The sequence below is a fragment of the Bradyrhizobium oligotrophicum genome, from assembly GCF_051168495.1.
GTDB classification, from domain to species: Bacteria; Pseudomonadota; Alphaproteobacteria; order Rhizobiales; family Xanthobacteraceae; genus Bradyrhizobium; species Bradyrhizobium oligotrophicum_A.
This window is the reverse complement of the sequence record NZ_JBNPVB010000012.1, coordinates 1-55,899: the sequence shown is the minus strand read 5'-3', so window position 1 is coordinate 55,899 and position 55,899 is coordinate 1. Positions and strand designations below refer to the sequence as shown.

The following is a 55,899-nucleotide window of genomic DNA, read 5'->3' as shown; positions in this document are numbered from 1 at the left end:
GGTAGGTGCGCTTGTCGCCGGTCAGCGTCTTGGCCGAGCCGATCGCGTCGCGGAACGGGCCATAGAATGCAGAGGCATATTTGGCCGCGTAGGCCATGATCTGCACGTCCAGGAAACCGGCCTGGTCGAGCGCCTGGCGGATGGCGCCGACCCGGCCATCCATCATGTCGGACGGCGCGATGATGTCGCAGCCGGCCTGCGCCTGGACGAGCGCCTGGCGGACCAGCACCGCGACGGTCTCGTCGTTGAGGATCTGGCCATCCCGGATCAGGCCGTCATGGCCATGGCTGGTGAACGGGTCGAGCGCGACGTCGCAGAGCACGCCGATCTCCGGAAACTCCTTCTTGATCGCGCGCACGGCCTGGCAGACCAGATTGTCCGGGTTGCACGCCTCGGAGCCGTGCTCGTCGCGCAGCGCGGGTTCGGTAAAGGGGAACAGCGCGATGCAGGGAATGTCGAGCTTGGCCGCGCGCTCGGCATCGCGAACGATCTCGTCGACGCTCAGCCGTTCCACGCCGGGCATCGAGGCGACGGTGGTGCGGGTCCGCTCGCCGTGCACGACGAACAGCGGCCAGATCAGGTCGTCGGTCGTCAGCACGTTCTCGCGCACCAGGCGGCGCGCCCATTCGGCCTTGCGGTTGCGGCGCGGCCGGATGGTCAGATCGAGCGCCGGCGGCGGTGTTCCCGCGGTCGTGGTGCGCGCGACGTCGCGCATGTCGATCGGGCGCCCGAATTTGATCGCCATGGGGGCTGGCTCCTTGAACTGGCCGGCGAGCCGGGGGATTCGATTTGTTGGTATTCCAACATTGTGTAGCACTTTGCCCGCCGCGCGTCACTTGACCTGACGCAAGCCGTCCGGTTGATTTCCGGCCCGGTTGCTTTCACCGTGCCCGCCGGCCAAGAATCGCCATCCTCCTGGTCTTGAGAGGCCCGATGATCCCAATGATGATGTGTCCGACCGCGTCGAGCGGTCATGCCTGAGATCCCCTCGGCGCGTGACAACGCCGCCATGTCGATTGCCGCCATGTCCTCGGAGCGGCGCGAGGGCGACGACAACGTCTGGACGCGCCGGCTCGTGCTGTTCCTGCGGGTCATGGCGATGCTGTCGATCATCAAGGGCCTTTATCATTGGGCCGAGGTGACCGGCTTCATCGGCGGCGAAGACGATGCGTTCGAGAACCAGGCCATGGCCTGGCAGGCCGCCACGGTCTATTTCGCGGTGATCGAGCTCGTGGCTGCCGTCGGCCTGTGGCTGGCGACGCCGTGGGGCGCGGTGGTGTGGCTCACCACGGTCGTGTCGATGGCGGTGATCGAGCTGATGTTCCCCGGCATCTATGGCGGCAACCTGCTGGTGGTGGCGGGCGAGGCGGTCATGCTTGCCGCCTACCTCGTGCTGGCCTGGATGGCGGCGCGCGAACGACCACCATAGGTGGTAGGTCGCATTCGTTTCGCGGCGTAAATCTTTTCAGCGCGATGTGGGTAATGTTTCGAACACCTTAAGAGCGCCCGCCACAGCCGTTACAGAGACCTTAGCGGCGCATCCCCACCTGTTTTGGAATGCGACAGGGGGATGAAACAGAGCGCGAACATCGCTCGCCGTCCGTCAATGGACTCTTGCAAAAGCTGCTGTAATTACACGATTAAAAGAGGATTCACTCTCCGCGATTCATTCTCTCTTTATGCTCTTATTTAAGGCGATCTTCAAAGCAGGCCCCTTAAGTTCGCTCTATCAGACGGGACAAAAGTTTCGTCGAATAAGTCGACAAAAACGACGACAGGGGAAGTGTCATGATGAAAGCCGTTGCGACGGCCGTGGAGACTGCTGCGCCCGGCCAGGGCGGCACTGTGCAGTCGCTGTATTTGGAAGCCCTGACTCTGGTGGAGCGGCTGCATCGCCGCCTGCTCGACGTCATCAAGGACGAGTTCGATCGCCGTGGTCGTTCGGACATCAACTCGGTCCAGGCGCTGCTGCTTTATAACATCGGCGATAAGGAGCTGACCGCGGGCGAACTGCGCACGCGCGGCTACTATCTCGGCTCCAACGTCTCCTACAATCTGAAGAAGCTGGTCGAACTCGGCTTCCTCGATCACCAGCGTTCGCGCGTCGATCGCCGCTCGGTCCGCATTCGCCTGACCCCGCAGGGTCAGGAGATCCGCCGCATCGTCGACTCGCTCTATCAGAAGCACGTCAAGACGGTGGAGCAGGTGGGCGGCATTTCGAGCGAGGAGTTCTCGACTCTCAACAAGTCGCTGCATCGTCTCGAGCGGTTCTGGACCGACCAGATCCTCTACCGCCTCTGATCTCACATCGTTTCGGCTGAGCCGGCTTCCGACACATCGGATCCAAGACCGGACAGCCGATGATCGTCTGACATCGTTCTTGCGCCGGCCCGCTCGGGCCGGCGTTTTTCTTGTTCGCATTGGCAAAAAACACCCCGCCTCAAATGGAACCAATCAAGGGTTCCCGGGCTTATGTCCGCGGACCGGAGGTCGGACCATGTTGCGCGATGCCGGAATGCAAGTCATGAACGTGGCGATGGTTGGAGATGCGTATGCCATCGCGTCCAACTATCTGCGCCTGTCCGGCGCGATGCCGGAAGAGTTCGCGCCGAACGAAAGGCTCGTCGACATCATCGTTCAGCTGATCCACCGCGGAGAATTCAACAAGCTCAGGCTCGCCAACAAGGCGATCTCGATGTTCGAGATGGCCCAGCACGCCTGACCATGAAGAGGGGATGAAATGGAAGCCGCCATCGATCGCATCATGCACACCTATGACCTGCTGGCGAACCGCACCGCTGCGGCGAGTGACGAAGCGCGCCGCAAGGTGAGCGCCTACATCAAGACCCTGTTCGAGGCCGGTGAGCGCGATCCGCACCGCCTGACGGTATGCGGCCTGACCTATCTGCGCCAGCTCGATGGCCGCGTCGATCCGGTGAAGGCGGGCTACACCGGCCTGTAGTTTGCCCGGGCGAGGAACGCCGACGCGGCGCGCTTGCCTCATGATACCGACAACCTGTATGAGACCGTCCGGTTTCATGCAGGTTGTTTGTTTTTGGGGGGGCGATGCATTTGGTGTCCCGAGTCATTGTTGTGGCAGTAATCTTGGCCTTCGCGTGCGGTGAGCTGAGCCTGCCGACAATGAGTATGGCTGAGACGAGTATGGCTGAGACGGTTCGGCCCCAGAAGGGACCGAACAGTCGAGAAGCGCTGGCCAGAATAGGCGCCTGCGCAGAGACGACGATCACGAAAATTGCTGATCGATTTGATGAGCCGCTGTCGCCTACCCCGTTCAAGCGCGGCGAGAAGCGCAACAATGGTGATCTCATCATGGATCCGGGGATGCACGTGCTGTACCAGAACGGTGCCGAGCAGATCGATGCAGAGTGGAACGCTGGCGTCGCCCATTCCAAGCTGGGCGATCCCGTGCGGCTCTGCACCGTCTGGAAGCCGAAGAAGTGCCCGCCCGGCGATGACCGGGGACGGATTTACAAGGCGACCAATCTCCGGACCAAGGAAACCTGGCAGATGTCGGAAAGCTGGCACTCCTGCGGCGGGGCTTGAGGCAGGGCTTGCTCCGGCGGCCGTCCACCATATCTGGCGCAAATATCCGGTTTGACCCGCAACCGCTTGGCCTGTCGCTCGACTGTCCCTTGGCCTGCCGCCGCCCGTATGGTAAGGGCAGGGGTCTTTTCCGACCGCCTTCACTGAACCGACCGCCAGCCGCTTAAGGCTTTGCGGACGTGGAGATATTTCGCCGATGACCGCCTCCAGCGCCAAGCCCGCATCGTCCGTCGATTCCTTCTTCTCCGCCACCCTGGGCGAGGCCGATCCCGAGATCGCCGCCGCCATCAAGGGCGAGCTCGGCCGGCAACGCCACGAGATCGAGCTGATCGCCTCGGAAAACATCGTCAGCCGGGCGGTCCTGGAGGCCCAGGGCTCGGTGATGACGAACAAATATGCCGAGGGCTATCCGGGCGCGCGCTATTACGGCGGCTGCGAATGGGTCGACGTTGCCGAGAACCTCGCGATCGACCGCGCCAAGAAGCTGTTCGGCGCCAATTTCGCCAACGTCCAGCCGAACTCCGGCAGCCAGATGAACCAGGCCGTGTTCCTGGCGCTGTTGCAGCCCGGCGATACCTTCATGGGCCTCGACCTCGCCGCGGGCGGCCATCTGACCCACGGTTCGCCGGTCAACATGTCAGGCAAGTGGTTCAAGGCCTCGCACTACACGGTGCGCCGCGAGGACCAGCTGATCGACATGGATGCCGTCGCCAGGCAGGCCGAGCAGGTCAAGCCGAAGCTGATCATTGCCGGCGGCAGCGCCTATTCGCGCCCCTGGGACTTCAAGCGCTTCCGCGAGATCGCCGACAGCGTCGGCGCCTATTTCCTGGTCGACATGGCCCACTTCGCCGGCCTCGTCGCCGGTGGCGCGCATGCCTCGCCGATGCCCCATGCTCACATCGTGACCACCACGACTCACAAATCGCTGCGCGGCCCGCGCGGCGGCCTGATCCTGTGGAACGACGAGCAGTTCACCAAGAAGCTGAACTCGGCGATCTTCCCGGGCCTGCAGGGCGGCCCGCTGATGCATGTGATCGCGGCCAAGGCGGTCGCCTTTGCCGAGGCGCTGCGGCCGGAGTTCAAGGTCTACGCGAAGAACATCGTCGAGAACGCGAAGGCGCTGGCGGAATCGCTGCGTGCCCACGGCTTCGACATCGTCTCCGGGGGGACTGACAACCATCTGATGCTGGTCGACCTCCGGCCGAAGGGGCTGAAGGGCAACGTCTCGGAGAAGGCGCTGGTCCGTGCCGGCATCACCTCCAACAAGAACGGCATTCCGTTCGACCCCGAGAAGCCGTTCGTCACCTCGGGCCTGCGGCTCGGGACGCCTGCGGCGACGACCCGTGGCTTCGGCGTCGCTGAATTCCAGCAGGTCGGCGGCCTCATTGCCGAGGTGCTGAACGCGATCGCGCAGGCGCCGGACGGCAGCGCGCCGCTGGTCGAGGCTGCGGTCAAGGACAAGGTGAGGGCGCTGACCGACCGGTTCCCGATCTATCAGTAAGGCTTGAAGCCACGATGCGCTGCCCGAGCTGCAACAGCCTCGATACGCAGGTGAAGGACTCCCGCCCCACCGAGGATTCCTCGGTGATCCGGCGGCGGCGGGTCTGCGTCACCTGCAATTTCCGCTTCACGACCTTCGAGCGGGTGCAGCTGCGCGAACTCACCGTCATCAAGCGCAACGGCCGCCGCGTGCCGTTCGACCGCGACAAGCTGATGCGCTCGGTGCAGATCTCGCTGCGCAAGCGTGCGGTCGATCCCGAGCGGGTCGAGAAGATGGTGTCGGCGATCGTGCGCGAACTCGAGAGCGGCGGTGAATCGGAAGTCTCCTCGGAGGCGATCGGCGAGATCGTGATGGAGCATCTGCGCGACCTCGACGACGTCGCCTATGTCCGCTTCGCCTCGGTCTATCGCAATTTCCGCGAGGCCAAGGATTTCGAGGCCGTGCTCGGCGAGCTCTCGGCCGAGGACGAGACGCCGCGGCTTGCCCCGGTCCGCAAATGATCTTCCGGGTTCTGGTCGATCAGGTCGGTGAGAAGCTGAAAGCGCAAAAGGACGCCGACCGCCGCTTCATGCAGCTCGCGCTGACGCTCGGCCGCCGCGGCCTCGGGCGGACCTGGCCGAACCCCGCCGTCGGCGCCGTCGTGGTCAAGGACGGCATCATCGTCGGCCGTGGCTGGACCCAGCCGGGCGGACGTCCGCACGCCGAGCCGGAGGCGCTTCGCCGCGCCGGCGAGGCGGCCAAGGGCGCCACGCTCTATGTGACCTTGGAGCCGTGCTCGCATGTCGGCAAGTCGCCGCCCTGCGTGGATGCGGTCATCGCCGCCGGCATCAGCCGGGTGGTTTCGGCGATCGAGGACCCCAATCCCGAGGTCGCAGGGCAGGGGCACGCCAAGCTGCGCGCCGCCGGCATCCAGGTCGAGGTCGGCCTCTGTTCGGCAGACGCCAAGCGCGACCATGCCGGCCATTTCCGCCGCATTCGCGACGGCCGTCCGCACGTGATTCTGAAGCTCGCCGTGTCGGCCGACGACAAGATCGCAGCGAGCGGCAACAAGCCCGTCGCGATTACCGGCGAGGTGGCGCGGACGCGCGTGCATCTGTTGCGCGCCCAGAGCGATGCGATCCTGATCGGCGTGCGCACCGCGATCGCCGATGATCCGCTGCTGACATGCCGTCTGCCGGGCATGGACGCCCGCTCGCCGGTCCGTGTCGTACTGGATCCGGTGCTGCGGCTTCCGGCCACGAGCCGTCTGATGCAGTCCGCGCGCACGACGCCGCTCTGGCTGCTCGCCTCCGAGGTCGCGGAGCCGGCCACGGCGGCGCGGTTGGGGGCCGCTGGGGCGCAGGTGATCCGCGTGCCGCCGCAGGCTGCCCCGTCCGCGCTCGAGCCGCCGGCGGTGCTCAAGGCGCTGGCGGAGCGCGGCATCACGCGCCTGATGATCGAAGGCGGCAGCCGCGTCGCATCATCTTTCATGCAGAGTGGCCTCGTCGATGAAATCTGGCTCCTGCGCGGTCCCGGCGAGATCGGGGCCGACGGGATTGCTGCGCTGGACGCATTGCCGTTGACCGCAATCACGCAGTCGCCCGCCTATCGCGTTCGTGCTAGCGAAGCGCTCGATCACGATACCCTTATGATTTACGAGCGCGTGTAATGTTCACAGGCATCGTCACCGACATCGGCGAGATCGTCAGCCTGACGCCACGGACCGAAGGCAAGCTGCACCGGTTGCGCATCGCCTGCGCCTATGACCAGGCCGGAATTGCCGATGGCGCGTCAATCGCCAACAACGGCGTCTGCCTCACCGTTGTGCAGTCCGGAGTGGCTGACGGAAAGACCTGGTTCGAGGTCGATGCCGCAGCCGAGACGCTGGCGCTGACGACGGCCAAGCATTGGCGTGTCGGCGCGAAGCTCAACCTCGAGCGGGCGCTGAAGATCGGCGACGAACTCGGCGGTCACATCGTCTCCGGCCATGTCGATGGCATCGCGACCATCGTCAGCCGCGAGGACCTGCCGGACATGGCGCGCTTCGTGCTGAAGACGACGCGGGAGCTGGCGCGCTTCATCGCCACCAAGGGCTCGGTGACGCTCGACGGCGTCTCGCTCACGGTCAACACCGTCGACGAGCTGACCTTCTCGGTCCTGATCATTCCGCATACGCTGTCGGTCACCACGCTGTCATCCTGGCAGGGCGGCAGCGAGGTCAATCTCGAGGTCGACCTGATGGCGCGCTACGCCGCGCGGCTGACGGAAATGAAGTAGCTTGGAATCGCAGACGCCGGCGCCTACAACGCCGGCCAAACTCCTCATGGTGAGGAGGCGCATGCACCGGAGCAGGCCGCGCACTCGCGAGGCCGGAAGCCACCGATGCACTCTGAAGGCGCCTTCTCGAACCATGAGGCCCTAATCGTTCTCGTCCCTTCGAGACGCGGCCAAGAGGCCGCTGCTCAGGGTGAGGCACTTTCAAAACGGATTGAACCGATGGCAGACGCACGGCGCGCGCCGCTCAAAGACCAGACCGACATCACCGGCGCGCGGGCGCTGATCGTCGAAGCTCGCTTCTACGACGACATCCAGGACGCAATGCTCGAAGGCGCCATCGCCGAGCTGAAGGCGGCCGGCGTGAGCTATGAGATCCTCACCGTCACCGGCTCCTTGGAAATCCCGGCGACCATCGCCATCGCGCTCGATGCCGCCACTGCCAGCAGCAAGCCCTATGACCTCGCGATCGCGCTCGGTTGCGTGATCCGCGGCGATACCATCCATTTCGAGATCGTGTCGCAGGAGTCCTCCCGCGCCCTGATGGACCTGTCGGTCGCGCGCGGCTTGCCGCTCGGCAACGGCATCCTCACGGTCAACACTGAGGACCAGGCCTGGGCGCGGGCGCGCGTCTCCGAGATGAACAAGGGCGGCGATGCCGCCCGCGCCGCGCTCGCCGTGCTGCGCATCAAACGCCGTCTCGCGCGAGGCTGAGATGGCCGACAACAGCAACAAGCCCTTTAAAGGCCCGATGCGACCGAACGATCGCAAGGCCAACCGGCGCGGCGCCGCGCGGCTCGCCGCCGTGCAGGCGCTCTACCAGATGGACATCGCCGGCGCGGGCATCAACGATGTGCTTGCCGAATTCGAGAGCCACTGGCTCGGCACCGAGGTCGAGGGCGAGCAGTATCTGCCGGCCGAGGCCGCCTTCTTCCGCGACATCGTCTCCGGCGTGGTGCGCGACCAGACCAGGATCGATCCCGTGCTGGACACCGCGCTGGAGCGCGGCTGGCCGCTGCAGCGGATCGAGGCGATCCTGCGCGCGGTGCTGCGCGCCGGCGCCTATGAGCTGGAGCGGCGCAAGGACATTCCGGCCCGCGTCGTGGTGTCCGAATATGTCGATATCGCCCACGCCTTCGTCGAGCGCGACGAGACCGGGATGGTCAATGCCGTGCTGGAGCAGCTGGCCCGGCAATACCGCGCCGACGAGATGGGGCCGAAGTAGGTGATGGGCCGGATCGCAGCAGGGTCGTTGCGAACCGGCGCGGTGCCAGCTTGCATGTTCAACTGTCATCACCCGCGAAAGCGGGTGATCCAGTATTCCAGAGGCGCCTCGGGGATACGCAGGGCTATCGCTTATGGATATGTGGAGCTGCCACAGCGAGCGAGCCTGCCGATGAGTTACTCCGTCATGCCCGGGCTTGTCCCGGGCATCCACGTCGTTCTCAGCATGCCGGACGACGTGGATGGCCGGGACAGGCCCGGCCATGACGACGTGGTGAGAGACGGGCACAAGACTGTGATCGTCATATGCAATCGACCTTGGGGGATACGGAGGGACCGCGGCGTACTGGATCGCCCGGTCGAGCCGGGCGATGACAGGGGAGTGAGGGGAGGGCGCCCATGACCCAAGCCCCCTCTGGCGAAGATTCTCTCATCGCGCGCTACTTCAAGCCTCTCGCGACCGATCCCGGCGCCTTCGGCCTGATTGATGACGCCGCAACCATCCCGGCCGGCACCGACGACCTCGTCGTCAACACCGACGCCATCGTCGAAGGCGTCCACTACCTGCCGGAGGACCCTGCCGACACGATCGCGCGCAAGGCGCTGCGGGTGAACCTGTCCGATCTCGCCGCCAAGGGCGCGGTCCCCGCCGGCTTCCTGCTGACGCTCGCGCTGCGGCATAAGGACGAGGCCTGGCTCGCCGCCTTCGCCTGCGGCCTCGGCGAGGACGCCGCGGCGTTCGGCTGCCCGCTGCTCGGCGGCGACACGGTGTCGACGCCGGGCCCGGTCATGATCTCGATCACGGCCTGGGGCCGGGTGCCCAAGGGGCGGATGGTGCACCGCTTCGGAGCCCGTCCCGGCGACCGCGTCATGGTCACCGGAACGATCGGTGATGCGGCGCTGGGCCTGCGCATTCTTCAGGGCAAAGCGGAGGCTGCCGCGCTGGCCGACGATCCCGCCGTGCGGGATATGCTGATCGGACGCTATCGCGTGCCGCAGCCGCGCGCGGCGTTGGCGGCCGCGGTGAGGGAGTTCGCAACGGCGGCGATGGACGTCTCGGATGGTCTCGCGGGGGACCTCGCCAAGCTCTGTGCCGCCTCTCGTGTCAGCGCCGACATCGCACTACCGCACATTCCGACCTCGGCAGCAGCTGCGAAGCTTCTCACGATGGGAGTCGTCCAGCCGGAAACGCTGATCTCCGGCGGCGACGACTACGAGATCCTGTGCGCCATTCCCCCGGCGCAATGCCCGTCGTTCCGCACTGCGGCGGGGCTCGCGGGCGTCGCCGTCGCCGACATCGGCGTCATCGTCGACGGCCCGGGCGCCCCGCGCGTCCTGGACGGGCAGGGCCGCCCGGTCATCCTGCAACGTCTGTCCTACAGCCACTTCTGATACCCATTCGCAACCGCACATTGCGACCAAAGAAGCGTCTGAATTTGGAGCGGTTCAGGTGTCGCGGCGTTGCGTCATGATGGCGATTTTGGCAAGGTCCGGGACATTCGAGGCGGCTCCGCCCGGGGCGGTCTGATATAGGGGGCGTGCGTCGCACCATCGCGGCGTGACGTAGTTAGAAAAGCAAAGAGCCGAGGAAACTAAATGTCAGCTTTATGGGTGATCGTGCTCTGCGGAGCGCTGTCGATCGTCTATGCGATCTGGGCCACACAATCGGTGCTCAGCGCGGATGCCGGCAATGCGCGGATGCAGGAAATCGCGGCGGCCGTGCGCGAGGGCGCGCAGGCCTATCTTCGCCGCCAATACACGACGATCGGAATCGTCGGCGTCGTGATCTTCGTGCTCCTTGCGTATTTCCTCGGCATGCTCGTCGCGATCGGCTTTGCGATCGGCGCGATCCTCTCCGGCGCAGCCGGCTTCATCGGCATGAACGTGTCGGTGCGTGCCAACGTCCGCACCGCACAGGCGGCGATCACCTCGCTTGCCGGCGGCCTGGAACTGGCCTTCAAGGCGGGCGCCATCACCGGCCTGCTCGTGGCGGGCCTTGCGCTGCTCGGCGTCACGATCTACTTCGGCATCCTCACCGGCTTCATGGCGCTCGCGCCCGACAGCCGCACGGTGATCGACGCGCTGGTCGCGCTCGGCTTCGGCGCCTCGCTGATCTCGATCTTCGCCCGTCTCGGCGGCGGCATTTTCACCAAGGGCGCCGACGTCGGCGGTGACCTCGTCGGCAAGGTCGAAGCGGGCATTCCCGAGGACGATCCGCGGAACCCCGCGACAATCGCCGACAACGTCGGCGACAATGTCGGTGACTGCGCCGGCATGGCGGCCGATCTGTTCGAGACCTATGCGGTGACCGCGGTCGCCACCATGGTGCTGGCGGCGATCTTCTTCGCCAAGTCGTCGCTGCTGACGAACATGATGACCTTGCCGCTCGCCATCGGCGGCATCTGCATCCTCACCTCGATCGCCGGCACCTTCTTCGTCAAGCTCGGCGCCAGCCAGTCGATCATGGGCGCGCTGTACAAGGGCCTGATCGCAACCGGCGTGCTCTCGCTCGCCGGCCTCGCCATCGCGATCGCCTGGCTGATCGGCTTCGGCAAGCTCGACGGCGTCGACTACACCGGCACGGCGCTGTTCGTCTGCGGCGTCGTCGGCCTCGTCGTGACCGGACTGATCATCTGGATCACTGAGTACTACACCGGCACCGACTTCCGCCCGGTCAAGTCGATCGCGGCGGCCTCGGTCACCGGTCACGGCACCAACGTGATCCAAGGCTTGGCCATCTCAATGGAAGCGACTGCGCTGCCCGCGCTCGTGATCATCGCCGGCATCCTGGTCACCTACAGCCTCGCCGGTCTGTTCGGCATCGCGATCGCGACCACCACGATGCTGGCACTGGCCGGCATGATCGTCGCGCTCGACGCCTTCGGTCCCGTCACCGACAATGCCGGCGGCATCGCCGAGATGGCCGGGCTGCCGAAGGAGGTCCGCAAGTCCACCGACGCGCTCGACGCGGTCGGCAACACCACCAAGGCCGTCACCAAGGGCTACGCGATCGGCTCCGCCGGTCTCGGCGCGCTGGTGCTGTTCGCGGCCTATAACCAGGACCTGCAGTTCTTCATCGCCGACTCCGCCAAGCATCCGTACTTCGCGGGGATCAAGCCGGACTTCTCCCTGAACAATCCCTATGTCGTGGTCGGCCTCTTGTTCGGCGGCCTGCTGCCGTATCTGTTCGGTGCGATGGGCATGACCGCGGTCGGCCGCGCCGCCGGCGCGATCGTGGAAGAAGTGCGTCGTCAGTTCCGCGAGAAGCCGGGCATCATGCAGGGCACCGACAAGCCGGATTACGGCAAGGCGGTCGACCTGCTGACCAAGGCGGCGATCAAGGAGATGATCATCCCCTCGCTGCTCCCGGTGCTGTCACCGATCGTGGTGTACTTCCTGATCTACGCGATCGCCGGCGGTGGCGCAGCCGGCAAGTCGGCGGCGTTCTCCGCGGTCGGCGCCATGCTGCTCGGCGTCATCGTCACCGGCCTGTTCGTCGCCATTTCGATGACCTCGGGCGGCGGTGCCTGGGACAACGCCAAGAAGTACATCGAGGACGGCCATTTCGGCGGCAAGGGCTCGGATGCCCACAAGTCGGCCGTCACCGGTGACACCGTCGGCGATCCCTACAAGGACACGGCGGGCCCGGCGGTGAACCCGATGATCAAGATCACCAACATCGTCGCCCTGCTGCTGCTGGCGATCCTGGCGCACTGAGGCGGACGCAACGCCCTGAACGAACAAAGACCCCGCGGTGCGAGCCGCGGGGTTTTTCGTTGCCAGCAATGGTTCGGTACCGTTGGCTATTCCGCCGCGCGTTGCCGTGTCCGATAGCTCTGCAGCATGCTCTGCGCGGTCCGCGGCTGCATCTGGGTGAAGCTCGCCAGGTGCTGGTCGAGCTGCGGGCGCGCGGTGCCGCTGGCGCTGGCCTGCATGAACAGCAAGGTTGTCGTCGTGACCCAGGACAGATCGAGCGCCTTGGCGAGCACCAGCAGCTGATCCGGCTGCTTGCGCACGAAGGCGCGCTCGACGACGTCGAGCGGCAGCCTGCACATCAGCGACAGCGCCAGCGTGACCTTGTCGAAGCTGCCTTCCTTGGCGAAGCCGTGCAGCAGGGGCTCGTTGAGTTGGCCGAACGCGTGGAGCTGCTCGACATAGGCCTTGGCGTTGGCAAAATCGGCCGAGCGGGTCCGCGCCGCCGCCTGCAAGCGGTCGGAGGCCTGCGCCACGGCGATATCGACGATCTCGGCCCGCGCCGCGTCGGCTGTCGCGAGCTGGTTGCGCACGGCGTCCGAGGCTTCCACGAACAACCGGACCAGCACCTCGCGCGGACTGTCGGGCCGGCTCCAGAGCTTCAGCGCCAGGCCGGGATCATCGGACGCCTTCGTCACCAGGCCGGAGAAGCCGTGATCCGAGAAGCGGGCGCCGTCATTGTCGGCGGTGTTCGCGACCACGGCCTGATCGCCGCGATCGACGAGCACGTCGGTGACGGCTTCGGTCAGGACCTTGCGGCCGGAGATGGCGAGCAGATGCTCCTGGCTCCGGCTCTGCGCGGTTGCGACCAGCGTCTGCTCGTCGAGCCGATCGCTCTGGCGCAGCACGGGACCTGCGACCGCGATCGTGTCGTCGGCGGCGAGATGTCGGATCACGCGCGGCGGCGCGTCCGGCAGCACGGCGAGTCGGCTGCCCAGCTCGGCGCGCGCGGCGACGGCCACGTTGTCGAGCAGCTTGGACAGCACGTGATCGAACAGATCGACATGCTCGTCATTGAACTTGCCGGAACCGACCACGAACAGGTCGGCGACGCGCTCCAGGATTTCCGCGCGTCGCGAGACGTAGCGGCTGGCGAGAATGTCTTCGAGCTGATGCAGGACGCTGTTGGACAAGGCACGGGCTCACGCGATGGGACATCGCCGCGGCCTGCCCTTCGCACGGTGATCGGGCCGCATCCGCAGAGGGAAGGGCCCGACCTCCTTTGACGGTATCTCGTAACCAGATCAAAGACACGCGGTCGCCATTGATCGCACCATCTCGCTTAAGGTGCCGTTACACCTCAGAGGGCCGGGTGCCGAGCCACGAGCGGGCGGTCGAATCGGCCGTGCCGTCACTGCACGTCCATCTGCAACCCTTCCTTCTGGATGATCGAGGCGAACTTGCTGGTCTCGGCCTGGACGAAGTCGCCGAACTGCTGCGGCGTGCCGTAGTCGGCGCGGGCGCCCATGGCCGCGATGTTCTTGGCGATGTCCTCGCGCTCCAGCATCGCCTTGACCTGCAGGTTGAGCGCTCCCACGATCTCCGGCGGACAGGCTTTTGGCAGGAACACGCCGAACCAGGACGACACGTCGAATTTGGCGAGCTCCGGCGCGCTCTCACGCATGGTCGGCAGATCCGGCGCGTTGGCGCTGCGTTCCGGCGTCGTCACGCACAGGCCGGTCAGCTTGCCGTCCTGGACCTGCGGCAGTGACGGAAACAAATTGTCGAACAGGATCTGGATGTCGCCGGAGAGCGCAGCCTGCAGGGCAGGACCGGCGCCGCGGAACGGGATGTGCGTCATCTTCAATCCCGTGAGCTGCAGGAACCAGGCGCCGGTCAGATGCGGGCTCTGGCCGACGCCCGAGGAGCCGTAGTTCAGCTTGTCCGGATTGGCCTTGAGATAGGCGATCAGCTCCGCGATCGACTTGAGCCCGGTCGAGGGATGCGCCGAGACGATGTTGGGGATGCGGATCATGTTGGAGACCGCCTGCAGCTGATCCGGCTTGTAGGCGAGGTTGCGGAAGATCGAATAGGCGATCGCGTTCGGTCCGGGGTTGCCGATCAGGATCGTATGGCCGTCGCCTTTGTTGCCGCGGGCCACTTCGGCGGTGCCGATCGTGCCGCCGCCGCCGGAGCGATTCTCGACGACGGCCGATTGTCCCCAGGCGGTCTGCAGATGGGCTGCCAGCAGCCGTCCCATCACATCGGTGCTGCCGCCGGGGGCGGCGGGTACGATCAGCCTCACGGTCTCGGTCGGGCGCCAGTCGGCCAGAGCCGTGCGCGGCAGAATGGCGGCGGTCGAGAGCGCCGCGGCTCCGGACAACAGCCTGCGGCGCGACAGCGCGGTGTGGTGTGCCAATGATTCCTCCCTGCGTTTGTTTGCCGGGAGGGTAGGGAAGGTTGCGGCGCCAGAGCAAGCGCATGGACCACACCCGCGCTGCGCCAATCAGCACAGCGGACGGCCTTGTACCGTGGCCCGGAAGCATATTCCGGGCGACGGCGATCAGCTGCGGATCAGTTGAAGCTGAGCAGCTTGAACAGCGGCGTCAGGTAGCTGAGCTCCTGGCCCGAGGTCGCCGTGGTGCGGCTGACGAAGTCGAAGATCTTGCCGTCCTTCATGCCATAATTGGCGAGGCGGCGGACCTGGCGGTTCTTGTCGAAATAGACCGCGATGACGCGCTGATCCACGACCTTCTGGTTCATGAAGGCGACCGGGCGCTCGGCGCGCTGGGAGATGTAGTAGAACACCTCGCCATCGAGCGTGGCGACGGTCGACGGCGTGCCCATCACGATCAGCACCTGGTCCTGGCTGGCCCCGATCGGGATCTGCTCCAGGGCGCCGGGCGGCATGATGTAGCCCTTCTGGAACTGCTCGCCGGTGCAGGCCGCGAGCGCGAGGCAGGTCAGCGCGATCGCACCAAGGGTGCGCAGACGGATGTTCAGGCCGCCGGTGAGCGTGCGGGTCGTCGTTCGCATTGTCTGGGTCATCTTCTCAGGATCGGATCCCGTCCCCTTGCGTCGGGCAGGGCGTTGACGTACCGGGCAAACTTGCGGATTGCAACATGCCCCGAACCGGGTCACGGAAACTCAGCCGCGGAACTGTCATGCTCTGGCCCTTCAACCATCTCAGCAAATTGCGGCCGTCGCCGCGCCGGACCATCGAGCCGATCTATGGCGCGATCGTGGCGCAAACCCGAGAACCGTTGTTTTATAGACACTTGAATGTCCCGGATACAGTCGACGGGCGGTTCGATCTGTTGATTCTTCACCTCTGGCTGGTGCTGCGCCGGCTGCGCGGGGGCGGGGCGGAGCTGTCGCAGGCGCTGTTCGACCGGTTCTGCGACGATATGGACGACAATCTGCGCGAGATGGGCGTGGGGGACCTGACCGTGCCCAAGCGCATGCAGAAGTTCGGCGAGGCGTTCTATGGCCGGACCGCCGCCTATGATCTCGCCTGGTCGGAGAGTGAGGCCCGGCTGGCGGAGGCGCTGCAGAAGAATATCTTGAACGGGGAGCATCCGGACAGCGGACGAGATCTTGCCGCCTATGCGGCACGGGTGGCGGCCGACCTCGCTGCCCTCGACGACACCAGGTTGCTTGGCGCGAACTGGAGCTTCCCGCGGCCGGTGCAGCAGGATTAGCGATATGAGCAGAGACAGAGACAATTCACGCGAGGCGCCGCGAGACTCCTTGAGAGACCCTTCGAAAGATCCCTGGCGCGCGCCGCCGGTGATCGTGGCGCAGATCCCGGATGCCGGCCTGCATCGCCGGATCGAGGCCGATGCGGCCACCCGCGCTGCGCTGGCCGCGATCGCCGACCTGCGCGAGGTGGTGTCGGCCCATGCCTCGTTCGACGTGGTTCAGAAGCGGGACGGCAAGGTGCATGTCGCGGGCCGGGTGCGCGCCCGCATCGGCCAGACCTGCGTCGTGACGCTCGATCCGATCGAAACCGAGATCGACGAGCCGATCGACCAGATGTTCGCGCCGCCCGACCAGATTCCGGAGCTTGCGGACCTCGTGGAGGACGACCCGAACAGCGAGGTCGAGACCGCCGATCCGCCGGAGCCCATCATCAACGGCCAGATCGACCTCGGACGGCTCGCTGCCGACGCCCTGTTCCTGGGGATCGATCCCTATCCGCGCAAGCCGGGCGCGGTGTTCGCACCGCCCGCCGCGGCTGCCACCGCCCAGGACCATCCCTTCGCCGCGCTGAAGGCGCTGAAATCGGCCGCGGGCGGGACGCCGGACGCGACCCCGGCGAAGAAAACGGGTGAGGAGTGACCCCCGAATGCGCCGGCCGGTTGCGCTCCGGGGCTGTCACAAAACCTCTCGAAATCCCCGCAAGCTGCTGATTTTTCTGATGAATGCGGAGTCTTTCTCCTCCCGGATCGTGTCCAGGGTTGCAAAATGTGTCGCACCCGGGAGGTTGTTTCGACACGGAGAGACGCTATTGTCGCGCCCGGGTCGGGAGGCGAAGACGATGCTCGGCCGGCTGCGGGACCGTTCCCTGGCTGCGCAGCGCCTCTGAACGACCGCAAGACACGGCCAAGCAAGTCGAGGCCAGACAATTCACGGCCAAGACGAGAGCGAGCTCGAGATCAGGTTTCCGGGACGTCATGCCTCAAAAGGTTCGAATCGCGCTGGACGCCATGGGCGGGGATTTCGGCGCGGCCGTTGTCATCCCCGGAGCCGCGATCGCGCTGAGCCGCCATCCCGATACGGAATTCCTGCTGTTCGGCGACAGCGCCAAGATCGCCCCCGAACTGGACCGGCATCCGCGGTTGAAGGCCGTCGCGCGCGTGATCCATACAGACGTCGCCATCAGCATGGACGACAAGCCCAGTCAGGCGCTGCGGCGCGGCCGCAAGACCTCGTCGATGTGGCTCGCGATCGAGGCGGTGAAGAAGGGCGAAGCTGACGTTGCAGTCTCGGCCGGCAATACCGGCGCGTTGGTTGCGATGGCCCGATTCTGCCTGCGCATGCTCGAGGGGATCGACTGGCCGGCGTTGGCGGCGATCTGGCCGACGCGGCGAGCAAAATGCGTCGTCCTCGATCTTGGCGCCACCATTGGTGGCGATGCGAAGCATCTGGTGGCGCTGGCGGCGATGGGCAGCGCGCTGGCCAGCGTGCTGTTCGAGAAGTCACGCCCAACCGTTGGCCTGCTCAATATCGGCGTCGAGGAGATCAAGGGCCACCAGGAGATCCGCGAGGCCGGCGAGATGCTGCGCAGTATGAACCTGCCGCAGCTCGATTACATCGGCTTCATCGAGGGCGACGGCATCGGCAAAGGGGAGGCCGATGTGGTCGTCAGCGAAGGCTTCAGCGGCAATATTGCGCTGAAGGCCGCCGAAGGCGCGGTTCGCCAGATGATGGATCTGCTGCGCAGCGAGATCAAGGCGAGCTGGCTGGCGCAGATCGGCTATCTGCTCGCGCGCGGCGCGTTTCGCGTCCTGCGGCAGAAGATCGATCCGAACAATTACAACGGCAGCGTGGTGCTTGGGCTCAACGGCATCGTGGTCAAGAGCCACGGCGGAACCGACGCCGAGGGCTTTGCGCGAGCCGTTGATGTTGGCTATGAGATGGCCCGCTTCGATCTCCTGACCAAGATCAATCAGACACTCAATCGCGACGGCGGAGCGCTGGCGTCCGCACCCGTCGCCCAGGAGGCTCTCTCGTGACAATACGTTCGGTCGTGCTCGGCTGTGGCTCCTACCTTCCGCAGCGGGTCGTGACCAATGCCGAGTTGGCAAGCCGCATCGAGACCTCGGACGAATGGATCGTCCAGCGCACCGGCATCAGGGAGCGTCATGTCGCAGCCGACGGCGAGTTCACCTCGCATCTCGCGCTCAATGCCGCGCGTGCAGCACTCGCCGCAGCCGACATCGATCCGCAGTCGATCGACCTGATCGTGCTCGGCACCTCGACGCCGGACAACACCTTTCCGGCGACCGCGGTCGCCGTGCAGAACGGGCTCGGCATCACCCATGGCGCGGCCTTCGACGTGCAGGCGGTGTGCTCCGGCTTCGTCTTTGCGCTCGCGACCGCCGACAATTTCCTGCGCAGCCGCTCGTTCAAGCGGGCGCTGGTGATCGGCGCCGAGACCTTCTCGCGCATCCTCGACTGGAACGACCGCACCACCTGCGTGCTGTTCGGCGACGGCGCCGGCGCGCTGATTCTGGATGCCCAGGAGCAGGGCGGCAGCTCGGCCGATCGCGGCGTGCTGACCACGCATCTGCGCTCCGACGGCCGCCACAAATCCAAGCTCTATGTCGATGGCGGCCCGTCCTCGACCCAGACCGTGGGCCATCTGCGCATGGAGGGCCGCGAGGTGTTCAAACATGCCGTCGGCATGATCACCGACGTGATCGTCGACGCCTTCGAGGCGACCGGGCTGTCCGCCGAGACCATCGACTGGTTCGTGCCGCACCAGGCCAACAGGCGGATCATCGACGCCTCCGCGCACAAGCTGCACATCGCGCCGGAAAAGGTGGTTTTGACGGTCGATCGGCATGGAAATACCTCCGCCGCCTCGATTCCGCTGGCGCTCGACGTGGCCGTCAAGGACGGCCGCATCAAGAAGGGCGACGTCGTCCTGCTGGAGGCGATGGGCGGCGGCTTCACCTGGGGCTCGGCTTTGGTGCGCTGGTGAGTTCCCCGTGCGGCGGGATTATGCCCCGAGATCGGCGCCCGGGGCTGCACTTCTATTCACGCTGCTGTTGACCACCGCCGCTTAACCTCTTAATTTCCGGAGCGAATTATTCGCCGTGAGTTTGGGGCAGGCGATGGCGGGAAGCGGAAAAACAGTCACACGCGTCGATCTGTGCGAGGCAGTCTACCAAAAGGTGGGGCTGTCGCGGACAGAGTCGTCTGCGTTCGTCGAACTGGTCTTGAAAGAGATCACCGACTGCCTCGAGCGCGGCGAGACGGTCAAACTCTCGTCGTTCGGGTCGTTCATGGTGCGCAAGAAGGGGCAGCGCATCGGGCGCAACCCCAAGACCGGCACCGAGGTGCCGATCTCGCCGCGGCGGGTGATGGTGTTCAAGCCATCCGCGATCCTCAAGCAGCGCATCAACGGCCAGCAGACGTCGGGCAAGATGAACGGCGAGGCCAGCGCCGAATTCGGCGCCGAGCCGGAATAGGGCGGTTCGCCCGACATCATCGGCCGTAGAAGCGTATAAACTGTGTTCCCTCTGCTCCCGCGTTCAGTTCGTCCAATGTTTTCAGCGTAGTCTCCCAGTTTCTTGGCAGCACGATCGAAGGGGAACGGGCATTTGGACAAGGCGCCGGATGCGTTTCGGACGATCAGCGAGGTCGCGCAGGAGCTCGACATCCCGCAGCACGTGCTGCGGTTTTGGGAGACGCGGTTCGCCCAGATCAAGCCGATGAAGCGGAGCGGGGGCCGGCGCTATTACCGGCCCGACGACGTCGACCTGCTCAAGGGCATCCGCCGCCTGCTCTACAGCGAAGGCTACACCATCAAGGGGGTGCAGCGGATCCTGAAGGAGCACGGCGTCAAATCGGTCCAGGGGCTGGCGGACACGTCCGCGGCTGTCTCGTTTGGCGCGCTGGAGGAGACGCTCGGCCAGGCGATGATGGAGGAAGAGCCGGTCGGGGAGGCCGAGACCGAATCGGAGGACGAAGAGGAGGAGGCCTCCGACGAGGAGGGCATCGACTTCCGCTTCGTCGACACCGAGGACGACATCCTCGACACCTTCCGCGTCGGCCCACCCACCCGCGCCGGCATGAAGCCGGAAGAGCGCGACAAGCTCCAGGGCGTGCTCAAGGACCTGCTCGACTGCCGCGCCTTGCTCGACCGGGCGATGAAGGACGTGTGAGGGCAGGTCAGCCCGTCGAGCGCGGTTGGCTCGGTTGAAGAGGCTGGCTTTGGTCCGTCGGCCGAGTCGTGTAGGGACCGCGCGCCGCGAGTTGGCTGCGCTCCTCTCCCCCTCGCGGCGAGGGATCGGGGGTGGGGTCGAAAAATTCCGCTCGATCTCGTAACCCCATACCCGACGAAACCCGCTCGCCGTGCCTTGCATCGCGCCGCGATCACGGCTAGAGGATCGGCCATCGGAGCGTGGCGCAGCCCGGTTAGCGCACTAGTCTGGGGGACTAGGGGTCGTGGGTTCGAATCCCGCCGCTCCGACCATTTTTTCAACTGCTGCCGTCTGCATCGCGAGGCACGCAGTCGCAGCCTTCCGAATACCGGTCAAAAGCTGCTCAATTCGCCGCACATCTCGTTCGGCCGCTCATTCGCATTGCTTCCGATGGTGATCAGGCCGCTTGGGTTGGAGCCGGCTGAGCGATCAGGTTGATTTCCATGGCTTGAAGCACCTTGAGGATGGTGCCGAATTCCGGCTTTGCTTCGCCACCGAGCGCCTGATACAGATTTTCACGCGACAGGCCGGCCTTCTCCGCGACTTCGCCCATACCCTTTGCGCGAGCGACGGCACGGAGCGCCATCGCGATAAGAGAGGGATCGCCGGTTTCCAGGGCCTCGGTGATGTAGGCGGCGATCGTCTCGGGGCCATCGAGATATTCGGCCGCGTCGTACGGCTTGATTTTGGTCATAGCTTAGTCTTTCAACGTTCTTCGGCATTTCCGTTCTCCCCAGGCCGCCGCGATCTACGTCAAAGCGGTTCGTGGGAAAAATGACGCGGGAAACTGCATGGGGCGCCTCGTATCGGAATATTCAACCAGACTGCTTGTAGCTCTCGTTGACAAGCTCTGCCAACGTCAACGGCTCCTTCGCTTTGACTAGCGCGGGGCTGGGGAAGCTTTTGAGTTTTATGTCTCCTTTTACAGACCATGCGCACAGAATCCCATCTTTGTGGCTGATAGAGACTGCAGTCATTAGGTGGCCGCCACTCTTCAGCGTCAGGAGGTCGCCGATTTCAAATGAGTGCTCCATCGCACACTTTCGCGTTTGTCAAATCCGTGTTTCGTGCCTCGTCGGCGCTGGTCCGGCAGGGGCCGGCGGCTGAACGTCACGTGAAGCGCGTGCTTCAACTACCACCAGCAGCAACTGCCGTCTAAACACCTGCTCCATGGCCTCCATTGTCTCAAGACTAAACGAGTTCGTGTGCCCACGGTAAGCATCAAAAACTCTCTGCCTTGGGCGGACGCATGACGCAAATGCTGCTTGCGCGATTACTTCGGCGGGCTCGCTGGAGCTGACAGATAGAACTCGTGTGCTGCTGTCGAGGCAAAGGAGGTAGTTTTGTGCGGCTTGATCTTCTAGAGCCTTCTCAGCTCGCAATCTTGGCATGTCCAGCGCGTCCCTTTGGCGCTGCATTTCATCGGCTTTGCGCATGCTTTCGAGAGCGAGCTCTCTGCCAATTTTGTCGGTCGTCTCACTTACAAATTTCGCGTCATCGATATCAGAACTGATTGCGCCATTGAAAGGCCGCAGTTTGCAGGTCGCAAAGACTTGGGCATTTTCGTCGTTATGGTATCCGAAGAAGGCGACCTCGCCGAATTTCGTGAACGCTCGGTTCAACGCAGCTTTTGCTTCTCGAACCACGCATGCACGAAATGTGTTTGTGTCGGACGCCGTGGCAGCGCAGGGCTGCAAGGCAACGGTGGCCGCTATCGTGAGCCAAACGGACTTCATGGTTGAGGTGCTCCCCGTTTGTAATCGTAGCAAAGTACCTCAAGAGAGCAAAGCTACAAGTCAGGTATCGGGATCTGAAGCGGTTTATCGCTAGAGTGAACTCAGGTAAGGCCTCAGCAGATTGACGGTTTCTATGAGTCCGTCAGCCTCCATTTCCAAGAGCAATGTTTCCGCGGTTTTCTCGGGCCGCTTGAATCTCTCTCGCATCTGGCGAATTGCTGCGACAGCCCGTCCGGGATCGAGCGCAATCGTATCAGCGATGAATTCATCGGCCGATTTCGCTTCGACGTTAAGAGCCGAGAGGATCTTGGAAGGAAAGTCTTTCAGGTTTTCCGTGACGATCATGGATGCTTGGGTCTTGACCGCTGCGGCCAAAACGTGCGCATCGTTCTGGTCGGGCAATTCGACGGCGAGTGGCAACAAATGCTCGTAGCCATCGACCATCGCGTCTTCGAAGGCGGCCTCCATAAGGGTGCGAGCCCGAGCCGCGCGGTCGGCGGCATCCTGAAGCCCGCGCTTCTCATGGATTTCCTGCAGCGCATTCTGGGTCTCGCCGAGCACTTCTGCCGGCCAGCGGACACGGAAAAACTCCGCCTCTGCCAGGGATAACAGCAGATTCCGCTTGAGCACGCTGACGAGCGTACAAGCGTCTACAAAGGCTGTGAAGCGATTGGCGAACACGGGCCTACAATTGCTCCCCGTCGAGTTCCGCGAGCCCTTCGAGAGCCTCGCGTCGCTTCTGGTCTCTGCTTCTCTTGTACGCGAAGAGATCCTCTGCCTTGATGCGGCGGTGGCGCCCCACGGTGTCGTAGGGGATCTGGCCTTTGTCGAGCAGGGAAATGAGGAACGGGCGCGAGACATTCAGAATGTCGGCAGCTTGCTGAGTGGTCAGCATCTCGTGAACCGGCACGAGCGTGACCGCGTCACCCTTCCCGATATGTCGGAGTAGCTCCATGAGGAGCGCCGACAGGGCAGGACCTAAGGTGATTTCCTTCGTCTGCTTTTGCTCGTCGAGAACGCGCAAAGTCGTATCCCCAGCGGCATGAGCGGCGAGGATCGTACGCAGTTGATTTGCTGACGCCTTTTCGGTCTCGGACGGCAAACGGCCGCCGAGTTCCTCAGCATAGGCTGGGATGGTCATATTGGCTCTCCCCCTGGAAAGGTATAGCTAGATCATATTCGAAGCATTCGCAATATATGAAGCATTCGAAGACATTAATGTTCCGTTGGAGAGCCGCGTTTTGGCGTCCAATGAGAGGGTTTGGGTTTCCAATCGAACCAAAAAACTCAATCAGATCAACGGTCCGGAGACAACTCGGTTTCCTTGAATCTTGATGTAGTTCAATGGCTTACCCACGCTTGGGGGACTAGGGGTCTTGGGTTCGAATCCCGCTGCTCCGACCTTTTCTTGCATCACTGCGATTCTGACGGGACGGGAGCGCTTTGTTCGTGGGCGTTTCGAGTCCATCCGTCCGAGAGACCGGCTTTTCAAGCCGCTGGCCGCCCCCTAATCTCCGTGGCTTCGCTGCCGGATGAGCATCGCGCCGGCGCTCATCGTATTTTGACGTGTTGCCGAGACATTCCATGGACGCCGCCGTCGCCGACACTTCCTTCGGTCATTTCGAGAACGCCGAGCAGATCGCCTTCTGGAACGGCGCGGGCGGGGCGCGCTGGGTGGCGCGGCGGGCGGAGCTCGATGCGATGCTGGCGCCCGTGCAGGAGGCGCTGCTGGAGCGCGCCGCGATCCAGCCCGGCGAGCGGGTGCTCGACATCGGTTGCGGCTGCGGCGCGACCATGATCGCTGCGGCCGAGAAGGTCGGGGCCGGCGGCAGCGTGCTCGGTCTCGATGTCTCCGCCGCCATGCTGACCGCGGCCCATGAGGCTGCGCCGGCAGACGCGCCCGTCAGCTTCGTGCAGGGCGACGCCATGGTGCATCACTTCAAGGCGGCGAGCGCCGATGTCGTGCTGTCGCGCCTCGGCGTCATGTATTTCGCCGATCCCGTGCGCGCCGTGCTCAACATCCGCAATGCGCTGCGCTCGGAAGGCCGCGTCGCCTTCGCCTGCTGGGGCGAGCTGCGCGACAACCCCTGGGCGCTGGAGCCGCTGCAGGCGGCCTATGAGCATGTGCCGAAACTGCCGGGCCTGCGGCCGCATGCGCCGGATGATTTCGCCTTCGGGTCCGCCGAGTGGATCGAGACGGTCATGACCGAGGCCGGTCTGCGGCGCATCCGGTTGGAGCGCTGCGATGTCAGCCTCGATTTGGCCGCCGGCGCCGGTCTCGACGGCGCGGTGCAGACGGCGCTTGCGATCGGCCCGGCGGGCCGTGCCGTAGCCGATCAGCCGGCCGAGGCGGTCGAACGCGCGACAGCCGCGATGAAGAAGGCGCTTGCGCGCTACGCCAAGGGGCAGGATGTCGTCGTGCCCGGCTCGTTCTGGGCGGTGACCGCACTCGATCCCTGAGCGCGCCGCACAGCGCACGGATTCGTCATCTCACAGCCGTATTGCTGTTGGAACCGCGGCAGGGTCGTCATTGTTGATGCCCCTGCATGAGCGAGGCCGTTCGCATGGCGCACGCTTGCATTGAACCTTTCCGCGGGCGCGCTTACGAACACAATGTTCGGCTCGGCGGAGCCGGTTCTCATGAAATTTTAAATGCGCATCGGTGTTAGTCCCGATGAGCTGCTCATTGTCGTTCAAGGAGGCGCGTATGGTCCTCAAGACTTTGAAGGTTTCGCTGTCCGTCTTTGCTGCTGCAACGTCCGTCGTGTCGCTGTTCGCCGTCGGCTGGGTTGGTCTTGCGCTGCTCGGCTACTGATGAATTCACGCCATGATGCATAAGGGCGCGCATGCGCCTCATGAAAACGCGACGAGCGCGCCCGGATCGAAGCTGATCCGGGCGCGCTCGTTTTCAGCATCGCCGCCGGCCTTCCCTCAGGCGAACGCCTTCTCCACCGTCTCGATCAGCACGCGCAGCGATTTGTCGTGGCGCGTGATCGGCGGGATGGCTCTGTCGATGCGGAGCAGCTGATAGACCGCCATCTGCGCCGCGCGCACCGAATATTCCACCGTGAACACGACGTCGTCGGGAATCTCCACGAACTGGCTGACGAAGGCGAGGTTCTTCGAATTCGCCGGCACCGGCAGCGGACGGTCCGTCTTGCTGCGCGGCATGAACATGCTGGTGATGTAGGGCAGGCGGCAGGGCACGCAGGTCGCCTCCGAGAACACCGACGGATCGAAGTTGAGGTGGCCGCACAGCTCCTTGAGGATGTCGGCGCCGCCGCAATCCGCCATCGCTTTCGGCACGAAATTGCCGATGCGGTCGGGATGCAGCGCATAGCCCCAGAACACCTGCACATCCCTGGGCTGTCCGACGAAATGCGGCTGGTGATACAGCACGACCGACATCAGCCAGTTCGAGTCGGTGAAGGTGACGAGCCCGCCGGTGCCGGCGGCGTTGCCGGTGAAGCGTTCCATCGCGTCGAAGAAGCGCGGATCGCGGCAGGTGACGGTGAAGGACTCCCAGCAGGATTCCGGAATCGAGGCGTTGAACGCGGCAGGATTGCCGAATTCGGGGCGGCCCTTCGCGATCTTCTCCCATAGCGTCCAGCCCTGGCTGTCCTGCCTGGTGAGCCGCGGCGGCGGTGCGTCCTGGGTGCCGAGACTGGTCGCGTCGGTCATCGAGCCGTTCTGCAGGAAGACGAGATCGTCGCTCGACAGCGCGACCGTCTCCGGCGCGCCGCTGCGATCGAGCGTCAGCCGCGTGACGACATGCTGGCCGGCTTCGGTCGCGATCTCGATGTCGGTGACATCGACGCCACCGGCGAAATTCACGCCGTGGGCCTCCAGCCATTTCACCAACGGCACCACGATCGCGTCGTACTGATTGAACTCCGTGCGCTTGACGCCGGCCAGCGTTTCGATGCGCGGAAACTCGTTCATGAAGCGGTGCAGATAGCGCTTGAGCTCGACGGCGCTATGCCACGGCTGGAACGCGAAGGTCGTCTGCCACATGAACCAGAAATTGGTGGTGAAGAACGATGGCGACAGCCAGTCGGTGATGCGGGAATTGCCGAGCTTGTCCTCGGACGCTTCGGTGAGCCTGACCAGTTCGATCCGGTCCTGCATCGAGAAGCCCATGGTGGAGACGTCGACCTTGTGACGGTTTCTGTCGACGAGGCGCGCCTGCGAATGCGCGACATGGGCCTTGTTGAAGGCGAGCGTCTCGTCGCGCACCGTGCGCTTGGGATCGCCGGCGTCGGGAATGGTGGACAACAGGTCCCAGGTGCACTCGTAGTGGTCGGTGGTCAGCATGCGCCCGCCGCGCAGCGAATAGGAGCCGTCGGGCAATCGCGCGCCGTCGAGGCTGCCGCCATAGGGCAGGTGCTTCTCGTAGATCGTGATGGCGCGTCCTTCGACGCCGCCGTCACGGATCAGGAACGCCGCGCCGGCGAGAGCGCCGATGCCGCTACCAATGAAATACGCCTTCATGATGGTTCACCCGGATCGTCTGTTGCGATCCGGGCTTAGCGGCCACGTGCGGGGGCGGAACTGATCCAGGTCAATCAGCCCGAGGGACAAGCGATCACGATGCCGCGCGTGGCACGGAAGCCCTCAGCGCGCGTTCCCGCTCCGCCAGTTTGCCAGCTCATCCTGGGCCGCCGCGGGCCATTGGGCATCGGCCGGGACGATCAGGAGCGGCTTGTTCTCGTCGCGCATCGCCACCGCGACGCGCTTGGTCGCGGCATCCATCACGACGAGCGCCGACGTGGTGGTGCAGCTGTGCGCCTGGCAGGCTTTGCCGATGAAGATCTTGCCGTCGTAGCGGACCGAGCCGGGCCCGTCCAGGATCCGTCGGAGATCGGCATAACGGGCGTTCGACACCGCCGCCTTGAGCGCCTTAGCGAGCTCGGCATATCCCAGGAGATCGACCGGATTGTAGATCGCACCGCGGCCCAGCGTGTCCCAGCCTTTGGCTGCGGACTTCGATTTCAACTCCTGCGCCGGACCGAACCCACTGGCCGTCCAGGTCCATCGTTCGCCGCGTTCCGTCGGCGAAGCCGGCGTCGTGAACACGATCCGATCCGGTCCGATCTTGTGCTCGACGGTTCTGCAGCTATCGAGCGGACCATCGAGGCGCACGGGCTCGTTCGCGGGGAAGCGGAGCACGAACGGCGAGCCGTCGCACATGTTGCCGCCATCGCTGACCGAGCCGATCACGAAGTCGGTGACCCCGATCCGGCCGTTTTCCTCGAGATCGATGATGGGCTTTGTGAGCAGCTGCTTCCCGTCGACGAGCAGCGCCTCGTTACTATCTGGCTCGACGACTTTGATCTCGATGCTGTGACCGAACAGCTCGGTTTTGACGGGCTTCGCGAACGCAATTCCAGGGAGCAGGCAGAACAGAATCAGGAGGGCACGCATTTCCAATCCATTGACGTGATCAATTGCGGAGTACCAGCGGGACTCAAGCGAACGATTTCACCACCGACTGTAGCAGGACCTTCAGCGATTTGTCATACGGGGTCACCGGCGGAATGGCACGGTCGATCTTCATCAGCTGATACACGGCGTGCATCGCCGCACGCACCGAATATTCGATCGTGAACACGGCGTCCTCCGGCAGCTCGACGAACTGCCCGATGAAGGCAAGATTCTGCGAGGTAGGCGGCACCGGCAGCGGTCGGTCGCCCGGGCTGCGCGGCATGAACATGCTCATGATGTAGGGCATCCAGCACGGCACGCAACTGGCATCCTCGAACACCGTGAGCGGGAAGCGCAGGTGTCCGCACAGCTCCTTCAGGATCTCTGCGCCGCTGCACTCGGACATCGGCTTGGGCACGAAATTGCCGACGCGGTCGGGATACAGCCCGTAGCCCCAGAAGATCTGGATCTCGGCGGGCTGGTCCGGGAAATAGGGCTGGGTGTACAGCACGATCGACATCCGCCAGTTGGAGTCGGTGAAGGACACGAGGGCGCCGGTGCCGGCGACATTGCCGCTGAAATTCTGCATCGCATCGAAGAAGCGCGGGTTGCGGCAGGTGACCGTGAAGGATTCGAAGCTGGATTCCGGGATGTTGGAGTTGAAGATCGCGGGATTGCCGAATTCGGGCCGGCCGGCGGCGAGCTTCTCCCACAAGGTCCAGCCGTGGCTGTCCTCTTTCGTCAACTGCTTCGGCGCGCTGTCATGGCTGCCGAGGCTGGTCGCATCGGTCATCGAGCCCGCCGTGTAGAACACGAGATCGTCGGGGGCGAGATCGATGCTGCTTCTGGCGCCGTTCTGCGTCAGGTCGAGCCGCGTGGCGCGGTGCCTGCCGTTCTCCGTCACCAGCGCGACGTCGGTGACATCGGCGCCGCCGACGAAGTTGACGCCGTGGTCCTCCAGCCAGCGCATCAGGGGCTTCACGAGCGAGTCGTTCTGATTGTAGACCGTGCGCTTGACGCCGCCGAGCGTATTCATCGTCGGGAATTCGTTCATGAAGCGGTGCATGTAGCGCCTGAACTCGACCGCGCTGTGCCACGGCTGGAAGGCGAACGCCGTCTGCCACATCAGCCAGAAATTCGTGGTGAAGAACGGCGGCGACAGCCAGTCCGAGATCAGCGAGTTGCCGAGCGTCTCTTCGGAAGCCTCGGTGAGCTTGGTCATCTCGATACGGTCCTGCATCGAGAAGCCCATGGTGGTGACATCGACCTTGTGCCGGTTGATGTCGACGAGGCGCGCCTGCGCATGCGTGACGTGCAGCTCGTTGAAGAGCTTGGTCTCGCTGAGGATGTTCTCGGACGGCTGGGACGCGCTCGGGATCGTCGACAGCAGGTCCCAGGTGCACTCGTATTGCTCCGTCGTCAGCATGCGCCCGCCGCGCATCGAGTAGGAGCCGTCCGGAAGACGGGCGCCGTCGAGACTGCCGCCATAGGGCAGGCGCTTCTCGAAGAGGGTGATGTCGCGCCCGGCCACGCCGCCGTCGCGGATCATGAACGCTGCGCCTGAAAGCGAACCGATGCCGCCGCCGATGAAATAGGCCTTCATGATGTCGACCTGTGATTTAAGGGATTGATCAAAAAAAGAAAAAATACACGGCGTCGCGCGGGCGGCCGCCGCCGGCGCGAATAATACCTCAGGGCGATCAGTTTGTCTCGAACGCGTTGAAGTAGTTTTTCCGATGCGGCTCAATGCCCCGCCATGTGGCGGCCGATCTCGGTCAGGTCGGCATCGCTGGCGCGGGTCTCGTAGACCAATTGGCCGTGAAACATCACGACCAGCCGGTCCGAGAGTTCGAGCAGTTCGTCGAGGTCCTCGCTGACCAGCAGCACGGCGGCGCCGCGGTTGCGGGCGGCCATGATCTCGGCATGGATCTGCGCCACCGCCGCGAAGTCGAGGCCGAAGCAGGGATTGGCGGCGATCAGCACCTCGACGTCGTGGCCGAGCTCGCGCGCCAGCACGGCGCGCTGCACGTTGCCGCCCGAGAGCGCCGAGATCGGCGTGTCCGGCGTCCGGGTCTTGATCTTGTAGCGGGCGATCTTGGTGGTGGCATCGGCGCGGAACGCCGACTTGTTCAGCCACCAGCCGCCGCGGGCAAACGGCGCGCGGTCGAACTCGCGCAGCGCAATGTTGTCGGCGACGCTCATGCCGCCGACGCAGGCGTTCTTCAACGGCTCCTCGGGCAGCAGTGACATCTTGTGCCGCCGCATCTCCTCGCGGCTCGCGGAATAGGGCGCGCCGGAGACGCGGACCGCGCCGCTCTCGGCCTCGCGCTGGCCGGCGAGCACTTCGACCAGTTGGCGCTGGCCATTGCCGGACACACCGGCAATGCCGACGATCTCGCCGGCACGCACGGTGAGCGAGAGATCCTGGACGGCGAGGCCGCCGGCATCGTCACGCGCGACCAGCTTGTCGACCTCGAGTCTGACTTTGCCAGCCTCGCCGGTGCGGGACGGCTGCACCGTGAGCTGCTCGGCGCCGATCATCATCCGCGCCATGTCGTCAGGCGTGAGCTCACTGACCTTGCCCCGGCCCGCGAGCTTGCCGCGGCGGAGAATGGTGACCTCGTCGGCAAACGCCATCACTTCGCGGAATTTGTGCGTGATCATCAGGATGGTCAGCTCGCCGGCCTCGACCATCTTGCGCAGCATGCCCAGCACCTCGTCGGCCTCGCCGGGCGTCAACACCGAGGTCGGCTCGTCCAGGATCAGGAAGCGGCGCTTGAGATAGAGCTGCTTGAGGATCTCGCATTTCTGCCGCTCGCCGGCGGAGATGTCGGACACTTTGGCATCGAGCGGCACGCGGAACGGCATGCGCGACAGGAACGCCTCCAGCTCGTGCTTCTCCTTGGCCCAGTTGACCACGGCGGGCACGTCGTCGCGCGCCAGCACCAGGTTCTCGGCCACGGTCATCGCCGGCACCAAGGTGAAGTGCTGATAGACCATGCCGAGGCCGAGCGCGTGGGCGTCCCTGGGGTTGCTGATGGCGCGCTCGCGCTCGGCGATCAGCACGTCGCCTTCGGTCGGGCGGTAGTAGCCCATGATGCATTTGACCAGGGTCGACTTGCCGGCGCCGTTCTCGCCGAGCAGCGCGTGGAACGAGCCGGGCTTCACCTTCAGCTCGACATTGTCGAGCGCGGTGAACGCGCCGAAGCGCATCGTCATCGCGATCGCCTCGACGCCGAATGCGCCAGATGGCGTCGGATCGTCGCCGATCACGACAGCGCCTCGATCAGCGCGGAGGAGGTCGCGACCGCGCCGAACACGCCGCCCTGCATCTTGATCATTTTCAGCGCGTGGTCGTGATTGCCCTTGTCGGTGGCGCCGCAGCAGTCCGACAGCAGCACGCATTCGAAGCCGCGGTCGTTGCCCTCGCGCATCGTGGTGTGGACGCAGACATCGGTGGTGATGCCGGTGAGCACGATGTTCTGGATGCCCTTCAGCCGCAGGATCAGCTCGAGATCGGTGGCGCAGAACGAGCCTTTTCCCGGCTTGTCGATGATGATCTCGCCGGGCAGGGGCGCGAGCTCCGGGATAATGTCCCAGCCGGGCTCGCCGCGCACCAGGATGCGGCCGCACGGGCCGGGATCGCCGATGCCCGCGCCGATCTGCTGCGAGCGCCAGCGCTTGTTGGCGGGAAGATCCGAGAGATCGGTGCGATGGCCCTCGCGGGTGTGGATGATCAGGAAGTCTTGCGCGCGCATCACCGTGAGCAGCGTCTTGATCGGCTCGATGGGGGCGCGCGTCAGCGACAGATCATAGCCCATCTTGTCGACGTAACCGCCGACGCCGCAGAAATCGGTCTGCATGTCGATCACGATCAGCGCGGTGTTCTCAGGGCGCAGATCGCCGTTATACGGCCAGGCATAGGGCTCGGAGCGGATGGTGCGCTGGGTCATGTGTGGTCTCCAATGAAGTTCGAGGCCAATCGGTATGTGGCGTTAGCCGCATGCTCATGGAGTGGGCTCCCTCTCCTCACCCTGAGGAGCCCGCCAAAGGCGGGCGTCTCGAAGGGCGAGGCCCCAGCTCGGGCCTCATGGTTCGAGACGCGCCGCGCATTGCGACTGCTATTGATGACGATCAGCTCGGCGCGGCGCTCCTCACCATGAGGGTCAAAAGCCAAGGCGGCACTGCACACCCTCCATGAACACGCCGAGAGGCGTGTTCATGGAGAGGTTCAACAGCCGAGGCACTGCACACCGGACCATGAACACGCCGAGAGGCGTGTTCATGGAGAGGGTTTTGCACGGAGACCAGTGCTGCACATTGACCATGAGCAGCGTGCTCATGGAGAGGAGTTGGCATCGTGCCGCGTAGAAAATCCTCATCCTGAGGAGGCCGCCGAAGGCGGCCGTCTCGAAGGATGGCCGCGAAGGAGGTGCCCGCTCCAGCTTCTTTCGTCATGAGCAACTGCCTATCAGCGTGTAATGGATAGCTCGGCCGGCGCGCCGCTCAGGGTGCGTTTCGGCGAGCAGGTGATGATCATGATCAGCAGTGTCAGGATGTAGGGCGCGGCGTTGAACAGGTGATAGCCGGAGGTGATGCCGACCGATTGCAGCGCAGGCCCAAGGGCCGCGGCGCCGCCGAAGGCGAGCGAGGCCCACAGGCACAGCATCGGGTCCCAGCGTGCGAAGATGACGAGCGCCACCGCGGTGATGCCTTGTCCGGACGACAGGCCCTCGTTCCAGCTGCCGGGATAGAACAGCGACAAAAACGAGCCGCCGATGCCGGCGAGGAAGCCGCCGGCCATGGTGGCGTGCAGCCGGATCATCAGCACCGAATGGCCCATCGCGCGTGCCGCGTCGGCGCTCTCGCCGGCGGTGCGGATCAGGAGGCCCCAGCGTGTCGTCCTGAACGCCCACAGCAACAGCGGCGCCAGCACCACGCCGAGCAGGAACAGCACGTTGATGCGCAAGGCCGCGCGGACCTGCGGCACGTCGCTCCACCAGCCGAAATCGATCGCCGGCAGCCGCGCCGCCGTGGGTTCGATCAGCGGCTTGCCGAGAAAGAAGGCAAGCCCGGTGCCGAACAGCATCAGCGAAATTCCGACCGCGACGTCGTTGACACGCGGCAGCGAGCAGATGCCGGCGTGCAATGCGCCGAGCAGCGCTCCGGTGAGGCCGGCGGCGAGCACCCCGAGCCACGGCGAGCCCGAGAGATAGGAGATGCCATAGGCGCTCATCGCGCCCATCACCAGCGTACCTTCGAGGCCGAGATTGATGCGGCCGGAGCGCTCGGTGATGCATTCGCCGAGACTGACGAACAGGAACGGCGTGGAGACGCGGATGGCGCCGCCGAGCACCGCGAGCGGGACGGTCCAGAGTCCGATGTTGCCGTCAGCCATGGCTCAGGACTTTCCCTTGAGGAAGCCGATGCGGCCGTAGAGCGCGTCGCTCGCCAGCACGGAGATGAAGATGATGCCCTGCAGCACCAGCACCGAGGCATCGGGCAGGCCGAGCCGGCGCTGCAAGAGTCCGCCGGAGGCGTTGATGCCGCCGAGCAGGATCGCCACCGGAATGATCGCCAGCGGATTCTGCCGGGCGAGGAACGCAACCAGGATGCCGGTGAAACCGTAGCCGACGGCGAGATTGGCGTTGGTGCGGCCCTGCACGGCGGCGACCTCGACCATGCCGGCGAGGCCTGCGCAGGCGCCGGCGAGGAAGCACACGGTGAGGATCAGCTTGCCGACCGAGAGACCGACGATCTTGGCGGCGCGGATGTTGCCGCCCGCGACGCGCGCGGCGAAGCCGAACGTGGTGTGATAGATCAGCACGTAGGATGCGACCGCCAGGATCAGCCCGAACACCAGGCCCCAATGCACGTCGGTACCAGGAATGGTGCCGATCATGTTGGCGGCGCCGATCTCGCGCGTCGACGGCTTGTTGAGGCTCGCCGGATCGCGCATCGCGCCTTCGACGAGATGGTTGAGGATTGCGAGCGCGATGTAGACCAAGAGCAGGCTGGAGATGGTTTCGTTGACGCCGCGATACTGCCGCAAGGCCCCGGACAGCAGGATCCACAATCCGCCGCCGGTCATACCGGCGATCACCATCGCGACCTGCACCACGAGCGGCGGCAGTCCCTGCAGCGCCAGCGCCGCTGACGTTGCCGACAGCGCGCCGATCAGCAGCGCGCCTTCGCCGCCGATGATCACCATGCCCAATTGCGCGGGCAGGGCGGTGCACAGCGCCGTGAGGATCAGAGGGGCCGCGCGCGTCAGCGTGTTCTGCCAGGAGAACCAGGTGCCGAACGCCCCGTAATACATGTACCAATAGAGATCGAGCGGGTTCTTGCCGAACAGCGCAACGAAGATGCCGAACACCAGGAGCGCGGCGACCAGCGCCGCGCCCGGGATCAGGATGTATTCAATGCTCGCGCCATAACGCTGCAGGAAGCCTGCATCGGCGGCCGGCGCGATGGCGGCCGCATCAACCGGATCGGCCGCCTCAGTGGTCACGACGTCGCTCCGATCACGCCCTCGACCAGATAGTCCATCTTCTCCAGCTCCGGATCCTTCTGGCCGCGCTCGGTGCCGGCGGTGATCACGGTGTTGCCCTTGTTGTCCTTCAGCGGGCCCTTGAAGATGGTGTAGCCGTCGCCGAGGAATTTGGCCTTGATCTCGTCGGCATGCTTGCGCGCAGCTTCCGACACCGCCTCGCCATAGGCCGAGATCTTGACCACTTCTTCCTTGAGGCCGCCGCGATAGAAGTTCGGGATGCTCTCGCCCGCAGCCAGCATCTTGACGAACTTCGGATACAGCGCCTCCCAGTTCCACTCGGCGCCGGTGAGATAGGCCTTGGGTGCCAGCGGCGACTGGTTCACGTGATAGCCGGTGACGAAGGCGCCGCGCCGCGCCGCGTTCTCGACCATGGTCTTCGGGCCGTCGACATGGCAGGTCAGCACGTCGACGCCCTGGTCGATCAGGCTGTTGGTGGCCTCGGCTTCCTTGACCGGCATCGACCAGTCGCCGGTGAAGATCACCTGCGTGGTGGCCTTGGGGTTAGCGAGCTGCGCGCCGAGCGTGAAGGCGTTGATGTTGCGCAGCACCTGCGGGATCGGCTTGGCGGCAACGAAGCCGAGCTTGCCGCTCTTGCTGGTGTAGCCCGCGACGATGCCGGCGATGTACTGCGCCTCGTCGATGTAGCCGAAATAGGAGCCGGCGTTCTTCGGGTCCTTGTCGCTCCACAGCCCGCCGCAATGCTCGAAGCGGAGCTTCGGGTACTTCGCGGCCATCTTGATCATGTGCGGGTTGTAGTAGCCGAACGAGGTCGGGAACAGGAGCGTGGCGCCGTCGAGATTGATCATCGACTCGATCGTCTTCTCGACCGCGTCGGTCTCCGGCACCTTCTCCTCTTCGATGACCTTGAGCCCCGGCAGCTTCTTCAGCGCCGCCGCGCCCTGCGCATGCGCCTGGTTGTAGCCGTAGTCGTCGCGCGAGCCGACATAGATGAAGCCGATCGTGGTGTCGGCTGCGAAGGCCGGCCGCAGGCCCGCGGCTGCGCCGAGCGTCAGCGCCGCGCCACCCTGCAACAGATGCCGTCGTGAAATCCTGCCAAAGTCCATTGCTGTGCTCCCTCGGCGGGCCATGGGCCCGCGGCCTGTCATCTCGGCTTCACCGGCACGGCGGAGCCTCGACCGGGAGAGCGTTCGCAAGCTTTGTGCCAGCGCTTCAGGCGCCGGGGGGAGCGTCAAGCCACTGAAATACTTTTGATTTGGCGGTGACTGTGATTTGGGCGGAAGGACCGCGCAGCACGTCTCAGCCTACAATTTAATCAGTCAACTTCAATTGTATGCAACGAGTTCAGCCGGACGAGACCACCGCCAACGCGCCCGCGAGCCGAACGGCCAGCCGGTTTCACGTTGGTTCGAGAAGCCCGATGCCACAGTACAGAGCGCCGCAGCGCGAAGCGCCACGAGCCGCAGACCGCGCGCCGATGAGCGGGCCGTTTGTCAGCCGCTGAGGTTTTGCCGCGGCCGGTCAGATCCCGAGCAGCCAGACGGCGACGATGGTGCCGATCACCGCGAGCCCACTGATCGTCCAGCCGGTCACATAGGCGCCGTCGTCCGATCCCGGCGGCTCGACCATGGTGTCGCGCCAGCCTTCGTCCTGCCAGTGCCCCTGTTGGTACGCCATGCGAACCTCCTCGAGCCTGCCTCCCCGTTGAATAAGTCGGGTCCCTCTTGGGAAGGTTCAACCCCAGGCTGAAATCTTCATCTCCTGCGCTGCAACGCAAATCCCTCGACGTCCCCTCTGGTCAGGCCCGCGAAACGCCCTAAGCTTGGAAGGCGTTCCGCGAAGAGAACGAGGAAGTCGCCGGGGCGGCGTTGGCCGTCCCGCAGCAGGGAAGGAAGACCATCCGATGAAGGATTTCGCCGGCAGGATCGCCGTGATCACCGGGGGCGGCACGGGCATGGGCCGCGAGCTCGCGCGCCAGCTCGTCGCCGAGGGCTGCAACGTCGCGATGTGCGACGTCTCCGTCGAGGCGATGGCCGAGACCAAGAGATTGTGCGAGGCCGAGACGCTGCCGCAGGGACTGCGCGTCACCACCCATGTCGCCGACGTCTCGATCGAAGCGCAGTTGCAACGCTTCCGCGACGAGCTTGCCGAGCAGCAGGCCACCGACAAGATCCATCTCCTGTTCAACAATGCCGGCATCGGCGGCGGCGGCAGCCTGTTCACCAACTCCAGGGAGCAGTGGGAGCGCACCTTCAACATCTGCTGGGGCGGCGTCTATCTCGGCGTCCGCACCTTCCTGCCGCTGCTGCTCAAGGCCGACGAGGCGCACATCGTCAACACCTCCAGTGTCAACGGCTTCTGGGCCTCGGTCGGCATGGGTGTCTCGCACACCGCCTATAGCGCCGCGAAGTTCGCGGTGAAGGGGTTTACCGAAGCGCTGATCAACGACCTCCGCCTCAACGCGCCGCACGTCAAATGCTCCGTGGTGATGCCCGGCCATATCGGCACGTCCATCGTGTCGAACTCGCGGAAAGTGCAGAGCGGTACCGAGTCCGACGAGCTCAGCGAGCCCGAGATCGCCCTGGCGCGCCAGCGCATGAAGGCCATGGGCATCGACGTCGCCGCCATGAGCGACGCCGACATCCAGGCCGCCGCCCGCGAGCGCGCCCGCAGCTTCCTCGAAGACGCCCCGACGACAGCGGCGCAGGCGGCGAAGATCATCCTCGACGGCGTGAAAGCCGAGCAATGGCGCATCCTCGTCGGCGAGGACGCCAAGCTGCTCGACATGCGCGTGCGCCAGTCGCCGGAACAGGCCTACGAGCCGGACTTCTTCCAGCGCTTCGCGCAGGAGGCGGGCTGGAAGATGGGGTAGGGGCCGGCAAATGACGTCTGTGCCAAGCGGTGCCAGTGATTGCGCCCTCGCCCCTTGTGGGAGAGGGCTACACTGACATCAGCGTCATACTCACTCGGGTGAGGGGTTTGCCTCCACAGCATCACTGCCCGTGCGGAGAGAGACCCCTCACCCGGCTTCGATGCTGCGCATCGAAGCCACCCTCTCCCACAAGGGGAGAGGGTGCACCGTCCGCGCGGCGCGACGTTTTAACTAATTAGTTCCTCGATCCGCTCGCTACCGCGACGACGCCACCCGGTACGCCATGCGCGTGTGGCTCGGGCAATACGGCAAGCCGTCCAGCGGCTTGGAGCCGCAGAAGCAGAAATCGTCGGCGCCGGGGGTCGAGATCGGCCAGCGGCAGCGCTCCTTGGAGAGTTCGAACAGCGAGCAGCCGTTGACGGTGGAGCCGACGGGCTCCTCGACGATCACAGGCGGCGGGTCGTTCTGGACCGCGCGCAGGATGCGGCGGCGCAGCTTCGGGACGGGCCGGCGCGAACCGTCGCGCGTCGTCTCGGCGCGCACCACGCGCCGGCTGTCGCCGCCATTGTCGCGGGTCAGCGCCAGGCGGGAGATCTTGCCGATCACGGCGTTGCGGCTGACGCCGAGCTCGGCGGCGATCTCGCGGCAGGTCAGCCCGGCCTCAAAGTGCTGCTTCAGGGCCTGGAGCCGTTCCTCGGTCCAGGTGGGTAAGGTCTGTCGTTCGGCGGGCATTGTGTCGCTTCCAAGTTTGATCCGTCCTGGATCGTCCTGGCCGACGGCTGCACCGAAACTGTCCGCTTGATGTCCCTGTTACGCCCGTCCGTTGTCGCGAATCGACAGCAGCCCGTCCTTGATGGCGAGCCGGATGCCTTCTTCGATCAACGTTCTGCAGACACCCGGAACGCTGGTGCCGTGGGTTCCCTGTTTCACGAGCTTTTCGAGATAGCCGATGGTTGCCAGGGCTAGGGTTACGGGGATGCGGTCAGTCTCGGCTTTTTCCGTCGCCATGCCTAAAAGCTAGTCCGTAACCGGGGTACAGAAAAGTAACTTTTTAGACTCTATTAGGAATCTACCGGGTTGTACAGCGCCCTGGGGATAACTGGTTAAGATGTTGAATTTTAATGAAATATGACGAATCGGCGCGGTCGCGACGGTGACTCTCCGCGCGCTCGGCGAGTCCGGCCCCGGAATGGTACGGAGAAAGCCGGCGGGGAGGATTCGCGGGGGGACTGCCCGCCCGATGCCGCGACCGGCAGCCGGACCACAAAGCCCCGGGCGCAGCGCGGTTCCGCAACGCCCGGCGACTGGAGAGGCGGTCCCGTACGATTGCGGCGGAGCGCGCGGCCAACTATTTCGCAGATTCAGAAAATAACTATTTCGCTTTTCCGGAAATCATGCTCTATTCGGCGCATCCCGCCTCACTCGGAAGGGGCGTTGCGCGCGATCGTCACGACACGCGAGGCGGGGATGCGATGGCTGTGAGATGCCGCAGCGTGGGGCGACGCCCTGCGCGGACGAACGGCAGCTTGCGGACGTGAAGGCGTGTGGTCCTGGCGCCCCGATGCTGGCGCCAAGTCCGCGGGTGATGATCCCGAGGGCGACGGTGGCTATCAAGCCCGGACACCGGGGAGAGCGCGCAGTAAGCGTGAAAACCATCGCGCAGGGAAGGCCGGGCGTTCCTGGCTGCACCTGTGGTACCTGCCGCCTGCATTTTTTTCGCAGGCGGGCCGCAGGCGTCAGCCGACGCCTGGCCTTCCCTGCGCCCTCCGACCAGTCGAGGGCGAGATGCTACGGTAGAACTCGGCGTGATCGGCGCGCGAGGATGAGAGCCCGTGCCTTTCGAGAGCTTCCTTTGCGATGGACATATCGAGAAGCGCAACGCGGGCGCGTCAAAGTCGGTCGTCATCCCCGCGAAAGCGGGGATCCAGTACGCCGCGGCCTATCGAGGACTCAGGACCGCCTCGGAATACTGGGGCGCCCGGTCAAGCCGGGCGACGACAGAGAGAGCGCCGCCCATGACGCATTCACCCGTGCACGACGGCCTTCGCGATCATGCAATGAATGCCCTTGGAGCCGTTGACGGTCTGCGTCACCCGCAGGTCCGCCGCGAGGCTGCACAGTGTGTAGGCGTCCTCGCGCGACAGATTGCGCTTCTCGCCGAGCAGCACGATCATGTCGCGCAGCGCCCGCACCACGCACTGGTCGAGGTCGGGGTCCATCGCCATCGTCATGTAATGCGTGGCCGTCTCGCCGCGCGGATAGTCGAGCTTGATGTCCTTGCGCAGAGTGAGGCGGAAGCGGCCCTGCAGCGCGGTCTCGATCGCGGTGACGCAGACCTCGCCGTCGCCCTGCACGCCATGGCCGTCGCCGCAGGAGAACAGCGCGCCCGGCACGAACACCGGCAGATACAGCTTGGCGCCGGCGCCGAGCTCCTTGTTGTCGAGATTGCCGCCCATCGCGCGCGGAATCAGCGAGGTGATGCGGCCCCAGGCCGGCGGCGGCGCCACGCCCATCACGCCGAAGAACGGCGACAGTGGCAGCTCCAGCCCCCACGGCATCTTGCCGACCATCCGCGCCTTGTCGAGCGGGATGTTGAGCAGCCGGCTCTCGTGGAAATCATCTGGCAGGGTGCCCGCCAGCGGGCGGATGAAATTATAGCCCCAGTCCTGGCGCAGCTGGACGTCGAGGATGTCGACCTCGAGCACGTCGCCGATTTCGGCGCCCTTGACCGCGATCGGTCCGGTCAGGATGTGACCGGGGACCATGCGCTCGGACCTCGCATGAACCTCGAACAGCTCCGGCGGCACATAGAACTTGCTGGTATCCGGCACCACATCCGGCCCGCCGCTGATGGTGTCGATCGTGACCTCGTCACCGCTGTCGATCGTGAGCACCGGCTTCAGCCGGGATTCGAAGAAGCCCCAGTGGCAGGTCTCGGGGCTGGCGTGCAGATGGTGATGGGTCATGGTCCTCTCATTCGTGCCGGTTCGCGGCCTAGCATAGCGCATCCGCGGGCCGCCGCGGAGAGATGGCGACGCGGGGCTGCTGTCGTGTATGAGGGCGGCCGTGGCCACCCATCCCGCGCCGGAGCCCTGAATGTTTTTTGTGCTGTCGAAGACGCTTGGCCTGCTGGCGCTGCCGACCAATTTCATGCTCGTGCTGGGGCTCGTCGGCGCCGTCCTGCTGCTGACGCGGTTCGCGGTGCTCGGCCGCAGGCTTCTGGTGGGCGCGATGCTGCTGCTGGTCATCGTGGGCTTCACGCCGCTCGGCAGCCTGATGCTCTATCCGCTGGAGAGCCGGTTTCCGAAATGGGACCCGGCGAACGGCGCGCCGGACGGCATCATCGTGCTCGGCGGCCCGGTCGATTCCGATCTCTCGGTCATGTACGGCATGCCGGTGACGGTGGCCGGCGCCGACCGCGTGATCCAGGCGGCGGCGCTGGCGCGGCGCTATCCGAATGCGCGCATCCTGTTCACCGGCGGCAGCGCCAATCTGATCGCGACGGAAGCCAAGGAGGCCGATTTCGGCGCCGACATCCTGCTCAGCCTCGGCGTGCCCAGGGAGCGGCTTCTGCTGGAGCGGCAATCGCGCAATACCTACGAGAACGCGATCTTCTCCAAGGCGATGGTCGCGCCCAAGCCGGGCGAACGCTGGCTGCTGGTGACCTCGGCCTATCACATGCCGCGCTCGGTCGGGCTGTTCCGGAAAGCGGGCTTTGCGGTCGAGCCTTATCCGGTGGACTGGCGCGTCGGCCGCGTCCTGGAGGTCGACGGCATCTCGCTGCTCGGCCTGCGCCGCGCCGACATCGCCGTGCGCGAATGGGTTGGGCTGTTGGCCTACCGCCTGCGTGGCCGCATCGACGATCTGTTTCCGGGGCCGGCCTAACCGGCGTCGCTCTTGAAGCCGGCGATCGCTGCCAGCTCGCCGCGCACGCGCGCAACGACGGGTTCGTAGCGGCAGCTCGCATCCTGCCGGAACAGCCGGGCGCTCGGATACCACGGGCTGTCGTCGCGATCCCTGAGCCAGCGCCAGTCGGCGAGATGAGGCAGCATGATCCAGGTCGGACGTCCGAGCGTCGCAGCGAGATGCGCGACGCTGGTGCACACGGTGACCACGACATCGAGGCAGGAGATCAGCGCCGCGGTCTCGACGAAGTCGGTCAGCTCCGCCGTGAGGTCGCGGATTGCGCTCTGCTGCCCGAGCAGCGCCTTGTCGGCCGGCCGCAGCTCTTTTTGCAGGCTGACGACATCAGCGTCGAGGTCGAGCAGCGGCAGCAGGGTCGCCAGCGGCATCGAGCGGTTGCGGTCGTTGCCCTGATGCGGATTGCCCGACCAGACGAGACCGACCCGCAGCCGGTCATGCGCGCCGAGCCGCCGCTCCCAGGCCGCGATGCGGTCGGCCGGGACGGGCGGCAGGTAGGTCGCGGGCGGGATGGTCTCGAGCGTGGTGGCGAAGGCGAGCGGCAGGCTCATCACCGGACAATGCATGTCGAAGGCCGGCCGCTGCAGGTCCGGCGTATAGGCGAGGCATTGCGAGACGCCTGCGATGCCCGAGAGCAGCGGCCGCAGCGCCTCGCGCACCACCAGGATCACCTCGGCGCCGCGCGCAGCGACCATCGGCAGGTAGCGGGCGAACTGGATGGTGTCGCCGAAACCCTCGTCCTCCTCGATGAGGAGGGTCTTGCCGGCAATGTCCTCGCGGCCCAGCCATTTGGGCGCGGCAAAGCGCGGATAGTCCGGCGAGAAATCGGGCATGGCCCAGCGCGCTTCGCGCCGCGCCCAGCCGGCGGCGAAGTCGCCGCATTGCAGCTCGACATGGGCGAGCTGCCAGGACGCCTTGGCGTTGCCGGGCTCGATCGCGAGGATCTGCCGGTAGACGCCGGCCGCATCCTCGAAGCGCAGCAGCTGCAGCAGCGCAAAGCCCTTGTTCAGAAGCACCTCGACGAAGTCCGGCCGCAGGCTCAGCGCTTGGTCGAACCAGGGCAGCGCCTCCGCGCTGCGGCCGAGGCAGACGAACGCATCGCCGAGATTGCTGCACGCCATCGGATCGGCCGGGACCAGGGCCTGCGCGCGCTCGCAATCGGCCAGATAGTCGTCGTAGAGCTTCAGCTCCCGGACGCACCGGGCGCGCATCTGCAGCGCCGGCAGGTCGTTCGGCTGCTGTGTCAGGCACACCGTGAAGGCCTGGGCGGCCTCCTCGTAGCGCTGCTGCTGATGCAGCAGCAGTCCGCTCTGGAACGCAGCCTCGCGATGCGTGGGATCGATCGTGAGCGCGTGCTGATAGCTCAGCAGCGCCTCGGCGCTACGGTCGAGCGCCAGCAGCACGCCGCCGAGATGCTTCCACAATTCGGCATCGTCGGGCTTGAGCTGGATCGCCTTGTCGAACACCGCAAACGCATCGTCGGGCCGGCCCATCTGCTTCAGGGTGAAGCCGAGGCTGGTGAGATAGTCGATCTTCGGCGTCTGCCGGATGGCCCGCGAGAACCACGCCACGGCGTGGTCGTGCTGCCCGGACCGCAGCGCGACGATGCCCATCAGCGCGAGGCTGTCGGCGTGGCTCGGGTCGGCTGCCAGCGCCTGCTCGCAGCACATCTGCGCATCGAGCAGACGTCCGGCACCGAGATGGAGCAATCCGGCCTCATGGAGGGCGGCCGGCGACAGAGCCGGCGCGCTGCCCGGGCCGGCCTTCGCGCCTCTTGCGCTGTCCTTCCGGCCGCTGCGGCTCATCGCTGGGTCCCGTCCGAGGATCAGAAATTGATAAGTGATTCTAGGGACATCGAGAAGGATCATGGTACGGCGTGCGAGCGCGGGGCGCAGAAATACTGGCCTCGGCCCGGTCGAGCGTCTAACAAGCGCCCGGAATGCAACGAACGGATCGTGTCCTGCCACGACGCACCAGGGAGCAACCGTCACATGCAACAGCTGGAGCCGCCCGATCGGCTGGATCTCGCCGCCATGGTGGCTGATCTCAACAACCTGCTGCGGCTGAAGACGACCGTGATCGGCATCAAGATGTTCGCCCGCGTCGAGGAGATGGAAGCGGTGGAGAAGATCCGCCGGCCCAACGCGGTGCACACCAACGACCAGATCGTCAGCATGGCGGCACGGCTCGGCTGGACCGTCGGCATCACCGGTGACGACCTCGTCGGCGCACAATGCCGCGCCGTGATCGGGCTCGGGCCGCAGGACGAGACCTGGCTCGAGGGCCGGAACTATGTCGGCGTCTGGCACGGCACGCCTGAGGACGCGCGCAAGCGGCAGGAGGCGCTCGACGTCGTGCCGTTCGGCCGCTACCAGGCGATGGCGGTCAGCCCGCTGTCGAGCGGCCGGCTCGATCCGCCGGACATCTGCCTCGTCTATGCGACGCCGGGGCAGATGATCATCCTGATCAACGGGCTGCAATATGTCGGCTACAAGAAGTTCGAATGGGGCGTCGTCGGCGAGACGGCGTGCGCCGATTCCTGGGGCCGCGCGCTGAAGACCGGCGAACCAAGCCTGTCGCTGCCGTGCTTCGCCGAGCGTCGCTATGGCGGCGTGCCGGATGAAGAAATGTTGATGGCGCTGACGCCCGCCGATCTTGCCAAGGCGATCGCCGGCATGAAACAGCTCGCCAAGAACGGCCTGCGCTATCCGATCGCGCCCTACGGCATCCAGAACGACGTCCGCGCCGGCATGAGCGTGTCGTATGGGAAGAAATAGGTGATCGTCATTGCGAGCGCAGCGAAGCAATCCAGAGTCTTTCTGCAGAGACAGTCTGGATTGCTTCGTCGCAAGCGCTCCTCGCAATGACGGAGGAACTGATTTGCAGCAGATCTAGGAAATAAGAATGACCACGCCTAAATTCGACATCATCGTCTACGGCGCCACCGGCTTCACCGGTCAGCTCGTCGCCGAATATCTGACCACGCACTATCGCGGCGATACATCGCTGCGCTGGGCGATGGCCGGCCGCAGCCTCGACAAGCTCGCGTCCGTGCGCGATGCGATCGGCGCGCCCGCCGACACGCCGCTGATCGCGGCGGATGCTTCCGATCCCGCGTCGCTGCAGGCGATGGTGACGCAGACCAGGCTGGTGCTGACCACCGTCGGTCCCTATCAGCTCTATGGCAATGAACTCGTCGCCGCCTGCGCCGAAACCGGCACCGACTACGTCGATCTGTGCGGCGAGCCGGTGTGGATGCGTCAGATGATCGACAAGCATCAGGCGACCGCCGAGGCGAGCGGCGCCCGTATCGTGTTTTCCTGCGGCTTCGACTCGGTGCCGTTCGAGCTCGGCGTCTACTTCGTGCAGCAGCAGGCCAGAAAGGTGCTCGGCGCGCCGGCCGCACGCGTGAAGGGCCGCGTCCGCGGCATGAGCGGGACCTTGTCGGGCGGCACCGCGGCCAGCGCCAAGGCGACGTTCGACGCCGTGGCCAAGGATCTCAGCCTCGTTGCGACCCTCAAGGATCACTTCGCGCTGACGCCGGGCTTCAAGGGTCCGAAGCAGCCGACCGGCAACAAGGCGGTCTATGAAGAGGATCTGCAGTCCTGGACAGCGCCGTTCATGATGGCGCTCATCAATACACGCAACGTCCACCGTTCCAACATGCTGATGGGTTTTCCGTACGGCCAGGACTTCGTCTACGATGAGATGGTGCTGACCGGACAGGGCGAGCAGGGCGAGGTCAACGCCAAGAAGGTGATGGCGGCCAATGCCGAGAAGACCGGGCCGAACGCGCCGAAGCCCGGCGAGGGCCCATCGAAGGACGAGCGCGAGAACGGCTACTACAATCTCTTGTTCGTCGCGATCGCGCCCGACGGACGCCAGGTCCGCGCCACCGTCAAGGGCGACCGCGATCCGGGCTACGGCTCGACGTCGAAGATGATCAGCGAATGCGCCGTCGGCCTGCTGCGGGACGGCACCGCGGTGAAGGGCGGATTCTGGACGCCGGGGGCGGCGCTGGGCGACAGGCTGATCAAGCGGCTGGTCGACAACGCCGGACTGACGTTCACGGCGGACGCTTAGGCTGTGGTGCGCGGGCCGGTCGTGAGACCTCGGCCCGCCCCGGCCTGATGGGCGCGGGTGGCGGCGATCATGCCCCACATCGTGCCGAGCATCAGGAAGAAGTGCCGCCAGTGGTCGGTGTCGATGATGAAGCTTTCGCCGACGGTGCCGAGGAAGGCGGAGAAGATTGCGATGTAGGTGCGCTGCCACGGCACGCGCGCGAACAGATAGCGGAAGCCGAGAATGACGGTGGTGAAGACGAGCGCGGGATAGCAGATGCCGGACAGCCAGCCGCCGGACATGAAGGCGTTCAGATAGGAGTTGTGCGTGTCCTCGGGGAAGTAGTTGTGGAATTGCAGCGGCCCGATCCCGAACGGCAGATCGAGCGCCATGTCGGCGCCGAGGATGTGGCGGCCGAAGCGGCCGAAGCGGCCCTCGTCATAGCTCTGGTCGAAGCTCGCCCGCTGCTTGAACATGTCGGCGATCGAGTCGATCGAGAGCAGAACGCCGATCAGGACGATGCCGGCTGCGGCCGCGGCGAGTGTCATGACGATGATGCGGGAGCGTTCTCGCGGCGACGTGCTGGTCAGCACCATCAGCGCCAGCATGAAGGCGGCAGTGATGACCAATCCGCCCCAGGCCGCGCGCGAGAACGCGAGCAGGATGGCGAGCGCCATCACGCCGAGCGCGAAGCCGGCGCGCAGTGTCGCGGCGAGGCGGGCGGTGACGACGTTCTGCAGCGCGAGCAGCGCCGGCAGGATCAGGAATGCGCCGAGCACGTTCGGGTCCTTGAAGGTGCCGCGCGCGCGGCCGTACAAGGTGAGGAGATCGTACCCGCCGGGCACCAGATGGAAATAGCCGGCGACACCTGCGAGCCCGGCAATGGCGCCGCCCATCACCAGGCCGCGCCTGAGCATGTCGAGCCGCGCTGCGATGTCGTCAGCGGTCAGCATCGCCAGGAGCATCGCCGTGACGGCCATGTACCAGGAGGTGGCGATCCAGCTCGCGATCTTGGAATCGTCGAGCAGCGGCACGGCGCTGATCGTGTAGCCGAGATTGATCAGGAACAGCAGCAGGAGAAGCGGCAGGAAGACGATCCGCAGCCGCATCCCGGTCGCGACGAACACCGCCGCGGAAGCAAGCGTCGCGAGCTCGTAAGGGCTCGGTTCGATGAAGACGATGGCGCCGGAGGCACCGACCAGCCAGACCAGCGCGCGCTGCAGGGCAACGACGCCCGGAGGGGCGATCGGCCTCGATGCGAACTCACCGGCGATCGCCGTGCTAGCCATCACGAACTCATACTCATACGCAACGCGTGGCGGGACCGGCCTGACACATATGCGAAGCGGGCTGGCGCCCGCTCCGGATCCCCGACATCAATAGGCGTTCTCGCTCTTGGTCATCAGCGCAAGCGGAGTCCTGAGCAGGATGTAGAGGTCGAACAGGACGGACCAGTTCTCGATGTAATAGAGGTCGAACTCGACGCGCTTCTGGATCTTTTCCTCATTGTCGATCTCGCCGCGCCAGCCGTTGATCTGCGCCCATCCGGTGATGCCCGGCTTGACGCGGTGGCGGGCGAAGTAGCCGTCCACGGCCTCGTCGAACATCCGGTTCTGCAGCTTGCCCTGGACGGCGTGCGGTCGCGGGCCGACCAGCGACAGGTTGCCCTTGAACACGACGTTGAACAGCTGCGGCAGCTCGTCGAGGCTGGTCTTGCGGATGAAGCGGCCGACGCGGGTGACGCGCGGATCGTTCTTGGTCACGACCTTGGACGCGGTCGGATCGGCCTGATGATGATAGAGCGAGCGGAACTTGAAAACGTCGATGCGCTCGTTGTTGAAGCCGAACCGCTTCTGCCGGAACAGCACCGGGCCCGGGCTGTCGAGCTTGATCGCGAGCGCGACCAGCGCCATCACCGGCAGCGCGAGCAGCAGGATCAGGCCGCCGGCCAGCCGGTCGAACAGCAGTTTCATCACCAGATCCCAGTCGGTGATCGGCGCCTCGAACATGTCGAGCGTGGGGACCGCGCCGATATAGGAATAGGAGCGGGGCCGGAAGCGGAGCTTGTTGGTATGAGCCGAGAGTCGAATGTCGACCGGCAGCACCCACAGCTTCTTCAGCATGTCGAGGATGCGGGTCTCCGCCGAGATCGGCAAGGCGAACAGCACCAGGTCGACGCGGGTGCGGCGGGCGAACTCGATGATGTCGTCGACCTTGCCGAGTTTCGGCACGCCCGCGCAGGTTTCGAGCGCGCGGGTGTCGTTGCGATCGTCGAACACGCCGAGGATTTCGATCTCGGAATCGTCCTGTGCCTTCAGCGCACGCACCAGATCCTCGCCGCTCTGATCGGCGCCGACGATGATCGTGCGGCGATCGAGGCGGCCTTGTCTGGCCCAGCTGCGGATCAGGTTGCGCAACACCACGCGGCTCGCGATCAGTGCGCCGAGCCCGACGAAGAAGAACGCCGCAAGCCACAGCCGCGAGACCTCGCTGCCGATCTTGGCGAAGAAGGAGAGGCCGATGAACAGCAGGAACACGAAGCAGTAGGAGGAGATCATCCGCGTCATCTGCCGCACCTGGGCGCGGAAGACCTGGATCTGATAGATGTCGGCGGCCTGAAAGCAGACCACGGCGCTTACCGCCAGGCCGACGATGGCGGCGAGATACTCCCAGTGGAAGCCGCTGAGCGGAACGACGTAGCCGAAATAGACGACGCCGCCGACCAGGCTCAGCAGCACGAAATCCGCAATGCGAACGATGCCGGCGAGGACGATCGGCGAATAGGCGCGGTGAACCTTCTGATTGGCGACGGCGAGGGCCGCCGGCGACAGGCGCCGACGCCGTTCAACGGCCGGCTGGCCGCCTACGGCGACCGACGCGGCCGAGGCCGCAGCAGCGTCCAACATCGAGCGAGCGTTGATCGGTTCCACAGTCGTACAAGCCCGGATTATGTTTGTTAGTATTCATGATCATGTAAGCGCTGATAGCGCCGGGGGAAATTCCCCACCGGCGGGATTAAATGGTAAATCGGAAGAAACGGTTAGCGATGGTAAATGACGTCAGGTCTTGGTAAACGCTTCGCGGTAGCTGTCGAGCACGCCCTCGACCATCGCTTTTTGCGAGAAGTGCTGGAAGATCCGCTCGCGCAACGCCTTGGCACGAAGCTGTGCGACGGCGGGTTCGTCGAGCGCGGCCGCGATCGCACTTGCGAGTGCGTCTACGTTGCTCGGTGCGAACAGCGCTTCGCTGTGCGGGCCGAAGATCTCCGGAATGCCGCCGATCCTGGCGGCGATCATAGGAACACCGGCTGCACCGGCTTCGATCACGACATAGGGCATGGAGTCGCCGCGCGAGGGAACGACGAGCAGGCGGCCCTTGGAGAAACCGTCTCGGGCCTTGACGTGTCCGATGAAACGGACCGACGACGCCAGACCAAGCCGCTCGACCTGCGCTTTCAGGCGCGGCATCTCTTCACCATCACCGCCCAAGGTGAGCGTCAGCGGCCGGCCGTCGGCTCGCAGCTGCGCGACGGCATCGACCAGGAGGTCGGTGCCCTTGATGTGCCGGAACTCACCGACATAAGCGAGGTCCGTCTGATCCGCGGCCGGCGTGACGGGATCGAATTCGCCCGCGGCCACGCCGTTGAACACGCAATGCACCAGCCCCTGGGGGTGACCGATCATGCGCTCATAGGTGTCGCGGGCGAAGACGCTCTCGAACAGGAAGAGATCGGTCCGGTTCATCAGCGCACGCTCGAGGCGTCCGTAGAGCGCGCCCTTCAGCGTGTTGCGCGGATAGTGCAGGGAGCCGCCATGGGGCGTGTAGATGCGGATCGTGCCGGCATGGTGCGGGAGCAGGCGGACGAATGCGCCCGCCTTGGCGCCGTGGCCGTGCAGAACGTCGGGATCGAGGCGCCGGGTGATGCGGTAGAATTGGCTCAGCGCCATGACGTCGCTCGGCCACGGCTCGCGATGGATGGCGACGCGATGAACCCCGAGCGTCAATCGGGGAGCAATCTGCGCCAGGGCCGCGTCCGCACGTTCGCCGCCGGTCAGGCTGTCCGCGATGATGCCGACATCGTGCCCGCGATCGACCTGGCCGTTGGCGAGGTCGAGAATGTGGCGAAAGATGCCGCCGACCGGAGCTCTCACCGCGTGAAGGATTTTCAGAGGCCTGTCCTGAGACGGCGCCGGGTCGCGCGCGTCCGTATCGTCGGCTTGCACGTGCTTTGGCCAGCCGCCGCTGCGCGAACTGATCTGACGGCTGGCAGATAGAGGAAGCACGGGCGCCTCTCGTCGCAAAATCCCTGGTGGGTCTCGTCTGCATAGATCGTTGATGGTTAACAAAGCTTCACTGATCGTCACTTGAAACCGGCTCGTTGCAACATTGTGGAGATCTGGCGCGGATCCATCCTAAGTAGGAAGGGGTGGTGATGATGATGATCGCGCCGGCTGCAGGCGTTCGATTAACCCGGCAGCAACCTTAATGGAGTGTAATCGTACCACGTATGGTAGCGGCGTGGCGTAGGTCTCGCGGGAGCGGATGATGCGGTTGGCGTTCTGGCGTGCCGGCAAGAAGGTGCGGACTGACAAAGCCTCGGCCCGGGCCGGGGCGAGTGTGTCGTCATCGGCAGAGCCCGTTCCGTCCGGCGATCTCGACATCCGGCTGGTCGGCCGGGCCTTGGCGCGCAAGCGTGGGTTCATCCTGCTGCCGACGCTGCTCGCATTGGCCCTGGCGATCACTGCAGTCAACATGATCACGCCGCGCTACAAGTCCGAGGCGCGTATCCTGATCGACGGGCGAGAGAACGTATTCCTGCGTCCGAGCAGCGAACGTAGTGAAGAGCGAACCGCACTCGACCCGGAGGCTGTGACGAGCCAGGTGCAACTGGTGCTGTCGCGCGATCTGGCCCGGGATATCATCAAGAAGAACAAGCTCGGCGGTCTGCCGGAATTCGATTCCGTCCTGCGCGGCGTGTCGCCGCTGAAGTCGATCGCGGCGATGTTCGGGCTGGTCAGGGATCCGCTCGCCATGACGCCGGACGAGCGTGTCATGGACGCCTATTATGAGCGTTTGACCGTCTATGCCGTGGACAAATCCCGCGTCCTCGTCGTCGAGTTCCAGTCGCAGGATCCGGCGCTCGCCGCCGAGGTCGCCAACTCCATCGCCGACGGCTATCTGGTCGTGCAGCAGAATGCCCGCCAGGCGCAGGCGAAGTCCGCCAGCCAATGGCTGGCCGGCGAGATTCAGGGCCTGCGCAAGAAGGTCGAGGAAGCGGAAGCCAGCGTCGAGGAGTTCCGTGCCAAGTCGAATTCGTTCATGGGCACCAACAACACCTCGCTGTCCAACCAGCAGATGGGCGAGGTCAACACCCAGCTCAACAATGCGCGCGCCCTGAAATCGGATGCCGAGACCAAGGCGCGCCTGATCCGCGAGATGCTGCAGAGCGGTCAGCCGATCGAGGCGTCCGAGGTGGTCAATTCCGAGCTGATGCGGCGGCTGTCGGAGCAGCGCGTGAATCTGCGCGCGCAACTCGCGGAACAGTCGTCGACCTTGCTCGACAACCACCCGCGCATCAAGGAACTGAAGGCGCAACTGGCCGATCTCGATCGCCAGATCCGCGACGAGGCCGGCAAGATCTCGCGCTCGCTGGACAGCGATGCGCGGATCGCCGAGGGGCGGGTGCAGATGCTGAGCCAGAGCCTCGATCAGGCCAAGAAGCAGGCGACCTCCACCAACGGCCAGGACGTTCAGCTGCGGGCGCTGGAGCGGGACGCCAAATCACAGCGCGACCTCCTGGAATCGTATCTCGCCAAATACCGCGAGGCCAACACCCGCCAGACCCTCGACACGCCGCCGGCGGAAGGGCGGATCATTTCGCGGGCGGTGGTGTCGAACACGCCAGCGTACCCGAAGAAGCTGCCGATCGTGCTGATCGCCACGCTGGCCACCTTGATGTTGACCTCCGGCGTTGTGATCACCGGCGAACTGCTGCGCCTCACCGCGCCGCGCGCGGCGAGTCCGGCGTCGGTCGTGGTCGATGCGGCACCGCCGGCGCGGGTCGAGCCGGTGATGGCTGCGCCCGTGGCCTCGGTCGCCCCCAAGTCGGCCGTCGTCGCTCCCCTCGCGACATCGTCGCCTGCGACTGTCCAAATCGTCCCTCCGGTCCCGGCGCCCGTTGCCGCCCCGGTTTCCTCGCCGGCGCCGGAGCCGGGGAAGCCTGCGCCGCCGCCGGACGAACTCGATCAGCTCGCAGCCGGGCTGCTCGCCGCAGGCGAGGGCGCCCGCAAGGTCACCGTGCTCGGCACCGCGGGCGGCGTCGCCGTCACCGCGACGGCGCTGTCGGTCGCACGCGCCATGGCTGCGCAGGCCCGGGTCGTGCTGGTCGACCTCGCCGGCAGCCCGCAAATGCTCGCCGGCGTCTCGGTGGATCCGGCCGCGGCGGGCCTGATCGAACTGATGCTGGGCGAGGCGTCGTTCGCGTCCATCATCACCAAGGACCAGGCCTCGCGGCTGCATCTCGTCAACGCCGGCCGGCCCGGCGCCGACCGCAACCAGATGCAATCGCCGCGGCTCGCGCTTGCCATCGACGCGCTGCTGCGGGTCTACGACCACGTGCTGCTCGACGCCGGCAACGCCTCAGACCTGCCGGCCGAACTGCTTACCGCAGGCGCGCGCGCGGTCGTGGTGCCCGATCCCGCCATGCCGGCCGACGCGCGCAAGCAGATGAGCGAGCAACTGCGCGACGTCGGCTTCGCCGCGGTCGACATGCTGAAGGCGCCGGTGGGAGGCGCCAACCGCAATCAGCCGGGACCGCGCGGCGTGGCCGCCTAGTCGCCCGCCTTGCTCTCGTCTCGGGCCGCGCCTGCGCGCGGCTGCAGCGCGCTGCGGACCCGCTGCGCCAGGCGAAACAGAGCAGGGCTGTGCTTGACGGCATGCTTGGCCCGCCCGAGCGCAGCCATCGTCGTCGCCGCGACGCGGCCACGCGCAGTGAGCGGCACGAAACTGTCGAAGATCGGCTCGTCGTCCTTGCAGAACATCCGCTTGTAGTCGTCCGAGCCGATGCCGAGGTCGAGCGCGCGAAAGTCCTCTTGCGCATAGTGGTCGATGATCGCGCGCATCAGGATCAACCCGGGGCTCCAGCGCGCACTTTCCGACAGCGTGTAGGTGTTGAACATCATCGAGAAGCGCGTGCCGTCGGCGACGCCGGCGAACAGCGCGATGATCTCGGCCTCGCACCGCAGCGCGTGGATCTCGACCGCGCGACGACCGCAGGCGAGCTTCGCCATGCAGGCTTGCCGCACGAAATGTTCGACGCCGGGCTCGGCGAACACGTTCGGCAGCTTCTGCTCGGCCATGCGGATCGGCTTGGTGCGGAAGAACCAGTCCAGCAGCTCGGTGATCTCGGCGTCGCTCTGGGCTACGGCATAGCGATAGCCAGGCAGCGCCTGCAGCTTCTTTTCCTTGCTCTTCAGCCGCTTGCGGAACGAATTCGACAGCAGCGCGGTCGGTGCCGCACCCGCCGGCATCGACAGCACCGGGCAGTCGTTCACCGAGGGCTGGTGCGGCCATTGCGCCAGCGGATTGGCCACGTCGCGCCAGCGCTGCGGCTGCTGCGTGAAGGCGAGAACGTCGACTCCGCCATGGTGGCGCAGACCGGCCAGGAGAGCGTCGAGATCGCCCGCGCTTGCCCGCGCGGCGAAGCCGCTATCCATCAGCGGCATGTTGAAGGTCGTATGTTTGCCGCCCATGAAGGTCGCGATGCGAACGCCGAAGGCGTGACGCAAGGTCAGCGGCAGCAGCAGCAGCGGGCGCTGCTCGGCGTCACGTCCAACGACGACGAACGCCGTCGCTTGCTCGCGTGGGCCGATCTCGCGCTGCCAGGCGCCGAGCAGGTCGAAGCGCTGATAGGGCGTCGAGACGTGGCCGGGGGCCTCGAGGGTGCGCCAAAGCGGTTCGGCTGCGGCGAGGTCGGAGATGACGTCGACGCGCGCGATGTCCGACGTCAGCCGCTGCGCGGGCGCCTGCGCCGTCCGGCTCTCGATCGCGGCGGCCATGGTCATCGCGCAACCTGCGTTGTCTTGGGGGCTGACTTGGGGACTGACTTGGAATTTTGTTGCTTGGAGTCGGCCGACCCTCGCAAAGAAGTCTCAACAAAAGGTAATGGCAATGACATCGTCCCAAATCGGGAAATCAATGAAGAAAGGCCTGTTCAAATCAGCTCCGGCCACGCGATCTTAAGGCGCAATGATCCTAACGTCACGTGGCGGCGACGGTGACGCGATCGCGCCATGGTCGGCCCCCATCAGGTGGGTGCGGACGGCTTCGTTTCAAGTGGAATCTTTCGGAAGGGACGCGGGATTTGTCGGCGGACAACAGGTGGCTGCGGAGCGCCCGGCTCGAACTCGCCTTCTTCAGCGGCCGCACGCTCACGGCCTCGCGCGCCACCGCTGGCGCCGGCGTCATCCTGCGCTTCGAGCGGGTGCGGCCGCGCCGCAAGGGCCCGTTCCAGCCGCTCAAGCAGGCCGAGATTCCGCCCGCCTTCCTCGACAAGGTGATCCGCGCGCTGAAGCGCTGGGACTATGACATCGTCTCGCTCGACGAGGCCTGCGACCGGTCCGTCCGGCTGGCCCAGAGCCGCCGTTTCGCCTGCCTGACCTTCGACGGCGCCTCGAAGGACCTCATCACACACGCCTATCCCGTGCTGGCCCGCCATGGCGTGCCGTTCACCGTCTACGTGCCCACAGCATTCCCCGATGCGCTTGGCGAGGCCTGGTGGCTGGCGCTGGAGGCGGTGATCGCGCGCGAGGCGCGGATCAGCCTGGTGATCGATCATCGCGAGCAGCGCTTCACGGTGTTCAAGCCGGCGGAAAAATACGAGCTGTTTGCCTATCTCTGGCAATGGCTGCGCAAGCTGCCGCCGGGCGAGCTGTCGCTCGCGATCCGCGACCTCTGCTCGCGCCATTCGGTCGACCTGGCCGCGTTGACGCGCGAGGCGTCGATGGACTGGACCGACATCGGCCGGCTCGCCGCCGATCCGAACGTCACGATCGGCAGCGCGACGGTGCACTATCCGATGCTGGCCCATCTCCGGGACGCCGATGCCCAACGCGAGATCGCGATGGGCAAGGCGGTGCTGGAGACGGCGCTGCGCCGCCCGGTCCGGCACATGGCCTATCCGTTCGGCGACCCCCAGTCCTTCCGCCGCAGTGATGCCGTGCTCGCGGAGCAGGCCGGCTTCGTCAGTGCGGCTTCCGCCATCGGCGGCGTGGTGCAGAGCGAGGGCCGGACCCATCTGCACATGCTGCCGCGCATCGCCTGGGATGGCCGCTCGCGCTCGCTGCGCGCCTTGAAGGTGCTGATGGCCGGCGTGACCCTGCCGCGGGAAAAATCCGCGCCGCAGCCGAAGCTCGACCTCGGCTGATCAGCCTTGCTGCCGCTCCGGATCGGGACGCAGCATCCAGCTCACGATCGGCATCGCCGGCAGCACCCAGCCCATGCCGACGACGACGTAATACACCGCCTGCAGCCAGCCGGAATTGGCGATGAGCGGGAATTGCGCCATCACCATGCCCATCATCGACCAGGCGAAGGCGAGCAGCAGCAGCGCGACGGCGCCGATCAGTTTGCGGGTGCGGATGGTCATGACGGGATTGTCAGCTTCCCTTGAAGGCGGCGCGGCTTGCGCGTGATTTCGCCCGGATTATAAGGGCCTGTCAGCCCCGGTTCAATCGAGCGTTCAACGTCCATGACCACGGTTCCCCGCACCACGGATCTCGCCGCGATCCGCATCTGGCTGCTCGTCGTGGCCGGCCTGATCGCGCTGATGGTGCTGGTCGGCGGCGCCACGCGGCTGACCGAATCCGGGCTGTCGATCGTCGAATGGAAGCCGGTCACCGGCACCCTGCCGCCGCTGTCGGAGCAGGCGTGGTCCGACGCCTTCGCGGCCTACAAGACCATTCCGCAATACCGGCAGATGAATGCCGGCATGACCCTGCACGAGTTCAAGACCATCTTCTGGTGGGAGTGGAGCCACCGGCTGCTCGGCCGCGTCATCGGCATGGTCTATCTCGTGCCGTTCCTGTGGTTTCTGTGGCGCGGCGCCGTGTCCGGTCCGCTCGGCCGCAGGCTGTGGCTGATCTTCGGCCTCGGCGCGCTGCAGGGCGCGGTCGGCTGGTGGATGGTGGCCTCCGGCCTCACCGAGCGCACCGAGGTGGCGCCGGTCCGGCTGGCGACGCATCTCGCGCTGGCGCTTCTGATCTTCGCCGCCATCGTCTGGACCGTGCGGCGGTTGTCGCCGCGCGAGGAGGCGCCAGTGCCGGCGCGGTTGCGGCTGACGGCCTGGGTGCTGGTCGGCGTCACCTTCGTGCAGCTTTATCTCGGCGCGCTGGTCGCGGGCCTGCGCGCCGGGCTCGTCTACAACACCTGGCCCGAGATCGATGGCGGCCTGATCCCGAAGGCGGCCAATCTGTGGGTCCATTCGCCGTGGTGGCTCAATCTGTTCGAGAACGATCTGACCGTCCAGTTCATGCACCGCATGACCGCCTACGGGCTGTTCGCGCTGGCGGCGTGGCACGCCTTCGATGTGATGCGCGCGGGCGGTGGACGGGCAGTGGTGCGCGGTGCCCACCGGCTGCTGGCGGCGATCCTGGTGCAGGCCGTGCTCGGCATCGCGACCTTGCTCCTGGTGGTGCCGATCGCGCTGGCGCTCTTGCATCAGGGCACGGCCCTCATCGTGCTGACCTTCGCCGTACTGCAGGCCGAACGCCTGTCGCCGCGGCGTGTCGCGGCGGTGGCCGTGCCGCACGCGGCGGTCGCTGCAGGACGGGCGGGGTAGGGTCTCTCGTCCGTCATTGCGAGGAGCGAAGCGACGAAGCAATCCAGAGTCACGCACGCGACTCTGGATTGCTTCGCTTCGCTCGCAATGACGTGGAAACATCAGTTCTCATCCTCGCGCGCCGATCACGCCGAGTCATGCCGGTCGTTTCACCCTCGAAAACGCGAGGGCGCAGGGAAGGCCGGATGCCTGGCCGGCACCCATGGCCCGCGTGCAAAGAAAAACGCACGCGGCGGTCACCACAGGTACGGCCGAAAACACCCGGCCTTCCCCGCGCGATGGTTTTAACGGTAGAGTCGAGGAAGGGCGCGGTGGCTTGGGCGATGCGGCAACGCCCCGTTTCCCTTCCCCGCTCATCGAACCGGAC

53 protein-coding genes and 1 tRNA gene (1 of these 54 only partly in view) are annotated in these 55,899 nt (G+C 65.5%); 28 read left to right on the top strand and 26 right to left on the bottom strand.

All coding sequences use genetic code 11. From position 1 onward, the window contains the following. Positions 1-745, bottom strand: the 5' portion of a protein-coding gene (gene hemB / locus ACQR1B_RS22080; protein WP_434833788.1) for a porphobilinogen synthase. It extends 320 nt beyond the left edge of the window; only the first 745 of its 1,065 coding nucleotides appear in the window; its start codon is at positions 743-745; the stop codon falls past the left edge of the window. Positions 746-973: 228 nt separating this feature from the next. Here hemB and ACQR1B_RS22075 point away from each other — a divergent pair, with 228 nt between their 5' ends. From ACQR1B_RS22075 to ACQR1B_RS22015, 13 genes are all read left to right on the top strand, one after another. After that, on the top strand, positions 974-1,429 hold the full coding sequence (locus ACQR1B_RS22075) for a DUF6163 family protein (protein WP_434833789.1): 456 nt from the start codon (positions 974-976) through the stop codon (positions 1,427-1,429). A 359-nt stretch (positions 1,430-1,788) separates the two neighbouring features. Beyond that, entirely contained in the window at positions 1,789-2,301 is a 513-nt protein-coding gene (gene ldtR / locus ACQR1B_RS22070; protein ID WP_008962376.1) for a transcriptional regulator LdtR, read from the top strand. Positions 2,302-2,497: 196 nt separating this feature from the next. Beyond that, complete coding sequence (locus ACQR1B_RS22065) at positions 2,498-2,722, top strand: hypothetical protein (RefSeq protein WP_434833790.1); 225 nt, start codon at positions 2,498-2,500, stop codon at positions 2,720-2,722. Between the two features lie 18 nt (positions 2,723-2,740). Beyond that, positions 2,741-2,962, top strand: a complete 222-nt coding sequence (locus ACQR1B_RS22060) for a hypothetical protein (protein WP_284419370.1) — start codon at positions 2,741-2,743, stop codon at positions 2,960-2,962. A gap of 200 nt (positions 2,963-3,162) precedes the next feature. Continuing rightward, positions 3,163-3,564: a hypothetical protein gene (locus tag ACQR1B_RS22055; RefSeq protein WP_434833791.1), complete on the top strand. Its 402-nt coding sequence runs from the start codon at positions 3,163-3,165 to the stop codon at positions 3,562-3,564. A 196-nt stretch (positions 3,565-3,760) separates the two neighbouring features. Continuing rightward, positions 3,761-5,065, top strand: a complete 1,305-nt coding sequence (glyA, locus tag ACQR1B_RS22050; protein ID WP_434833792.1) for a serine hydroxymethyltransferase — start codon at positions 3,761-3,763, stop codon at positions 5,063-5,065. Positions 5,066-5,079: 14 nt separating this feature from the next. Beyond that, entirely contained in the window at positions 5,080-5,565 is a 486-nt protein-coding gene (gene nrdR, locus ACQR1B_RS22045) for a transcriptional regulator NrdR (RefSeq protein WP_434833793.1), read from the top strand. Beyond that, positions 5,562-6,713 (top strand): bifunctional diaminohydroxyphosphoribosylaminopyrimidine deaminase/5-amino-6-(5-phosphoribosylamino)uracil reductase RibD, encoded by a 1,152-nt coding sequence (gene ribD, locus ACQR1B_RS22040; RefSeq protein WP_434833794.1) that lies wholly within the window; start codon positions 5,562-5,564, stop codon positions 6,711-6,713. The genes nrdR and ribD overlap by 4 nt, the downstream gene beginning before the upstream one ends. Beyond that, positions 6,713-7,321, top strand: a complete 609-nt coding sequence (locus ACQR1B_RS22035; protein WP_434833795.1) for a riboflavin synthase — start codon at positions 6,713-6,715, stop codon at positions 7,319-7,321. Before ribD ends, ACQR1B_RS22035 begins: the two co-directional genes overlap by 1 nt. A 219-nt stretch (positions 7,322-7,540) precedes the next feature. Continuing rightward, a complete protein-coding gene (ribH, locus tag ACQR1B_RS22030) occupies positions 7,541-8,032 on the top strand; it encodes a 6,7-dimethyl-8-ribityllumazine synthase (RefSeq protein ID WP_434833796.1) in 492 nt (163 codons plus the stop codon). 1 nt (position 8,033) lies between these two features. Then, positions 8,034-8,543, top strand: a complete 510-nt coding sequence (gene nusB, locus ACQR1B_RS22025; protein WP_434833797.1) for a transcription antitermination factor NusB — start codon at positions 8,034-8,036, stop codon at positions 8,541-8,543. 398 nt (positions 8,544-8,941) lie between these two features. Further along, positions 8,942-9,934 (top strand): thiamine-phosphate kinase, encoded by a 993-nt coding sequence (gene thiL, locus ACQR1B_RS22020; protein WP_434833798.1) that lies wholly within the window; start codon positions 8,942-8,944, stop codon positions 9,932-9,934. A 204-nt stretch (positions 9,935-10,138) separates the two neighbouring features. Continuing rightward, positions 10,139-12,259, top strand: a complete 2,121-nt coding sequence (locus ACQR1B_RS22015; protein ID WP_434833799.1) for a sodium-translocating pyrophosphatase — start codon at positions 10,139-10,141, stop codon at positions 12,257-12,259. 86 nt (positions 12,260-12,345) lie between these two features. Here ACQR1B_RS22015 and ACQR1B_RS22010 read toward each other — a convergent pair whose 3' ends face one another. The 3 genes from ACQR1B_RS22010 to ACQR1B_RS22000 all read right to left on the bottom strand — a co-directional run bounded on the left by ACQR1B_RS22010 (position 12,346) and on the right by ACQR1B_RS22000 (position 15,271). Next, positions 12,346-13,428 (bottom strand): DUF2336 domain-containing protein, encoded by a 1,083-nt coding sequence (locus tag ACQR1B_RS22010; protein ID WP_434833800.1) that lies wholly within the window; start codon positions 13,426-13,428, stop codon positions 12,346-12,348. A 218-nt stretch (positions 13,429-13,646) separates the two neighbouring features. Next, positions 13,647-14,654 carry a Bug family tripartite tricarboxylate transporter substrate binding protein gene (locus tag ACQR1B_RS22005; RefSeq protein WP_434833801.1) on the bottom strand — a complete coding sequence of 336 codons (1,008 nt, stop codon included), beginning with the start codon at positions 14,652-14,654 and terminating at the stop codon, positions 13,647-13,649. Positions 14,655-14,809: 155 nt separating this feature from the next. Next, positions 14,810-15,271, bottom strand: coding sequence for an outer membrane protein assembly factor BamE (locus ACQR1B_RS22000; RefSeq protein ID WP_434833839.1), 462 nt, complete (start codon positions 15,269-15,271; stop codon positions 14,810-14,812). 128 nt (positions 15,272-15,399) lie between these two features. Here ACQR1B_RS22000 and ACQR1B_RS21995 point away from each other — a divergent pair, with 128 nt between their 5' ends. The 7 genes from ACQR1B_RS21995 to ACQR1B_RS21965 all read left to right on the top strand — a co-directional run bounded on the left by ACQR1B_RS21995 (position 15,400) and on the right by ACQR1B_RS21965 (position 20,441). Beyond that, positions 15,400-15,936 carry a ubiquinol-cytochrome C chaperone family protein gene (locus ACQR1B_RS21995; RefSeq protein ID WP_434833802.1) on the top strand — a complete coding sequence of 179 codons (537 nt, stop codon included), beginning with the start codon at positions 15,400-15,402 and terminating at the stop codon, positions 15,934-15,936. A 4-nt stretch (positions 15,937-15,940) separates the two neighbouring features. Continuing rightward, a complete protein-coding gene (locus ACQR1B_RS21990) occupies positions 15,941-16,576 on the top strand; it encodes a YceD family protein (protein WP_434833803.1) in 636 nt (211 codons plus the stop codon). Positions 16,577-16,911: 335 nt separating this feature from the next. Continuing rightward, complete coding sequence (gene plsX, locus ACQR1B_RS21985) at positions 16,912-17,973, top strand: phosphate acyltransferase PlsX (RefSeq protein ID WP_434833840.1); 1,062 nt, start codon at positions 16,912-16,914, stop codon at positions 17,971-17,973. Then, positions 17,970-18,944, top strand: coding sequence for a beta-ketoacyl-ACP synthase III (locus ACQR1B_RS21980; RefSeq protein ID WP_434833804.1), 975 nt, complete (start codon positions 17,970-17,972; stop codon positions 18,942-18,944). Before plsX ends, ACQR1B_RS21980 begins: the two co-directional genes overlap by 4 nt. A gap of 133 nt (positions 18,945-19,077) precedes the next feature. Beyond that, entirely contained in the window at positions 19,078-19,434 is a 357-nt protein-coding gene (locus tag ACQR1B_RS21975; RefSeq protein ID WP_434833805.1) for an integration host factor subunit alpha, read from the top strand. A 132-nt stretch (positions 19,435-19,566) separates the two neighbouring features. Next, complete coding sequence (locus tag ACQR1B_RS21970) at positions 19,567-20,130, top strand: MerR family transcriptional regulator (RefSeq protein WP_434833806.1); 564 nt, start codon at positions 19,567-19,569, stop codon at positions 20,128-20,130. A gap of 233 nt (positions 20,131-20,363) precedes the next feature. Further along, positions 20,364-20,441 (top strand) — tRNA-Pro (locus tag ACQR1B_RS21965). Positions 20,442-20,566: 125 nt separating this feature from the next. Here ACQR1B_RS21965 and ACQR1B_RS21960 read toward each other — a convergent pair. From ACQR1B_RS21960 to ACQR1B_RS21945, 4 genes are all read right to left on the bottom strand, one after another. Beyond that, positions 20,567-20,863 (bottom strand): addiction module antidote protein, encoded by a 297-nt coding sequence (locus tag ACQR1B_RS21960; RefSeq protein ID WP_434833807.1) that lies wholly within the window; start codon positions 20,861-20,863, stop codon positions 20,567-20,569. Between the two features lie 358 nt (positions 20,864-21,221). Beyond that, positions 21,222-21,905 (bottom strand): hypothetical protein, encoded by a 684-nt coding sequence (locus ACQR1B_RS21955; protein WP_434833808.1) that lies wholly within the window; start codon positions 21,903-21,905, stop codon positions 21,222-21,224. 90 nt (positions 21,906-21,995) lie between these two features. After that, positions 21,996-22,586 (bottom strand): PIN domain-containing protein, encoded by a 591-nt coding sequence (locus tag ACQR1B_RS21950; RefSeq protein WP_434833809.1) that lies wholly within the window; start codon positions 22,584-22,586, stop codon positions 21,996-21,998. A gap of 4 nt (positions 22,587-22,590) precedes the next feature. Beyond that, positions 22,591-23,046 (bottom strand): helix-turn-helix domain-containing protein, encoded by a 456-nt coding sequence (locus ACQR1B_RS21945; protein WP_434833810.1) that lies wholly within the window; start codon positions 23,044-23,046, stop codon positions 22,591-22,593. Between the two features lie 443 nt (positions 23,047-23,489). Here ACQR1B_RS21945 and ACQR1B_RS21940 point away from each other — a divergent pair, with 443 nt between their 5' ends. Beyond that, complete coding sequence (locus tag ACQR1B_RS21940; protein ID WP_434833811.1) at positions 23,490-24,365, top strand: class I SAM-dependent methyltransferase; 876 nt, start codon at positions 23,490-23,492, stop codon at positions 24,363-24,365. A gap of 471 nt (positions 24,366-24,836) precedes the next feature. Here the strand turns inward: ACQR1B_RS21940 and ACQR1B_RS21935 are convergent, their stop codons facing one another. From ACQR1B_RS21935 to ACQR1B_RS21895, 9 genes are all read right to left on the bottom strand, one after another. Beyond that, on the bottom strand, positions 24,837-26,396 hold the full coding sequence (locus tag ACQR1B_RS21935; protein WP_434833812.1) for an oleate hydratase: 1,560 nt from the start codon (positions 26,394-26,396) through the stop codon (positions 24,837-24,839). Positions 26,397-26,519: 123 nt separating this feature from the next. Beyond that, complete coding sequence (locus ACQR1B_RS21930) at positions 26,520-27,329, bottom strand: hypothetical protein (RefSeq protein WP_434833813.1); 810 nt, start codon at positions 27,327-27,329, stop codon at positions 26,520-26,522. 43 nt (positions 27,330-27,372) lie between these two features. After that, a complete protein-coding gene (locus ACQR1B_RS21925; protein ID WP_434833841.1) occupies positions 27,373-28,977 on the bottom strand; it encodes an oleate hydratase in 1,605 nt (534 codons plus the stop codon). Positions 28,978-29,072: 95 nt separating this feature from the next. Further along, complete coding sequence (locus ACQR1B_RS21920; RefSeq protein ID WP_434833842.1) at positions 29,073-30,548, bottom strand: ABC transporter ATP-binding protein; 1,476 nt, start codon at positions 30,546-30,548, stop codon at positions 29,073-29,075. A gap of 50 nt (positions 30,549-30,598) precedes the next feature. Beyond that, on the bottom strand, positions 30,599-31,282 hold the full coding sequence (gene biuH / locus ACQR1B_RS21915) for a biuret amidohydrolase (RefSeq protein ID WP_434833814.1): 684 nt from the start codon (positions 31,280-31,282) through the stop codon (positions 30,599-30,601). A gap of 518 nt (positions 31,283-31,800) precedes the next feature. Beyond that, positions 31,801-32,727 (bottom strand): ABC transporter permease, encoded by a 927-nt coding sequence (locus ACQR1B_RS21910; protein ID WP_434833815.1) that lies wholly within the window; start codon positions 32,725-32,727, stop codon positions 31,801-31,803. Between the two features lie 3 nt (positions 32,728-32,730). After that, positions 32,731-33,840, bottom strand: a complete 1,110-nt coding sequence (locus tag ACQR1B_RS21905) for an ABC transporter permease (protein WP_434833816.1) — start codon at positions 33,838-33,840, stop codon at positions 32,731-32,733. After that, complete coding sequence (locus tag ACQR1B_RS21900) at positions 33,837-34,946, bottom strand: BMP family ABC transporter substrate-binding protein (RefSeq protein ID WP_434833817.1); 1,110 nt, start codon at positions 34,944-34,946, stop codon at positions 33,837-33,839. Before ACQR1B_RS21900 ends, ACQR1B_RS21905 begins: the two co-directional genes overlap by 4 nt. Positions 34,947-35,361: 415 nt before the next feature. After that, complete coding sequence (locus ACQR1B_RS21895) at positions 35,362-35,517, bottom strand: hypothetical protein (protein ID WP_434833818.1); 156 nt, start codon at positions 35,515-35,517, stop codon at positions 35,362-35,364. 226 nt (positions 35,518-35,743) lie between these two features. Between ACQR1B_RS21895 and ACQR1B_RS21890 the strand changes: the two genes are divergently transcribed. Next, on the top strand, positions 35,744-36,712 hold the full coding sequence (locus tag ACQR1B_RS21890; RefSeq protein ID WP_434833819.1) for an SDR family NAD(P)-dependent oxidoreductase: 969 nt from the start codon (positions 35,744-35,746) through the stop codon (positions 36,710-36,712). A gap of 255 nt (positions 36,713-36,967) precedes the next feature. On the opposite strand, the gene ACQR1B_RS21885 is transcribed toward ACQR1B_RS21890, so the two are convergent. From ACQR1B_RS21885 to ACQR1B_RS21875, 3 genes are all read right to left on the bottom strand, one after another. After that, positions 36,968-37,444, bottom strand: a complete 477-nt coding sequence (locus ACQR1B_RS21885) for a GcrA family cell cycle regulator (protein WP_434833820.1) — start codon at positions 37,442-37,444, stop codon at positions 36,968-36,970. A gap of 78 nt (positions 37,445-37,522) precedes the next feature. Next, a complete protein-coding gene (locus tag ACQR1B_RS21880; protein ID WP_006614936.1) occupies positions 37,523-37,720 on the bottom strand; it encodes a hypothetical protein in 198 nt (65 codons plus the stop codon). Between the two features lie 1,016 nt (positions 37,721-38,736). After that, positions 38,737-39,678 carry an acetamidase/formamidase family protein gene (locus ACQR1B_RS21875; RefSeq protein ID WP_434833821.1) on the bottom strand — a complete coding sequence of 314 codons (942 nt, stop codon included), beginning with the start codon at positions 39,676-39,678 and terminating at the stop codon, positions 38,737-38,739. 130 nt (positions 39,679-39,808) lie between these two features. Here ACQR1B_RS21875 and ACQR1B_RS21870 point away from each other — a divergent pair, with 130 nt between their 5' ends. Continuing rightward, positions 39,809-40,597: a YdcF family protein gene (locus tag ACQR1B_RS21870; protein WP_434833822.1), complete on the top strand. Its 789-nt coding sequence runs from the start codon at positions 39,809-39,811 to the stop codon at positions 40,595-40,597. On the opposite strand, the gene ACQR1B_RS21865 is transcribed toward ACQR1B_RS21870, so the two are convergent. Next, entirely contained in the window at positions 40,594-42,438 is a 1,845-nt protein-coding gene (locus ACQR1B_RS21865) for a tetratricopeptide repeat protein (protein WP_434833823.1), read from the bottom strand. The genes ACQR1B_RS21870 and ACQR1B_RS21865 overlap by 4 nt on opposite strands. 186 nt (positions 42,439-42,624) lie before the next feature. On the opposite strand from ACQR1B_RS21865, the gene ACQR1B_RS21860 reads away from it, so the two are divergent. Continuing rightward, complete coding sequence (locus ACQR1B_RS21860) at positions 42,625-43,410, top strand: DUF169 domain-containing protein (protein ID WP_434833824.1); 786 nt, start codon at positions 42,625-42,627, stop codon at positions 43,408-43,410. A 127-nt stretch (positions 43,411-43,537) separates the two neighbouring features. Next, positions 43,538-44,716: a saccharopine dehydrogenase family protein gene (locus tag ACQR1B_RS21855; protein ID WP_434833825.1), complete on the top strand. Its 1,179-nt coding sequence runs from the start codon at positions 43,538-43,540 to the stop codon at positions 44,714-44,716. On the opposite strand, the gene ACQR1B_RS21850 is transcribed toward ACQR1B_RS21855, so the two are convergent. From ACQR1B_RS21850 to ACQR1B_RS21840, 3 genes are all read right to left on the bottom strand, one after another. Then, entirely contained in the window at positions 44,713-45,984 is a 1,272-nt protein-coding gene (locus ACQR1B_RS21850; protein WP_434833826.1) for an O-antigen ligase family protein, read from the bottom strand. The genes ACQR1B_RS21855 and ACQR1B_RS21850 overlap by 4 nt on opposite strands. 87 nt (positions 45,985-46,071) lie before the next feature. Then, the gene (locus ACQR1B_RS21845) at positions 46,072-47,601 is read right to left on the bottom strand and encodes an undecaprenyl-phosphate glucose phosphotransferase (protein ID WP_434833827.1); all 1,530 of its coding nucleotides are present in this window, start codon (positions 47,599-47,601) and stop codon (positions 46,072-46,074) included. A gap of 153 nt (positions 47,602-47,754) precedes the next feature. Next, positions 47,755-48,846: a glycosyltransferase family 4 protein gene (locus tag ACQR1B_RS21840; protein WP_434833828.1), complete on the bottom strand. Its 1,092-nt coding sequence runs from the start codon at positions 48,844-48,846 to the stop codon at positions 47,755-47,757. Positions 48,847-49,240: 394 nt separating this feature from the next. Here ACQR1B_RS21840 and ACQR1B_RS21835 point away from each other — a divergent pair, with 394 nt between their 5' ends. Continuing rightward, positions 49,241-51,529 (top strand): GumC family protein, encoded by a 2,289-nt coding sequence (locus tag ACQR1B_RS21835; RefSeq protein ID WP_434833829.1) that lies wholly within the window; start codon positions 49,241-49,243, stop codon positions 51,527-51,529. Here the strand turns inward: ACQR1B_RS21835 and ACQR1B_RS21830 are convergent. After that, positions 51,526-52,758 carry a GNAT family N-acetyltransferase gene (locus tag ACQR1B_RS21830; protein ID WP_434833830.1) on the bottom strand — a complete coding sequence of 411 codons (1,233 nt, stop codon included), beginning with the start codon at positions 52,756-52,758 and terminating at the stop codon, positions 51,526-51,528. The two genes, ACQR1B_RS21835 and ACQR1B_RS21830, sit on opposite strands and share 4 nt — an antisense overlap. A 299-nt stretch (positions 52,759-53,057) precedes the next feature. Here ACQR1B_RS21830 and ACQR1B_RS21825 point away from each other — a divergent pair, with 299 nt between their 5' ends. Continuing rightward, positions 53,058-54,119: a polysaccharide deacetylase family protein gene (locus ACQR1B_RS21825; protein ID WP_434833831.1), complete on the top strand. Its 1,062-nt coding sequence runs from the start codon at positions 53,058-53,060 to the stop codon at positions 54,117-54,119. Here ACQR1B_RS21825 and ACQR1B_RS21820 read toward each other — a convergent pair whose 3' ends face one another. Further along, positions 54,120-54,341, bottom strand: coding sequence for a DUF2842 domain-containing protein (locus ACQR1B_RS21820; RefSeq protein WP_315711497.1), 222 nt, complete (start codon positions 54,339-54,341; stop codon positions 54,120-54,122). Between the two features lie 102 nt (positions 54,342-54,443). On the opposite strand from ACQR1B_RS21820, the gene ACQR1B_RS21815 reads away from it, so the two are divergent. Further along, positions 54,444-55,532, top strand: coding sequence for a COX15/CtaA family protein (locus ACQR1B_RS21815; protein WP_434833832.1), 1,089 nt, complete (start codon positions 54,444-54,446; stop codon positions 55,530-55,532). Positions 55,533-55,899 lie beyond the last annotated feature (367 nt).

Excerpts from the sequence above, each read along its gene's own strand:
- ACQR1B_RS21955 (WP_434833808.1), bottom strand. The coding sequence starts at position 21,905 with ATGAAGTCCGTTTGGCTCACGATAGCGGCCACCGTTGCCTTGCAGCCC.
- ACQR1B_RS21975 (WP_434833805.1), top strand. The coding sequence starts at position 19,078 with ATGGCGGGAAGCGGAAAAACAGTCACACGCGTCGATCTGTGCGAGGCA.
- nusB (WP_434833797.1), top strand. The coding sequence starts at position 8,034 with ATGGCCGACAACAGCAACAAGCCCTTTAAAGGCCCGATGCGACCGAAC.
- ACQR1B_RS21900 (WP_434833817.1), bottom strand. The coding sequence starts at position 34,946 with ATGGACTTTGGCAGGATTTCACGACGGCATCTGTTGCAGGGTGGCGCG.
- ACQR1B_RS21875 (WP_434833821.1), bottom strand. The coding sequence starts at position 39,678 with ATGACCCATCACCATCTGCACGCCAGCCCCGAGACCTGCCACTGGGGC.
- ACQR1B_RS21890 (WP_434833819.1), top strand. The coding sequence starts at position 35,744 with ATGAAGGATTTCGCCGGCAGGATCGCCGTGATCACCGGGGGCGGCACG.
- ACQR1B_RS21945 (WP_434833810.1), bottom strand. The coding sequence starts at position 23,046 with ATGACCATCCCAGCCTATGCTGAGGAACTCGGCGGCCGTTTGCCGTCC.
- ACQR1B_RS21940 (WP_434833811.1), top strand. The coding sequence starts at position 23,490 with ATGGACGCCGCCGTCGCCGACACTTCCTTCGGTCATTTCGAGAACGCC.
- ACQR1B_RS21845 (WP_434833827.1), bottom strand. The coding sequence starts at position 47,601 with ATGTTGGACGCTGCTGCGGCCTCGGCCGCGTCGGTCGCCGTAGGCGGC.
- ldtR (WP_008962376.1), top strand. The coding sequence starts at position 1,789 with ATGATGAAAGCCGTTGCGACGGCCGTGGAGACTGCTGCGCCCGGCCAG.
- ACQR1B_RS21820 (WP_315711497.1), bottom strand. The coding sequence starts at position 54,341 with ATGACCATCCGCACCCGCAAACTGATCGGCGCCGTCGCGCTGCTGCTG.
- ACQR1B_RS21860 (WP_434833824.1), top strand. The coding sequence starts at position 42,625 with ATGCAACAGCTGGAGCCGCCCGATCGGCTGGATCTCGCCGCCATGGTG.
- ACQR1B_RS22000 (WP_434833839.1), bottom strand. The coding sequence starts at position 15,271 with ATGCGAACGACGACCCGCACGCTCACCGGCGGCCTGAACATCCGTCTG.
- glyA (WP_434833792.1), top strand. The coding sequence starts at position 3,761 with ATGACCGCCTCCAGCGCCAAGCCCGCATCGTCCGTCGATTCCTTCTTC.
- ACQR1B_RS21830 (WP_434833830.1), bottom strand. The coding sequence starts at position 52,758 with ATGACCATGGCCGCCGCGATCGAGAGCCGGACGGCGCAGGCGCCCGCG.
- ACQR1B_RS21880 (WP_006614936.1), bottom strand. The coding sequence starts at position 37,720 with ATGGCGACGGAAAAAGCCGAGACTGACCGCATCCCCGTAACCCTAGCC.
- ACQR1B_RS21885 (WP_434833820.1), bottom strand. The coding sequence starts at position 37,444 with ATGCCCGCCGAACGACAGACCTTACCCACCTGGACCGAGGAACGGCTC.
- ACQR1B_RS21855 (WP_434833825.1), top strand. The coding sequence starts at position 43,538 with ATGACCACGCCTAAATTCGACATCATCGTCTACGGCGCCACCGGCTTC.
- nrdR (WP_434833793.1), top strand. The coding sequence starts at position 5,080 with ATGCGCTGCCCGAGCTGCAACAGCCTCGATACGCAGGTGAAGGACTCC.
- ACQR1B_RS21910 (WP_434833815.1), bottom strand. The coding sequence starts at position 32,727 with ATGGCTGACGGCAACATCGGACTCTGGACCGTCCCGCTCGCGGTGCTC.
- ACQR1B_RS22035 (WP_434833795.1), top strand. The coding sequence starts at position 6,713 with ATGTTCACAGGCATCGTCACCGACATCGGCGAGATCGTCAGCCTGACG.
- ACQR1B_RS22075 (WP_434833789.1), top strand. The coding sequence starts at position 974 with ATGCCTGAGATCCCCTCGGCGCGTGACAACGCCGCCATGTCGATTGCC.
- ACQR1B_RS22060 (WP_284419370.1), top strand. The coding sequence starts at position 2,741 with ATGGAAGCCGCCATCGATCGCATCATGCACACCTATGACCTGCTGGCG.
- ACQR1B_RS21895 (WP_434833818.1), bottom strand. The coding sequence starts at position 35,517 with ATGGCGTACCAACAGGGGCACTGGCAGGACGAAGGCTGGCGCGACACC.
- ACQR1B_RS21935 (WP_434833812.1), bottom strand. The coding sequence starts at position 26,396 with ATGAAGGCGTATTTCATTGGTAGCGGCATCGGCGCTCTCGCCGGCGCG.
- ACQR1B_RS21920 (WP_434833842.1), bottom strand. The coding sequence starts at position 30,548 with ATGACGATGCGCTTCGGCGCGTTCACCGCGCTCGACAATGTCGAGCTG.
- ACQR1B_RS22065 (WP_434833790.1), top strand. The coding sequence starts at position 2,498 with ATGTTGCGCGATGCCGGAATGCAAGTCATGAACGTGGCGATGGTTGGA.
- ACQR1B_RS21865 (WP_434833823.1), bottom strand. The coding sequence starts at position 42,438 with ATGAGCCGCAGCGGCCGGAAGGACAGCGCAAGAGGCGCGAAGGCCGGC.
- plsX (WP_434833840.1), top strand. The coding sequence starts at position 16,912 with ATGCCTCAAAAGGTTCGAATCGCGCTGGACGCCATGGGCGGGGATTTC.
- ACQR1B_RS21850 (WP_434833826.1), bottom strand. The coding sequence starts at position 45,984 with ATGGCTAGCACGGCGATCGCCGGTGAGTTCGCATCGAGGCCGATCGCC.
- ACQR1B_RS21995 (WP_434833802.1), top strand. The coding sequence starts at position 15,400 with ATGCTCTGGCCCTTCAACCATCTCAGCAAATTGCGGCCGTCGCCGCGC.
- ACQR1B_RS21960 (WP_434833807.1), bottom strand. The coding sequence starts at position 20,863 with ATGACCAAAATCAAGCCGTACGACGCGGCCGAATATCTCGATGGCCCC.
- ACQR1B_RS21815 (WP_434833832.1), top strand. The coding sequence starts at position 54,444 with ATGACCACGGTTCCCCGCACCACGGATCTCGCCGCGATCCGCATCTGG.
- ACQR1B_RS22055 (WP_434833791.1), top strand. The coding sequence starts at position 3,163 with ATGGCTGAGACGGTTCGGCCCCAGAAGGGACCGAACAGTCGAGAAGCG.
- ACQR1B_RS21835 (WP_434833829.1), top strand. The coding sequence starts at position 49,241 with ATGCGGTTGGCGTTCTGGCGTGCCGGCAAGAAGGTGCGGACTGACAAA.
- ACQR1B_RS21870 (WP_434833822.1), top strand. The coding sequence starts at position 39,809 with ATGTTTTTTGTGCTGTCGAAGACGCTTGGCCTGCTGGCGCTGCCGACC.
- ACQR1B_RS21990 (WP_434833803.1), top strand. The coding sequence starts at position 15,941 with ATGAGCAGAGACAGAGACAATTCACGCGAGGCGCCGCGAGACTCCTTG.
- thiL (WP_434833798.1), top strand. The coding sequence starts at position 8,942 with ATGACCCAAGCCCCCTCTGGCGAAGATTCTCTCATCGCGCGCTACTTC.
- ribH (WP_434833796.1), top strand. The coding sequence starts at position 7,541 with ATGGCAGACGCACGGCGCGCGCCGCTCAAAGACCAGACCGACATCACC.
- biuH (WP_434833814.1), bottom strand. The coding sequence starts at position 31,282 with ATGACCCAGCGCACCATCCGCTCCGAGCCCTATGCCTGGCCGTATAAC.
- ribD (WP_434833794.1), top strand. The coding sequence starts at position 5,562 with ATGATCTTCCGGGTTCTGGTCGATCAGGTCGGTGAGAAGCTGAAAGCG.
- ACQR1B_RS22015 (WP_434833799.1), top strand. The coding sequence starts at position 10,139 with ATGTCAGCTTTATGGGTGATCGTGCTCTGCGGAGCGCTGTCGATCGTC.
- ACQR1B_RS21930 (WP_434833813.1), bottom strand. The coding sequence starts at position 27,329 with ATGCGTGCCCTCCTGATTCTGTTCTGCCTGCTCCCTGGAATTGCGTTC.